Source organism: Sorangium sp. So ce362, assembly GCF_051519845.1.
Taxonomy (GTDB): Bacteria; Myxococcota_A; Polyangia; order Polyangiales; family Polyangiaceae; genus Sorangium.
Genome location: NZ_CP150332.1, coordinates 5131152 through 5187794 on the forward strand (window position 1 = coordinate 5131152; position 56643 = coordinate 5187794).

The 56643-nt window shown below is 70.1% G+C and carries 46 protein-coding genes, 1 pseudogene and 2 riboswitches (2 of these 49 running past the window's edge); of the genes and pseudogenes, 22 read left to right on the forward strand and 25 right to left on the reverse strand.

Annotated features, from left to right (window positions below; translation table 11 throughout):
- The 3 genes from WMF17_RS19925 to WMF17_RS19935 all read right to left on the reverse strand — a co-directional run.
- Nucleotides 1–840 carry the 5' portion of a hypothetical protein gene (locus tag WMF17_RS19925; RefSeq protein ID WP_437650725.1) on the reverse strand. Its footprint begins 90 nt before the window's first position, so 840 of the gene's 930 nt are visible here — the first part of the coding sequence; the start codon lies at nt 838–840; its stop codon lies beyond the left edge, outside the window.
- Complete coding sequence (locus tag WMF17_RS19930; protein ID WP_437603655.1) at nt 798–1220, reverse strand: hypothetical protein; 423 nt, start codon at nt 1218–1220, stop codon at nt 798–800. The genes WMF17_RS19925 and WMF17_RS19930 overlap by 43 nt, the downstream gene beginning before the upstream one ends.
- A gap of 114 nt (nt 1221–1334) precedes the next feature.
- On the reverse strand, nt 1335–3413 hold the full coding sequence (locus WMF17_RS19935) for a hypothetical protein (protein ID WP_437650726.1): 2079 nt from the start codon (nt 3411–3413) through the stop codon (nt 1335–1337).
- Nucleotides 3414–3982: 569 nt separating this feature from the next.
- Here WMF17_RS19935 and WMF17_RS19940 point away from each other — a divergent pair.
- Nucleotides 3983–4720, forward strand: a complete 738-nt coding sequence (locus WMF17_RS19940) for a hypothetical protein (RefSeq protein WP_437650727.1) — start codon at nt 3983–3985, stop codon at nt 4718–4720.
- A complete protein-coding gene (locus tag WMF17_RS19945) occupies nt 4702–5112 on the forward strand; it encodes a hypothetical protein (protein WP_437650728.1) in 411 nt (136 codons plus the stop codon). The genes WMF17_RS19940 and WMF17_RS19945 overlap by 19 nt, the downstream gene beginning before the upstream one ends.
- Nucleotides 5113–5241: 129 nt before the next feature.
- Here WMF17_RS19945 and WMF17_RS19950 read toward each other — a convergent pair whose 3' ends face one another.
- Entirely contained in the window at nt 5242–6753 is a 1512-nt protein-coding gene (locus WMF17_RS19950; RefSeq protein WP_437650729.1) for a DUF308 domain-containing protein, read from the reverse strand.
- A gap of 477 nt (nt 6754–7230) precedes the next feature.
- On the opposite strand from WMF17_RS19950, the gene WMF17_RS19955 reads away from it, so the two are divergent.
- Nucleotides 7231–7548, forward strand: coding sequence for a hypothetical protein (locus tag WMF17_RS19955; RefSeq protein ID WP_437650730.1), 318 nt, complete (start codon nt 7231–7233; stop codon nt 7546–7548).
- Between the two features lie 208 nt (nt 7549–7756).
- Here the strand turns inward: WMF17_RS19955 and WMF17_RS19960 are convergent, their stop codons facing one another.
- On the reverse strand, nt 7757–8482 hold the full coding sequence (locus WMF17_RS19960; RefSeq protein WP_437650731.1) for a hypothetical protein: 726 nt from the start codon (nt 8480–8482) through the stop codon (nt 7757–7759).
- 1338 nt (nt 8483–9820) lie between these two features.
- Here WMF17_RS19960 and WMF17_RS19965 point away from each other — a divergent pair.
- From WMF17_RS19965 to WMF17_RS19985, 5 genes are all read left to right on the forward strand, one after another.
- Nucleotides 9821–11260, forward strand: coding sequence for a hypothetical protein (locus tag WMF17_RS19965; RefSeq protein WP_437650732.1), 1440 nt, complete (start codon nt 9821–9823; stop codon nt 11258–11260).
- 26 nt (nt 11261–11286) lie between these two features.
- Nucleotides 11287–12336, forward strand: a complete 1050-nt coding sequence (locus WMF17_RS19970) for a Hint domain-containing protein (protein ID WP_437650733.1) — start codon at nt 11287–11289, stop codon at nt 12334–12336.
- 23 nt (nt 12337–12359) lie between these two features.
- Nucleotides 12360–14612, forward strand: coding sequence for a S8 family serine peptidase (locus WMF17_RS19975; protein ID WP_437650734.1), 2253 nt, complete (start codon nt 12360–12362; stop codon nt 14610–14612).
- A 281-nt stretch (nt 14613–14893) separates the two neighbouring features.
- Complete coding sequence (locus tag WMF17_RS19980; RefSeq protein ID WP_437650735.1) at nt 14894–15412, forward strand: hypothetical protein; 519 nt, start codon at nt 14894–14896, stop codon at nt 15410–15412.
- On the forward strand, nt 15399–16634 hold the full coding sequence (locus tag WMF17_RS19985; RefSeq protein ID WP_437650736.1) for a hypothetical protein: 1236 nt from the start codon (nt 15399–15401) through the stop codon (nt 16632–16634). Before WMF17_RS19980 ends, WMF17_RS19985 begins: the two co-directional genes overlap by 14 nt.
- Nucleotides 16635–16756: 122 nt before the next feature.
- On the opposite strand, the gene WMF17_RS19990 is transcribed toward WMF17_RS19985, so the two are convergent.
- The 6 genes from WMF17_RS19990 to WMF17_RS20015 form a co-directional block, all read right to left on the reverse strand.
- Entirely contained in the window at nt 16757–17920 is a 1164-nt protein-coding gene (locus tag WMF17_RS19990) for a hypothetical protein (RefSeq protein ID WP_437603665.1), read from the reverse strand.
- Between the two features lie 145 nt (nt 17921–18065).
- Nucleotides 18066–19283, reverse strand: a complete 1218-nt coding sequence (locus tag WMF17_RS19995) for a hypothetical protein (RefSeq protein WP_437603666.1) — start codon at nt 19281–19283, stop codon at nt 18066–18068.
- Entirely contained in the window at nt 19280–20617 is a 1338-nt protein-coding gene (locus WMF17_RS20000; protein ID WP_437650737.1) for an RNA polymerase sigma factor, read from the reverse strand. Before WMF17_RS20000 ends, WMF17_RS19995 begins: the two co-directional genes overlap by 4 nt.
- 112 nt (nt 20618–20729) lie before the next feature.
- Nucleotides 20730–21626, reverse strand: a complete 897-nt coding sequence (locus WMF17_RS20005; RefSeq protein ID WP_437650738.1) for a hypothetical protein — start codon at nt 21624–21626, stop codon at nt 20730–20732.
- A gap of 623 nt (nt 21627–22249) precedes the next feature.
- On the reverse strand, nt 22250–22852 hold the full coding sequence (locus tag WMF17_RS20010; RefSeq protein WP_437650739.1) for a Uma2 family endonuclease: 603 nt from the start codon (nt 22850–22852) through the stop codon (nt 22250–22252).
- A gap of 133 nt (nt 22853–22985) precedes the next feature.
- Nucleotides 22986–24185 (reverse strand): glycosyltransferase, encoded by a 1200-nt coding sequence (locus WMF17_RS20015; RefSeq protein ID WP_437650740.1) that lies wholly within the window; start codon nt 24183–24185, stop codon nt 22986–22988.
- Between the two features lie 216 nt (nt 24186–24401).
- Here WMF17_RS20015 and WMF17_RS20020 point away from each other — a divergent pair, with 216 nt between their 5' ends.
- From WMF17_RS20020 to WMF17_RS20030, 3 genes are all read left to right on the forward strand, one after another.
- Nucleotides 24402–25322 (forward strand): LysR family transcriptional regulator, encoded by a 921-nt coding sequence (locus tag WMF17_RS20020; RefSeq protein WP_437603671.1) that lies wholly within the window; start codon nt 24402–24404, stop codon nt 25320–25322.
- Between the two features lie 236 nt (nt 25323–25558).
- Complete coding sequence (locus WMF17_RS20025) at nt 25559–26713, forward strand: 2Fe-2S iron-sulfur cluster-binding protein (protein ID WP_437650741.1); 1155 nt, start codon at nt 25559–25561, stop codon at nt 26711–26713.
- The gene (locus WMF17_RS20030) at nt 26695–27612 is read left to right on the forward strand and encodes a sterol desaturase family protein (RefSeq protein ID WP_437650742.1); all 918 of its coding nucleotides are present in this window, start codon (nt 26695–26697) and stop codon (nt 27610–27612) included. The genes WMF17_RS20025 and WMF17_RS20030 overlap by 19 nt, the downstream gene beginning before the upstream one ends.
- Nucleotides 27613–27795: 183 nt before the next feature.
- On the opposite strand, the gene WMF17_RS20035 is transcribed toward WMF17_RS20030, so the two are convergent.
- The 4 genes from WMF17_RS20035 to WMF17_RS20050 form a co-directional block, all read right to left on the reverse strand.
- Nucleotides 27796–29376 (reverse strand): DUF4331 family protein, encoded by a 1581-nt coding sequence (locus WMF17_RS20035; RefSeq protein ID WP_437650743.1) that lies wholly within the window; start codon nt 29374–29376, stop codon nt 27796–27798.
- A 31-nt stretch (nt 29377–29407) separates the two neighbouring features.
- Nucleotides 29408–30643, reverse strand: a complete 1236-nt coding sequence (locus tag WMF17_RS20040; RefSeq protein WP_437650744.1) for a tetratricopeptide repeat protein — start codon at nt 30641–30643, stop codon at nt 29408–29410.
- A 167-nt stretch (nt 30644–30810) separates the two neighbouring features.
- On the reverse strand, nt 30811–32142 hold the full coding sequence (locus WMF17_RS20045) for a Dyp-type peroxidase (RefSeq protein ID WP_437650745.1): 1332 nt from the start codon (nt 32140–32142) through the stop codon (nt 30811–30813).
- 115 nt (nt 32143–32257) lie between these two features.
- Nucleotides 32258–32809: a hypothetical protein gene (locus WMF17_RS20050; RefSeq protein ID WP_437650746.1), complete on the reverse strand. Its 552-nt coding sequence runs from the start codon at nt 32807–32809 to the stop codon at nt 32258–32260.
- A gap of 307 nt (nt 32810–33116) precedes the next feature.
- Here WMF17_RS20050 and WMF17_RS20055 point away from each other — a divergent pair.
- Nucleotides 33117–33515, forward strand: a pseudogene (locus WMF17_RS20055) (Dyp-type peroxidase); the annotation flags it as partial.
- A 9-nt stretch (nt 33516–33524) separates the two neighbouring features.
- Here the strand turns inward: WMF17_RS20055 and WMF17_RS20060 are convergent.
- The 3 genes from WMF17_RS20060 to WMF17_RS20070 all read right to left on the reverse strand — a co-directional run bounded on the left by WMF17_RS20060 (nt 33525) and on the right by WMF17_RS20070 (nt 35626).
- Complete coding sequence (locus tag WMF17_RS20060; protein WP_437650747.1) at nt 33525–34535, reverse strand: HTTM domain-containing protein; 1011 nt, start codon at nt 34533–34535, stop codon at nt 33525–33527.
- A complete protein-coding gene (locus WMF17_RS20065) occupies nt 34532–35086 on the reverse strand; it encodes a hypothetical protein (RefSeq protein WP_437650748.1) in 555 nt (184 codons plus the stop codon). Before WMF17_RS20065 ends, WMF17_RS20060 begins: the two co-directional genes overlap by 4 nt.
- A gap of 237 nt (nt 35087–35323) precedes the next feature.
- The gene (locus tag WMF17_RS20070; RefSeq protein ID WP_437650750.1) at nt 35324–35626 is read right to left on the reverse strand and encodes a hypothetical protein; all 303 of its coding nucleotides are present in this window, start codon (nt 35624–35626) and stop codon (nt 35324–35326) included.
- Between the two features lie 454 nt (nt 35627–36080).
- Here WMF17_RS20070 and WMF17_RS20075 point away from each other — a divergent pair, with 454 nt between their 5' ends.
- Nucleotides 36081–36572, forward strand: a complete 492-nt coding sequence (locus WMF17_RS20075) for a type II toxin-antitoxin system RatA family toxin (RefSeq protein WP_437603681.1) — start codon at nt 36081–36083, stop codon at nt 36570–36572.
- A gap of 5 nt (nt 36573–36577) precedes the next feature.
- Here WMF17_RS20075 and WMF17_RS20080 read toward each other — a convergent pair whose 3' ends face one another.
- Nucleotides 36578–39451 carry a helix-turn-helix domain-containing protein gene (locus WMF17_RS20080; RefSeq protein ID WP_437650752.1) on the reverse strand — a complete coding sequence of 958 codons (2874 nt, stop codon included), beginning with the start codon at nt 39449–39451 and terminating at the stop codon, nt 36578–36580.
- A 112-nt stretch (nt 39452–39563) separates the two neighbouring features.
- Between WMF17_RS20080 and WMF17_RS20085 the strand changes: the two genes are divergently transcribed.
- On the forward strand, nt 39564–40142 hold the full coding sequence (locus tag WMF17_RS20085; protein WP_437603683.1) for a prolyl hydroxylase family protein: 579 nt from the start codon (nt 39564–39566) through the stop codon (nt 40140–40142).
- A gap of 16 nt (nt 40143–40158) precedes the next feature.
- Here WMF17_RS20085 and WMF17_RS20090 read toward each other — a convergent pair whose 3' ends face one another.
- A complete protein-coding gene (locus WMF17_RS20090) occupies nt 40159–41019 on the reverse strand; it encodes an NAD-dependent protein deacetylase (RefSeq protein ID WP_437603684.1) in 861 nt (286 codons plus the stop codon).
- A 323-nt stretch (nt 41020–41342) separates the two neighbouring features.
- Here WMF17_RS20090 and WMF17_RS20095 point away from each other — a divergent pair, with 323 nt between their 5' ends.
- The 8 genes from WMF17_RS20095 (at nt 41343) to WMF17_RS20130 (ending at nt 52318) form a co-directional block, all read left to right on the forward strand.
- Entirely contained in the window at nt 41343–41963 is a 621-nt protein-coding gene (locus tag WMF17_RS20095) for a cytochrome c-type biogenesis protein (RefSeq protein ID WP_437603685.1), read from the forward strand.
- A gap of 104 nt (nt 41964–42067) precedes the next feature.
- Nucleotides 42068–42275, forward strand: a riboswitch (cobalamin riboswitch).
- Between the two features lie 438 nt (nt 42276–42713).
- Nucleotides 42714–44177, forward strand: a complete 1464-nt coding sequence (locus WMF17_RS20100) for a hypothetical protein (RefSeq protein WP_437603686.1) — start codon at nt 42714–42716, stop codon at nt 44175–44177.
- Nucleotides 44178–44245: 68 nt separating this feature from the next.
- Complete coding sequence (locus WMF17_RS20105; RefSeq protein ID WP_437603687.1) at nt 44246–45229, forward strand: hypothetical protein; 984 nt, start codon at nt 44246–44248, stop codon at nt 45227–45229.
- Nucleotides 45230–45366: 137 nt separating this feature from the next.
- Nucleotides 45367–45574, forward strand: a riboswitch (cobalamin riboswitch).
- Nucleotides 45575–45831: 257 nt separating this feature from the next.
- The gene (locus WMF17_RS20110; RefSeq protein WP_437603688.1) at nt 45832–48324 is read left to right on the forward strand and encodes a ribonucleoside-diphosphate reductase subunit alpha; all 2493 of its coding nucleotides are present in this window, start codon (nt 45832–45834) and stop codon (nt 48322–48324) included.
- On the forward strand, nt 48321–49340 hold the full coding sequence (locus tag WMF17_RS20115; protein WP_437603689.1) for a ribonucleotide-diphosphate reductase subunit beta: 1020 nt from the start codon (nt 48321–48323) through the stop codon (nt 49338–49340). The genes WMF17_RS20110 and WMF17_RS20115 overlap by 4 nt, the downstream gene beginning before the upstream one ends.
- Nucleotides 49327–49749 (forward strand): acyl-CoA thioesterase, encoded by a 423-nt coding sequence (locus WMF17_RS20120; protein WP_437493285.1) that lies wholly within the window; start codon nt 49327–49329, stop codon nt 49747–49749. Before WMF17_RS20115 ends, WMF17_RS20120 begins: the two co-directional genes overlap by 14 nt.
- A 19-nt stretch (nt 49750–49768) precedes the next feature.
- Nucleotides 49769–52081, forward strand: coding sequence for a 5-methyltetrahydropteroyltriglutamate--homocysteine S-methyltransferase (gene metE, locus WMF17_RS20125; RefSeq protein ID WP_437603690.1), 2313 nt, complete (start codon nt 49769–49771; stop codon nt 52079–52081).
- Between the two features lie 48 nt (nt 52082–52129).
- Nucleotides 52130–52318 carry a cysteine-rich CWC family protein gene (locus tag WMF17_RS20130; RefSeq protein ID WP_437650754.1) on the forward strand — a complete coding sequence of 63 codons (189 nt, stop codon included), beginning with the start codon at nt 52130–52132 and terminating at the stop codon, nt 52316–52318.
- A gap of 344 nt (nt 52319–52662) precedes the next feature.
- On the opposite strand, the gene WMF17_RS20135 is transcribed toward WMF17_RS20130, so the two are convergent.
- The 5 genes in view from WMF17_RS20135 to WMF17_RS20155 are tightly spaced (at most 54 nt apart) and all read right to left on the reverse strand, a layout consistent with a single transcriptional unit that may run on beyond the window.
- The gene (locus WMF17_RS20135; RefSeq protein ID WP_437603691.1) at nt 52663–53244 is read right to left on the reverse strand and encodes a DUF7676 family protein; all 582 of its coding nucleotides are present in this window, start codon (nt 53242–53244) and stop codon (nt 52663–52665) included.
- A gap of 54 nt (nt 53245–53298) precedes the next feature.
- Nucleotides 53299–54288: an ABC transporter substrate-binding protein gene (locus WMF17_RS20140; protein WP_437650756.1), complete on the reverse strand. Its 990-nt coding sequence runs from the start codon at nt 54286–54288 to the stop codon at nt 53299–53301.
- Nucleotides 54285–55076 carry an ABC transporter ATP-binding protein gene (locus WMF17_RS20145; RefSeq protein ID WP_437650758.1) on the reverse strand — a complete coding sequence of 264 codons (792 nt, stop codon included), beginning with the start codon at nt 55074–55076 and terminating at the stop codon, nt 54285–54287. The genes WMF17_RS20140 and WMF17_RS20145 overlap by 4 nt, the downstream gene beginning before the upstream one ends.
- Entirely contained in the window at nt 55069–56130 is a 1062-nt protein-coding gene (locus tag WMF17_RS20150; protein WP_437650760.1) for a FecCD family ABC transporter permease, read from the reverse strand. Before WMF17_RS20150 ends, WMF17_RS20145 begins: the two co-directional genes overlap by 8 nt.
- A 31-nt stretch (nt 56131–56161) precedes the next feature.
- Nucleotides 56162–56643 carry the 3' end of a hypothetical protein gene (locus tag WMF17_RS20155; protein WP_437650762.1) on the reverse strand. 766 nt of this gene lie beyond the right edge of the window, so only the last 482 of its 1248 coding nucleotides appear in the window; its start codon lies beyond the right edge, outside the window; it ends in the stop codon at nt 56162–56164.

The window sequence follows — 56643 nt, forward strand, 5'->3', positions numbered from 1 at the left end:
CCGCGGCGCTCCGGGGCGCGCCTCGCGTCCCAGGACCAGCAGCTCCGTGTCGATGGCGATGACGAGCTCCCGGAAGCGCTCCTTGAGCCGCCCGAGCGCGAGGAGGAATCCGTTCCAGTCTTCCTCGGCGACGTGGGCGCCGAGCTCCGTCATCGGATACATCAGCTGCTCCCGCGCCGCGTGCCAGCCGAACTCCTGGACGCACGAGAGGCGCGCATGCGCTACCTCCCACCTCGCGGCCGCCGCTCCGCCGGCTTCGAGGAGGTCGATGGCTCGAAACAGGACGTCCGAGTCGATCTCGTCCAGCAGATCCAGCACGCGGCGCGTCCAGATGCGCGTCAGGCCTCCGCTGGTGAGCATGCGGCGCACCAGGCTCGCGTGCGTCATGGCCTTGCGGCCGTCCGCAGCCCCCGCGAACGTGGCGAGCGTCCAGTCGCGGCGCTGCGCGGTGGTGTCCGGCGCGCTGTCCAGCGCGTGGTAAGCGGCGACAGCCCGGGTCGCGGTATCCAGCCGCTCCGCCTCGAGCATGGCGTCGCTGTCGTATGCGCGCGGAACGAGGGGCTCATGGGTCTCGAGGTCAGCCATGTACGCTACCTGAGAGAACTCCTCCTCGTGTTCCTGGACGCCACGGCGAGCGAGGAACATCGGCAAATCCTTGCGATGCAGGTATTTGCACGTCGTCTGTTCCGGCCGATCGATGATCGAGCCCCACGTGAGGCAGAAGCCGGCGCCCGGCCCCAGCGTGAGCCCCTGAGCCGGGTTGTGGATGCAGTTACGGCACGAGAACAGATCGGAGCTCATGCCTTCACAAAGTAGTGCCGCGCGTGAGGACGCGCCCACTCCGAGAGCTCTTTGCGAGCGATCCGGGAGACATCGAAGCGCCAGTGCACGAGCGCCTCCCGGCGCTTGACCGCGCGCGGGAGCGCCCGGGCCGCGAGCTCGCGGGCAGCTGGATCGGGCGCGGACCTGAGCTCCTCGCGCAGGGTGCCGACCAGGGCGTCGTGGGAGACGACGCCGTGACCGTCGTCGTAGATCTTGGGTTGAATCAACTGCCAGAGCTGAGGCCCGAAGTCGACGATGGTGGCCGGGTCGATGCTCAGGGAGGTGAACCGCGTGCGCTTGCCGCGAGCATGGACGATGTGCTCCGCGTAGGTCGACTCGTCGGCGAGGTTCGGCGGCGTGATGCCGTCGGCCTGGTCGCGGCGGTAGTAGGGCGTCACGGGCTCCTCATGTCGCGCGAGTATCCGTAGACTTTCGCTCGATCGTCAAGGGCAGGGCGATGCCGGCAGCGCTCCGCCCGGCATGGACGTCAGCGCGGAGGACGGGACGACCTGCTACATCTCGATCGCGTAGACGACGCTGCCGAGCGGCATGCGCTGCATGCGCTCCTCGATCACCCCGCGGAGCCCCTTCCAGGCCCCTTCCTGCTCGACGTAGGTGTCGCGGAGGCGCAGCGCGCCGGCCTTGTCGCCGCGCGCCTTGATGCCGAGCACCGTCCTCGCGAGCGCCTCGGCCGCGGCGGGCAGCTTGTCGGCCTGGATCGAGAAGCACCCCTTGTCCGTGCCGTTCGCCGCCACCTCGCCGCGGTGGAAGCCGAGCGCGCCCGCGTCGAGCAGGCTGCCGAGCTGGATCGCGGCGAGCTGGCCGTAGGGCCGCGGCTCGCCGCCCGCCGTGTGCATGCCCTGCCCCACCTGCCCGAGCGCCCAGATCACGTCCCTCGCCTCGGACATGCGGGCGAGCGCCGGGTCGAGGACGCCCTGCTGCACGAGCCAGCCGGTGAAGAAGAGCGCGCCTGTCTGGGCCTTGAGCTCCTCGAGCATCGACGCGAGCGGCCCGCCGTAGATCTCGCTGTCGGTCTTGCCCTTCACCTTGTAGCCCTGCGCCGGGCCCAGGTTGTGGGCCGCCTCGTGCAGCACCGTGCCGAGCGTCGCGACGGGGCGCTCGAGCGAGACGCTCTCCATCGTGGTCTTGCAGAACAGCGACGCGGTCGCCTCCCGCAGCGCGGCGCGGCTGTCGTCGTCGTGCAGGAGGTTCACCATCGCCACGGTGCGGCCGCGGCCCTCGGTGGCGACGCGTCCCCAGTTCGGCAGGCTCTGCCCCGCGGTCCCGCCGGTCGCGGCGCGCGAGTCGCCGGCGTTCACCAGGACGTCGATGAAGTCGGGCAGGTGGAACGCGACCTTGCGCGCCTTGTACGGCGCGCCTGCGAGCTTCGCGAAGGCCGCCTCCATGTCGGCCTTCACCGGGTCGAGCTTCTTCTGCCAGGTCAGCGACTCCTGGTTGATGCGCGCGAAGCTCACGTGGAAGCCCGCCTTGCGGTTGCACGGCTCCCAGTACGTCTCGTCCGGCCCCACGCGCAGGTACCACGCCGAGTTCTCGGCGTTCATCCTCGCCCAGGGCTCGTCGGCGAGCTCCCAGCCGTTGTCGAGGAACGCCTGCGACGCCGCGAGCAGGTACGCCTTGAACGCGGCCTCGCCGGGGCTCTGGATCGCCTCCGCCGCGGCCTTGAGCTCCCGGCTCACCGCCTCCATCTCGGGCTTGTAGGCCTCGCTGTACGGCACGGCCTTGAGCGCGCCGCCCTGCTCGACGACCACGGTGAAGGGGGAAAGGAGCGCCTGCTGGTCCCGCCGCGCCTCGAGCGCGGCGCAGAACGTCTTGTCCTGCTGGAGGCGCGCCGGGTAGACGCCTGTCACGCGGGGCGGCTCGCCGGGCAGCGCGCTGCAGCTCGGCTCGTTGCGGCTCCTCGGCTGCTCGCACCAGGGCCCCTGGTTGCGCCAGAAGAGCGCCCGGCTCGCCGGATCGTCGGGCGGGATCCTGTCGGCCATGCCGGCGGAGCCGAGCTGCTTCGCGTGGATCTGCTCGATGAGCTCGGCCACCTTGAGCAGGTGGCCGACGATGGCCCGGTCCTCGGCGGACGCGCCGCGGAAGTCGGACCGGAGGAGCGAAGGGCGGCCGGCCGCGAGCTCCGCGAGGACGGCGTCGCGGCGGCGCTTCTCGGCCTCGTCGAGCCCGGCGCGCGGGTGGCCTTCGGCCTTGATCCTTGTCATGGCCGCGTAGGCCGAGGTGAACTCCGGGGTGAACGCCCCGGAGGCGACCCAGGCAGGGGCCGCTGTGTGGTGCCAGAGCCCGGAGACCTCGTCCGGCTCGACCGCGCCCGAGCTGTTCCGGTCGGCGATCCAGAAGAGCGGCAGATCGAGCTCCACGGCGATGCGGTTGAAGTCGAGCCGGGGGATCTCGTCGAAGCGCGGCGCCGGGGGCGCGGCCTGGGCGGCGGTGGGCGCCGGGGCTGCCTGGGGCGGCTCTGCCGGCGGAGGGGCGTGCGGCTGCACGCACGCGGCGCCCGCGGCGCGGGCGGCGAGGGCGGCGAGGGCGGCGAGCGAGGCGCGGGATGGGGGCATCGGGAGGGGGATCTTCATGGCTCGAGTTCCGCTGGGCCCTCGGCTCTGCGCGGCACGGACGATGGGCCCCGCGACGGGGGGGCTGCGCGAGAGCGGCCGGCGCCCGGCCGCGCATGGCGGCTGGAGAGCAGCTTCCTGCGCGCTCGGCCGCCGGACTGCGGGGGCGGGCGGGAGCGTAGATCAACGGCGCGCGGCCTGGGCGTGTTTGTGCGCGCAGGCAGCGGTCCTGGGCGGACAGATCCCACGGCGTGCGAGCGGTCTCACGCGAGGATCACAGCGCGACGGTGCAGGGTTGCGCGGCATCGTTGCGTCTTTCACTCCGGGCGGCAGGTCGTCGACGCCTACGTCCAGGAATACCGAGAACGCGGGCGTGGTGGGCTCGACGGCCAGCTCCCCAGATGGCCTCGGTACATGATAGTATCGCCATACGATCGCGCCGCGGCATCGTTCCTGTTTCGACGATCATGGACACGCCAAGCGGAATGAGCGCCTTCGTAGATGGGTATCACGCGGAGCGGTTTGATTCGACAAATCGATTCGAAGCGAACCAGTCGGATGTCCGTAAGCCTGAAAGGAACCATTCTCGCATGGCGCAGCAGGTCTTGAGAAAAATCGGCGCCCTTGCCTGTTCCGTGGCGCTCGGTGTGGTACTGACGCCAAGTTGCACGTTCCGGTTTGGCACCAGCTCAGCAGAATCCAAGAACTCCGGCGACTCAACGGATTCCAGCAGCCCAGGCGAAGCGGGAACAACCGCCGAAGACCCCACTGAATCCGCGTCCGAGGAAGACGTGCTTACCGATGCAATAGCGAATACAGATCCGCTCCAGGTAGCCGTCGTCACAGCCCAAATGAGCTATGCCCTGTACCTGATCGACGGCTCTATTGAAGCCGAAGGAAGAGCGCCGGAGTCACTCGACGAAACGACGCTAAGCATGCTGGTCGAGAGCTATCTTCCATGGGCGATGGAGCAATCGGACGCTTGGGTAGCAACCATGGATCCCGCTTTTCTCCCCGCGCTTCCGATGGGCTACATCGTGAAATACGAGTGCGCCGACGAGTTTGGTTGCCCTTACAGTCACAAGGTCTGGTCCAAATCCAAGCAGCGGTGGACTGTTTGCGAACCGAACGACTGCGGCGATGGACGGTGCAAACCATGCCCAGAATGGTTCGGGTCGCTCTCGAACCTTGCGATCAAGGGATGGTGCTCGTATGTCTGCATGGTCGGCGCGGAGGTCGTTGGCTCTGCAGGCACGATAATCAGCAGCTTCCGGGGCGTCCCGGTCTCCTTCAGTTATGTTGACGACGAATGGCAGATGCTGAAATGAGCGCCCACGACAAGGAAGCCGAGCAACAGGCGCAATTCAAGGACTTCATGACGTCCTTCATGCGCCTGCTGGACATGATGGTTTTCTTCGCCTCGCCGCGGCTCGCGGCGAGTGGCGTCAGCTTGCCGAGCCGCGAACACATCCTGCGGCACCTGGACGCCTACCTCCCCGTAGCTGCGGAGTGGGAGAGAAAATACGACGGCAGCACCAGGCGGATCACGACGGCTCCCGCGCAGAGGTTGCGCGTTCGCTTCAGCACGTGGACGCCCACCGTTGACATCCCCGCTGATATTGTACAGGAAGCGCGCACGTTCCTTGACGAGTTCGGAATGGAACCGGAGGAGGGTTGGGACGCGTTCGAAGGTCCTCGGGAGGGGACCCCGGCGCCTTGACCAACAAGCCCGACCTACCATGAGGCTCGAGCCTTCCCGGGTGCTTTCCGCGGAGCGCGTCCCCGTGCTCATCGTACCGGTGGGCCAGCGCCCCGGACGGCGGTCCTGCGCCGCGACGCGCGAGCGGCCTCATGCGGCGGGACGGAAGCTCGCCGTCCTCGACGCCCGTTGCCCGAAGATGCCGGCCAGGAACTCCCCCCCGCCGTAGTAACAAAGGTAGCCGGCCAGGGCGAACTTGAGCAGCACCGCCGACGCGGGCAGCGAGAGCAGGACGAGGCTGGCGAGCATCGAGCCGGCGCCCACGGCGAAGAGCCACCTCGACTCCACCATTCCCTTGAGCACGACCGACGCCGCGACACGCAACGCGCCCGAGATGAACGCCCAGATGCCGACGAGGATCACGAAGACCTCGACCATATAGCCGCGACGGAGCACGACGAGGCCGAGCAGGAGGCTCGCCACGCCGCGCACGAGGGAGAGGAGACGGCGGACGGTCGGCTCGCGCGACGCGCCGAAGAGCGACAGGGCGCCATCGACGAGCGCGTACACGGCGAAGGCCGAGACGAGCACGCGCCACCCCGCGGACGAGCCCTGACCGACCGAGATCGTCAGGACGCCGGCGCCCACGGAGATCGCGAGGACGCCTTGAGCGATGAGGACCCACCGGGAGCGCTCCGGCCGGGTCGGCTTCGGGAAGAGCGTCCTCGCCGCGGACATGGCCGCGGTCACCGGGTTCTTCGGCGCCGCGGGCGCGCGGCCGGGCCCTGCCTCCGGGAGCACGACGGGCATCTCGCGCTCGATGGCGTGACCGTCCTTCCACTCGAGATAGCGCACGTGTCCGTCCGGAGAGATGCGAAGGAACGAGTTGCGGGGGCCTGTCCATGAGCCGCTGTTGAAGTACCAGTCGCCGATGCGACCTGGCTTGTGGGTGTGCCCGAGCACCGTCACGTCGTATTCGCCCTTGTCGAGCTCTGCTCGGACCCCGACCACGTGCTCGCCGAGCCGGTCCGGGTTCTGCGCCGGCGTCAGCTCCGAGGTGGGGCGCACCTCCTTCGTTGCGCCCTGGCTACGGTGAACCGTCGCCAGGGAGCGCTTCCAGATCGTCAACATCGAGTCGCCGAACTGCTCGAGGACATCCTCGACGCTCTCGCCGCTCGTGAGGAGGGGAGAGCCGTTCTGGTCCTCGAAGACGCCGGCGAAGATGGAGAGCATGCGGCCGAAGCCCGGGTCGTCCCCTGCGTTGAACGGATCGGTCTCGTGCCCGTGGCAGAAGCGGAACCGTCTGCCCCCGAGCTCCCGGACGAAGGGCGCGCGCATGCACGCGAAGAAGGGGTGATGGAGGAAGTCCGTGTCGATGAAGTGCGCGAGGTCGATGTCGTGGTTGCCGGGCACGTAGACGAGCCTCAGCGTGGCGAGCTGATCGAGGAGCGCCCGCCGCTTCACGAGCAGGAGGCTGAGGTTCATCTGCCAGAGCTCGAAGAAGTCGCCGAGGACGAAGAGCTCGCCTCCCTCGCCGCCCACGTGGTCGAGGAATGCGCGCAGCTGCGGCGTCTTCTTGCCCGCGTCGAAGTTGTCGCGCGCGCCGCCGTCACCGATGTGCAGGTCGCTGATGACGAAGATGTCCCTGGCTGCGCCGTCCATCGCCTTGCTCCAGGGCCGAGCGATCCCGCGATGAGACGGCCGCGCCCCCGCGCCGCATGCGTCGCAAACTGCGTGCCGCGACGGTGCGCAGGGGGGCGAGCTCGGGTCGAGCAGGCGAGCGGCCGTCGGTGGGTCTCGGCAGACCGCATGCGGCCGCTCGCCGACCGTCCACCGCGCCGGGCTGCACTCCCGAGCAAGCCGGGCTGGTGACCGGCTCGTCCCCCTTCGGCGTGCGCGCGCCGGTCGCCTGCGCGGCCGGCGCATGGCTCGAGAGCGACTGCACGCATGGCTGACCGCCGTAGCCCGGGCCCGCGGGAGGTGCCATCGCGGGTCTTCGCGCCTCCTTACGCCCGGGGTGTCCCCTTCGTGTGGTGTGTGGTTGGCATCGATCGATGTCCCGCGTATTGTCAGCGTCCGCTACAATCGTCCAAGGTCAGGCGCGCCATGATACAACCTGCATCGATCCGAAAATTTGTGATGTCGACTCTTCTTGCAACAGGAATCGCCGGCTGCGGTGACCCGGCAATAACAATCTGCAGCTCCGGGAAAACGTTCTGGGTCTGCACCTACGAAGCGCAAGTTTCGACGTGCGATTGCTTGCAGGAGGTATCGGAGTGGCATTGTTCGACCGATCCGGAGTCAGCCAATGACTTGATAGAACCGCTGATTCAAGAGATGCCGGACATCGAAAGCTATCGGCTGATATCGTGCATAGATCAGGGCTTTAGCTCGACCGCGGGAATTTGGGATGCCAAGGAACCGCCAAGACGCCATGAAACCGCCAAGGCGCCATGAAACCGAAGCTGAACATCGACGGGTTCCACGTCCTGGGTCGGCTCATCGCGAAGCGCGCCGATGCAGAGGAGGAGACCGGTGGCCCCTTCGGTCACGCGCCTCGACCTCGACGGTCACACGGATCTCGCGCGCCACAGGCCGCGAGTGCTCGGCCGTCTATCACCGGGAGCGCGGCCGCGACGTCCCACCGGCGCAGCTCCGCCGCGTGCTACGCCAGGCAGCAGAACGTCGACGGCTCGGCCGGCAGCATCTCGCCGACCGGCTCACCACCGCTCGGGGCGCAGGCGCCCGGATCCACGGCGACGACCTCCGCCGACTTGCTGCCGAGGGCGACGCCGGGCGGCGTGACCCCGCAGAACGGCGTCGTCGAGCTCACGACGGCTGACACGAGCGTCTCCGTGCACGCGCCGTCGCTGAAGACCGAGGCCATGATCGTGCACGACGCGCCCTCCGGCGCCCCGCAGCCGCACTCGGAGCAGCTGCGGGTGTCGTCGGCGCCGCCGAAGAAGACGTGCCTGTCGAGACAAGGGCTCTCGCACGTGACGTCGCCCTCGTGGAAGATGCACGTCCGGAAGCCGCCGGGCGGCGGGACCCCGGGCTCCCCGGGCGACGGCATGCAGGTGCTCCGGTCGTCCGGGCACTCCGTGTAAGCGCCGGGCAGGCAGGCGAGCGCCCGGGTCTGCCACGGATCGAGGCGAGCCGGCGGCGGCGGCTCGTCCACCCGGGGCGTGCAGGCGGCGGTCACCAGCACGGTCGGCGCCTCGACCGAGAGCGACGCCACGCACGGCTGCCCGCCGCAGTCCTGGCCCGCGGGGATCGCGTTCGCGGCGGTGCAGGCGCCGTCCCAGCCGTCGGGCGCCGAGAAGGCGGTCTCGACGCTGCCGGGGATGTCGGCGAGACACGCTGCGGATGAGCGAACGACGGCGAGGCCCACAGTCTCGAGCGCTCCGCTCTGGACGCTGGCAGCCGGGGAGACGCCTACCTCTACTGCGGGAAGTCAGCCAGGGAAGCGAACCGCCAAAACGCCAAGGGCGCCAAGAAATCAGGGGAATAGGGGGAATGCCGGGACGGCCCCCTTCCCTTTCCCTTCCTGGCGGCCTTGGCGCCATGGCGGGTTTTCTGCTGATCCGGGGCAACTTCCCGCAGTAGTGCTACGGAGCTTGACGGCGATTGCGTGCCCGCTGGACACGGAGAGGCAATCTGCTGCGCGAGCTCCGCACCCTTCTTCATGGGCCCGCTCCTGGCATGTGTCGCTTCGCGGGCCCCACCCGGGCAGGCGCTGTAGCCTCGATGTTGTGGAACATAGAGAGAAGCGATTTCGTTGCAAGTCAGCTCCTGGCGCGTTCCGCGCTGGGCCCTTCCGAGACCGCCGGGCGGCTCGGCGGCGCCGTCACACGGGAAGTCCGAAGGCTACCCTCACCGCGGCGGTCCCAGAGCTCGCAGCCCAGCCGTGCGCTTGCCGCGGGCGGCGATGGAGTGGGAAGAAAGAGATGGGTCGCGCATGAAAGCCAGCAGCAAACGGCAAGCCCAGCTCCTCGCCCCGGTCCTGGCGCTCATGCCTGGTGCAAGCTTCGCGCAGAGCTCGCAGGGGTGGGATGGAGTCTTGTTCCATGGTGAGATCGACACATCTTGTTCGCAGGATCCACTCTACGCCCATGCCGCACAAGGTCGCGTGCTCTGGGCTGCAAGACATTATCCGGTCATGGTGGCTCAGGTTTACTCGTATATTTCGGTCGGAAGCACCGACTACAGTGCGCATTTCGGCGACCTCGAGAGCGCCGTGGCGGAGGCCGTGAGGGAATGGCTGAAATTTCCGAACGGAGAGGATCGCCACCGACCACATTATCTCCTCTGGGCTCATGCGAACGGGAGGGCAATATGGCGCGGACCCACGAGTCCTAGCTCACCGGCCGATAAACCGTCGGACGTACATATCCGGGCATTTTGTACGCCGCCCTCGTAGAACGAAACGTCGATGCGGCACCTTCGCGCTGACGGGTATCTGTCCATCGCGTAGACGTTCGCGTGACGGCGCCGAGCTTGGTCACGCTGGCCGAGGGCGCGCGTCCGCGCGGCCCGCGGCCGGCGCGTTGCGCGCAACCTCCGCGTGTCCGCACGCGACGCCGCGTCGTGGCGCTCGAGACCGCGAGGTCATTCACCTGGAGCGAGATGGAGCACACCCGCCGTCAACGCCGGCATGCGGGTTGCTTACTCGTCCACGCCGGCCGCCGCTGGTCCCCTTCAGCACGTCGCCGCCGAAAGGAAACCACCGATGCGCTCCGTCAGCAAGGCTGTCGTCCTGGCGGCACCCGTAACGTTTCTCATCTCGCTGGGCGGCTGTGATGCTGGCGACACCGGAGCGACCGAGCTCACCCGGGCCGAGATCCCCGGGTCGATCGCGAACCAGCTCGATCTGGGTCAGGCATACGACGCGGACCGCGCGTCGTGGGGCAACATCGCGTGCGTGAAGGGTCTGGAGCAGACCGTGACCTCGCAGCACGCCCAGCTCGAGTACACGCGCGACATCTCCTACGACAAGGCGCTGCAGACGATCGCGGGCGAGATCAGCCTCGGCGTCGGGTTCCCCACCGTGAAGGTCGAGGGCAAGGCGGAGTACGCCAACACCAACTCCGCGACCGAGTACCGTGAGACGCACACCCTGTCGTTCAAGTATCTCACCAAGCGCAAGCTCACCCTCGGCAGCCTGGAGCTCAGCGAGCCTGGACGGCACTACTCGACAAGCGCCCAGCACCTCCTGCGCGAGCGCTGCAAGAACGAGTTCGTGAACGAGATCAACGTCGGCCTCACCTTCATGGCGACCATGAGCATCGAGTTCAAGAACAAGGAGGACAAGGAGCGGTTCGCCGGGAGCCTGAAGGTCGACGTCCTGGCCGGCACGGTGCAGGTCGAAGGCTCGCTCGCGGTCGCGGACGAGACGGAGAAGAAGAGCGTGCGCGTCACCCTCAGCGCTCTCCAGGACGGCGGCGACGCGCGCCAGCTCGCGTCGATCCTCCGCCCCGAGGTCGCGAGCTGCGACGCGAGCAACCTCGCGCAGTGCGTCGAGGGCTTCCGCCACCTCATCAGCTACGGGACGCAGCTGCCACAGCAGATCGCGCAGATGCCAGGAAGCCTGAAGATCATCTCCTACCAGACGTCGAGCTACGCCGATTCCGGGCTGGACGATCTCGTACCGGAGAACACGCCGCAGGTCGCGGACCTGACGCTGGCGACCCGCGAGCGCATCGAGGATCTCCTGCGCCGAGCGCGCAAGGATCATGCGCGCGCATCGAGCCTGCTCGGCTACGGCGAGCTGCTCTCACCGGAGCAGCACGCGAAGGTCGCGGAGGTGCAGCAGGCCGCCTTCGAGAACCGGCGAGAGCTCACCAAGGCGCTGATCTACTGCTTCGAGAACCCGTACATGGTGAAGAACGGCACCCAGATGACGCACCCGTGCTCGGACTACGCCAGCAACGTCGAGAGGGGTCTCGGGCCGATCGACAGGACCCTCCTGGAGATCAAGGGGACTCCCAGCAACGCCGGCGTGCTGTGCGAGGCGGCCCGCCTGCACGCGCTGCGCACGGGCGCCCTCACGCAGCGACAGTACGACGTCTACCAGCGCATCAACTACGCGCCGGAGTACGCGGTCGCCCACGACCGCAGCTCCGAGATCATCGGATGGGGCGAATGTGAAAACCTCGTCGAGCAGCTCTGACGAAGAAACCCGCACGGGAGGATGTCATGAAACCTATCGGAAGACTCCAGCTGGCGGCTCTCTTCGGCGCGGCATCTGTCCTCTGGGCGAGCATCGGGCTCGCCCAGATGCAGACAGACTGGGACGAAGTAATGCTATATCGGAATGACGTCGACGTGCGCTGCAGCGAGGACTGGCTCAATCCTACGGAGGCGATTGGCCGGGTGGAGTGGTCGATCAAGTACTTCCCGGCGACGATCGCGCAATACTACTCGTTCGTGACAATGGGCACGCGCGACTATGTCCAACACTTTGAAACTCTCGATGTCGCCACCAACTCAGCCAGCACCGAGTGGCTGAAGCTTCAGAGCGGCGTGTATAAGAAGCAGCCGAAGTTCCCGCTGTGGAAGTCGGCGCAGCAGCCCGAGTGGCGAGCGCCCATCTCTGGCTCTGCTTCGGGGTGGAAGCCGGATGACGGGCAGATCCGGGCCGTGTGCAGGTCGTCCTGCTACAAACCCACTGTCAAGCTCCTCTACGACGGCGGTTACACTCCCATCGGAGAGGCCACCGGCGCTCGCCTGCCCGGCATCGTCACGCTCGCCGAGGGCGCGACGCTCGACCAGCCGACCCTGGAATTGGGTCGCGTCTCTCGGTACACCATTGAATCGAGCGATACCAACCACCAGCTCGTCGTGATCGAGACCAGGGGCGGCGGGAGGCTTGTGGTCACCGGGAATCACCCGCTCGTCGACGGCGCGGGATACATGCGCGAGGCGAGCACGCTGGCCGTCCGTGAGCACCTGGCGCGCGTGGATGGATCGAAAGACGAGATCGTTCGAATCGGCATCGAGAGCTTCTTCGGGAAGGTGTACAACGTCACGCCGGAGGGTGAGTCGCTGGAGAGCCAGATCGTCGTCGCCGAGGGCTTCCTCAGCGGCTCCGCCTGGTACCAGAACGACGGCGCAGAGTACCTCAACCGTGACATCTTCCGGCTGAATCTACCGGACGAGCTGGTAGAGCCGCGTGGGCTGGAGGAAGACGCCGTGCAGTCCCCGGGCGCGCTGCCACCCCTCGAAGCCAACACGGTGCACCCATGAGGGTCGGCGGCACGCCACGCACGATGGCCATCGTATTTCTCCTGGCCGGCTGCGGGGCCGGCTCGGACGACGAGGAGCCGCGGCGGCCGTCCCCGCGACCCGGCGGCGGGACGAGCGACGCCGGTGTCCTGTATGGCGCGGATCCGGCGGATCCAGTCGCGGAGCTGCGCACTACGTGCGAGGGCGGCGGCGGAGAGTTCGACGGCGTGGATTGCCGCTGCCCCAGGACGAGCCCGCCCGATCCCGTTCTCGTGTTCTCAGGAGAGGCACGAGGCTGCGTCGCGAGCGACGCCTGGTTGTTCAACTCGAGCTGCGCTGGCAAGACAGGACGGGATCTCAAGGTCTGTCTACGCCTCGGCGTGTGGACGCATGGCAGCACGAGGCTGGGCCTCGTCGTCGAGCCTGTGCAGGCCCACGAGGTCACCGGCTGGTTGAGAGACGTCGCCCCGTCGCTCTCGCCGCGGATCCCGGCGACGCCGGTGGACAGCCCACGCGCGACGATCCTTGTCGCGGTAGGCACGGCGCCGGCGTTCTCCGAGGATGTCGTCAGGATCGCGTTCGAGAACCAGCTCCATCATCCTTCGATGGGATCCATGGCTCCACCGTCAGGCTACGTGAGCCTCCGCGCGTCATCGCTGGACGGCCTGGCCTCTGCGCTGGGCGACCCCGCGCACACGCGCCCATGGCCGCAGCTTGCGTCGACCACCTCGGGGGAGCACCTGGACGATCTCGCGGCCGCCACGACGCGAGCGATGGACCGCGACTTCATGCGCAAGGCGCGTCGGCTCCCGGCGAGCGCGGGCAGCTCGTGCCTCGACACCTGCGAGCTCCAGCGCGTCGTGCTCGAGCAGGACGAGACGACCGGACAGCGTGAGGCGGTCGTGGTCGACCGGTACATCAACGGCGTCCGCCAGAATCGAGAGGTTCAGCTCCTCAGCCCGAGCCACCGGCTCGTCGAGGGCAAGGTCGTCTTCGACCTCGGCGATCACCCGAGCCTCGTCTACGTCCCCGCGGTCGTGCGCGAAGACAACAGGCTCATCACACGCGTGCGGGTGTACGACGGGTCCTTCGCGCCGCTGGAGACGTCCGACTTCGTGCTGCTCGACCCGGCCGATGCGCTCGACCAGGTGACCGACCGAGCGTCGGTCACGCTCGGAGGCAACGAGCTCGCCATCCTCTCCTTCGAGAGCGGCTACTCGCTCCGGGACCCCGCGACCTTCGGCTGGATCCTCCGCGGGCCGTTCGCCAGCGCGGTCCCGAGCAGGGGCGCTAGCCTGCTCGGATGGTATCGCGCCGAGACCTCCGGTGCGCTCGAGTACGCGCGCGGCTTCATCCCGTCGCATCGTGATTCGCCGTTCGCGGATCGCCCCGCTGGCAACCACACCTACCATGTCAACTCCATCCTGAGAGGGAGCGCAGGGCCCACCTCCAGTGGAGCGCTCCGTCAACCGCGGATCGTTCCGCTGGGCAGCACCTTGTCGTCGGCCATGACGGTCTCCGCTGTGCGCGCGGCGAGATCGCGCGCGGGCGCGCGGGTCGGCTCGGTCTCCGTGCAGTTTCCGATGAACGCCGCGGCGTGCCGCGACAGCTTGAAAGGATTGCTCGACACGGGGCTCCTCCTCGTGATCGGAGCCGGCAACGACGGCCGCGACGTGGGCAGGATGGATCTCTGTCCGCAGCGCCTCGGCGCATCGTCGTCCGACGTCATCGTCGTCGGCGCGGCTGCGGGCGGCCGGATGGAGTGGTACTCGAACCGCGGCGCGGCCGTGGTCGACATCGCTGCCGAAGGCGACAGCCCTGATCTCGCAGATCGAGGGACATCGTTCGCCGCGCCGCGCGTGACCTACGTCGCCGCGCAGCTCGCGGCCGAGCTGCCCGACGCGAGCAACGCCCAGATCCGCATGGCGCTCCTGCTGTCGGCCGATCTGCCGTCGTCGGACGCGCTGCCCGTGCGCAGCGGTGGAAGCCTCGCACGCGACTACGGCAGGGCACTCCTTGCGCTCGGCAAGCTGGTGCAGCGATTCCGTGAGGAGACATATGGCATGAAGGAGCGTATCCCCTTCTCGGTCGCGCTCGCCGTCGCGAAGGCCCTGGAGCGCCCCGACGCCGCCGTCTCTCGCGCGGTCGAACGTCGCTTGGATATTCTGATCCGCAACCGCGTGGTCTGCAGGGATCAGGAGGCCCAGGCTCAGTGCAGGGACGAGGATGACCGATGCCGAGGGCTGCTCCGGGCGTTGGTCGAGGCAAAGACCGAGGACTGCAAGCTCCTGAGATGACCCCCTATGCACGAAAGGAAGGGAGGGCCTTGATGAGCGTGGCTGAAAGCTCCGCCCCGCCGCCGCGTCGACGTGCATGGATCGGCGCGCTGGTCGTCGCGGGCACCGCCTTGTGGATCGCTTGGCCGCGCGACCCGCCACGGCGCGACGCCCCCGGCGCGACCGCGACCTCGCCTGCGCCTGATCGCAGGGCTCTCGCCGCCAACGAGCGTGGTGGAACGGCAGGCCGCCGGAGCGCTGTCGCGAGCGCGGGGCCGGCCGTGGGGGCGACGGCGCCGCCGATGCGCTTGCCTCGAAGCGCGCGCCTCACGTTCGGTGAGGTCGATGATCCCAGGCTGCTGGGTCTGACGCCCGAGTTATCGCGGTTCGTCGACATTCAGCGCAAGGCGCTGCGCTCCCGCGAGGATATCGCCGAGGCGATCGCGCTCGCCTCGGATCGCGAGCTCATCGACGAGGCGGCGCGCGGGCTCAGCCTGCACGATCCCGCGGAGCAGCAGGCGCTGGCGCGCCGCCGGCGGATGGTGCTCGTCGACTTCCTGAGGTTCGCGCTCCTGCGCGGAGGGGAGCCGCGCTACGCGGCGAGCGCCATCGGCGACGTCATCGCGAGCGGCGCGCTGGCCGAGGGAGAGCCGATCGAGATCCGCAAGACGTTCGTGGGCGACCGCATCGAGCTGGCTCGGTCCCTCGAGGAGTACGATCCGGAGGAGCTCGATCGACTCCGAGCGCGTGTCGCCGGAAGCCCGGCGGAGAGGAGCCTCGCGTATGGTTCGGGTCCGGGATACGAGGATGGCGACGAGTGAGCTGGTGCGCCGCGGCCTCTCCCTCGTCGCCGCGCTGAGCCTCGCTGCGTCCCCGACCGCAGGCGCGGCGAGCGTCGTCCTCGCCGGAGACAACGGCCAGGTGGCGCTCGGCGCAGGTTACGATCCAGCGGCGCAGCGCATGCGGGACGTCTGCGTCACGGGCGAGCAGGCACGGCTGGGCGGCAACGTCGCCTGGGTGACGAGCTATCACGCGAGCGACATCGAGACCATGTTGCACAACGTCGATCGGTACGGCAGCGGCGGCGTGGACGTCGGGATCCTCGGCGTGAGTCGGTCTGTCGAGTACTTCGCGCGTATAGCGCAAGATACCCAGCGCGAAGCGGTCGTCTTCGAATACCAGGTGCAGCTCGGCTCGTTGGTTCTGCGCCCGAACGCCGCCTTGAACCAGTACGGGCGCGGCATCACCGCGATGAGCGACGCCTACGCGCGCCGCCTGCGGTGCGGCACCGAGTTCGTGCGACAGATCGATGTAGGCTACCGCCTGTACATCGGGTTGTCCGTGACGTCCCGGTCCCGCGCCGTGCACGAGAGGTTGAAGAAGAGGCTGTCGGTGTCTGCCCTGTTTGGACTCGTGAGGAAGAGCAAGGAGAGCGTGAAGGAGATCCAGGAGGCGGCGAAGGACGTCATGATCGAGGTCAGCGCCTTCCAGGAAGGGGGCCACCCGGACCGCCTCCAGCGGCTCTTGCAGGATAGGAGCACCTGCACAGGCGACCGAGTCGAGGCTTGCGCCGATCTGCTCGGGCGCTTGCTCGCCTATGCCAGCACCGACGCGCTCGGTTTCCGCGCCCAGATGGCCGGCATCGACGGATACAACCCGGGTGACCTCACGGGTCCGGCCGTGCTTCGGTACGTCACATCGACCTATGAGGACGCGGGGATCGAGGACATGCGGACCGCGGAGGCGCCGGCGGGGGAGCTCCAGGCCATGCGGGAGGCGACGTCGCGGCTCGATGGGGTGCTCGTGCGGCTCTCGTCCGACGAACAGAAGGCGGACGCGCTGCTTGCGAGCGGAGCCGTCTCGTCGGAGAGGCGAGAGGGGCTCCTCCGTCTACGCCAGGGCCTCACGAGGCTCGGCGCGAGCGCGCGCGCGACCCGCGCCGCATGCGAGTCCGGCGAGTCCGCGGCGTGGTGCTGCGAGCGTGCGGCCGAGCACGTGCGAGCCGACGGGGAGCTCGACCGCGCGCCCCTGGACCAGGAGTGAGCACGTCGAGCGATGCCCCCGCCGCGCTGGACCTCGCACATCGTGTGGCCTGTCCCCGACGGCGCGCTCGGGTCGAGCGAGCGGCCGGCCAAGGACGGCGCTCAACCGAGTTGAGCCGAGTGTTACGCCAGACAGCAGAACGTCGACGGCTCGGCCGGCAGGATCTCCCCGACCGGCTCACCGCCGCTCGGCGTGCAGGAGCCGGGATCGACGGCGACGACCTCCGCCGACTTGCTGCCGAGGGCGACGCCGGGCGGCGTGACCCCGCAGAACGGCGTCGTCGAGCTCACGACGGCTGACACGAGCGTCTCCGTGCACGCGCCGTCGCTGAAGACCGAGGCCATGATCGTGCACGACGCGCCCTCCGGCTCCCCGCAGCCGCACTCGGAGCAGCCGCGGGCGTCGTCGACGCCGCCGAAGAAGACGTGCCTGTCGAGATACGGCTCCCTGCAGGTGACGTCGCCCTCGTGGAAGATGCACGTCAGGAAGCCGCCGGGCGGCGGGACCCCGGGCTGCCCGGGCGACGGCATGCAGGTGCTCCGGTCGTCCGGGCACTCCGTGTAGGCGCCGGGCAGGCAGGCGAGCGCCCGGGTCTGCCACGGATCGAGGCGTGCCGGCGGCGGCGGCTCGTCCACCCGGGGCGTGCAGGCGGCAGTCACCAGCACGGTCGGCGCCTCGACCGAGAGCGACTGCACGCACGGCTGCCCGCCGCAGTCCTGGCCCGCGGGGATCGCGTTCGCGGCGGTGCAGGCGCCGTCCCAGCCGTCGGGCGCCGCGAAGGCGGTCTCGACGCTGCCGGGGATGTCCGCGGGACACACCGCCGCCGTATGCGCCGACCAGCCCAGCGGGAGCTCACACGAGGCCGACGCCGGTGGGTCGCACAGGCAGGCCGCGCAGGCGAGCGGCGCCGGCGCCAGGTCGGCGAACCCTTGGTAGCCGACGTTCGGCGCGGCGGCGGGGCAGTCCGGCGCCTGGTCCGGCGGGCCGTACCAGAGGAGCGCCGGGCCGAACCAGCCGAGCGGCGCCGGCGAGACGCAGTTGCCGGCGCAGGCGCTCTCGTCGCCGCCGCCGGTCCCACCGCCATCGCCGCCGGTCCCACCCTCACCGCCTGCACCGCCCTCACCGCCGGCCCCACCCTCGCCGCCGGCCCCGCCGCCACCTTCCTCGGGCCACGGGCATGCTGGAGAGCCGTATTCACTGGGCTGACAAGGCCCGTAGATGGTCGGATCGCCGGCGCAGCCAGGTAACAGGAGAAGCCCTGCCGTCAACAAGGGGTAGATCTGCATGCGCGACAAGCTACCCGATATCGCTCCACGCAGACAACGACCATCTCCCGTGACGCGGGCAGTGGCCAGCAAGTTCACCATTCCGAAATGACACATATATTTCTCACCAATCCTCGCAGCATCGGGTCCCGTCTCGCAGATCCGTTCAGTAGCTGGCCGTAACACCCAGCCCGAGAGCTGCTCCGAGCGGCGGAGACGTCCAGTAGAGCGGCGCTGGCGTCACGGCGTTGTCCACCTCGCGCCTGAGCAAGACGTCTTCCACGATCCAGATCGCCTCGGCGTGGCCGTGCACGGACCACGTGTCCGAGAGCCGCCACGCGCTGCCAAGCCGCGCCCCTACCCCGACCAGGGCCTTGCTGCGTACACGCATGTTCCACGGGTCTTCTGGGACGAACCGGACAGCACCGAGCGTCGCAAGCCCGCAGCCGAACAGGAGGCGGCCGCGAAGGCAGGTCACGGTGGTCGCCGTGAAGGCCGTCGTCCCCAGGGACGTGCCCTCGACCTCCTTCGCCAGCGAGACGAGCCCCCGCCCCTCCACGGCGACCGACCAGTCGGACCAGCGCACGCCGAGGGCCAGGGTCGTTCCGGCCGCGACCCCCGGCGTGATCCCCAGTCCGACGGTCGCCCCGAGCCCCGCCTCGAACCGCAACGGCTCGGGAGGATCCGCCGTCGCCTCCTCTCCCGAAGCGATACGCGGCTCCGGCGCGCCCCGGCCGGACGGCGCCGGCGCCGCGCGCGCCGCCTGCGTGGGCGGCAAAGGCCTTGGCGAAGCCTGCGCAGACGGCAAAGGCCTCGGCGGACCCTGCGGAGCCTCCGCAGGGGGCGGAGGCCCGGGCGGCCCCGGCGGATCTTCCTGCGCAGGCTCACGCGGCGAAGGCTCACCTGACTCCCGCTCCGCCATGCTCAGGAGCCGCGTCGCGATGGCGAGACCCATGCCGGCGACGAGCGCCTCGCAGGCCCTGCTGGTGCCGAACCCGTCGGCCCACCCGATCTCCCCCTGGCCGTCGCGCAGCGCCAGCGAGGCCACGAGCTCGGCCCCATGACGCTCGATCCTGGCCGAGATCAGGAGCGGAGCATCGTCCCGGAACGGGTCGGCGCCGGCCACCCGCGCCACCTGCGCGCGCAGGAACGACGCGTCAGGGCAACGTTCGGCGCCACGCCCGCGCACGTACTCGAGGCGCGCCGCGCTCGGGCGCAGCCCCGGCTCGGCGTGAGCTTCCCCGGCGGAGAGCGGGCACGCGGCGCCCAGAACGGCGGCGCCGGCAAACGCCGCTCGCCGGGCGTGGCGGAGAGGCCCCGTGGCACGGAGCGCGGGCCGCCCGCGCTGCGCGCGCTGCGCCCGTTCCTCGTGAGGCCGGCTCATCGCGACGGCTCCTCCCTCGCCGCGCCGCCGGCCGGACCGGTCCGGCGCATCTGCACGAGCTCCCGGAGCCGCTCGCGCACGGACCTCAGACGGCCGCTCGGGAACCGCTGCTCATGGAAGGCGAGCTGTCGGAGCGCCCCGGCGGAATCGCCGGCGGAGAGCATCGCCTGCGCCGCGTCGAGCACCCGGTATTCCTCGGCGAACGAGTCTCCCTGCGCGGCCGCCGGCGCCGCTGGACGCGGCGCCACATCGCGCCGGGAGGTCGCGTCGGGCGGCGGCGCGCTGGGCGGCGGCGCGCTGGGCGGCGGCGCGCTGGGCGGCGGCGCCGGCCTCTCCGGCGGCGCCATCTCCACGACGCGGGAGAGGCGCACCCGGGGCAGCTCGGCCGCCAGCGCGCCGAAATGGTCAGCCCAGAGCGGTTGCGGCGGCGCGAAGACGATCAGCAAGGCCACGGTGCCTCCAGCGCCCGCCACGCTCCACCCGACCGCGCGTCCCAGCTCCCCCAGCCAGGTGTGCGGGCCCGCGAGCCCCGCTGGCGCAGGAGCGCCCGCGAGCCCCGCTGGCGCAGGAGCGCCCGCGAGCCCCGCTGGCGCAGGAGCGGGCGGCGCGAGCGCAGGCGACGCGGGCGCAGGCGGCGCGGGCGCCATCGCTCCGGCGTCCTCGTGCACGAGAAACGCCGAAGCCAGCGGGAACCCGAGCCAGCACCCGCGCAGCGCGTCTCGCTGCTCCGGGCGCAGCCGCTGGATGGCAGCGCGGTAGTCCTCGCGGGCGAGGCGCAGCCGGTTTGTCGCCGTGTTGTAGTTGATGCCCAGCTCTCGCGCGATCTCGACGAGCGGCACCTCGTACGCCTCGTGCAGGACCAGGAGGAGCCGCCGCTCCGGGGCCAGCGTCCAGAGCACGTCGATCACGAGCCCCAGCCGCTCCCGCTCCACGGCGCGCTGCTCGCTGAGCGGCGCGGGATCGACGGCCTCGCCGCACGGCGCCGGGAGCAGGCCGCTCGGCACCTCGCGGCGGCGATGGGCGCGGTCCAGGTAATGGCCCACCTTCCGCCAGGCGATACCGAACACCCACCGCGCCTCGGCGCTGCGGTGCTGGCGCCAGGCGTCCCGGCCCGCGGGATCGGCATCGTCCGCGGGCGGGCACCAGGTGGGGTCGAATCGATCCAGGGACCGGTAGGCAGCGAGGAGGACCTCCTGGAGGAGGTCGTCGATGTCGGCCTCGGCCACGCCCAGGAGCCGGAACGTGCGGGGGAGCGTTTCTACTGCGGCTGTATGAAGGGCGTTCCAGGTGCGGTCGCGGGAGGTGCCGGCGGGGGACGAGAGAGGTGCGCTCATATCCCCTTAATTACGGGGGGCTCTCCGGACCCGTTTGTGTTCGGCGTGGCTGCACGCGGGCAGCGGCGATGCGCGCGCGTAGCCCGCCGCGCGGCGGGCTACGCGCCGCGGCTCACGGAGACGGCGGGAGGGCGGGCTTCGCCGGCTGCGCGACGGCGCCGCCGGTCTCGTCAGCGCCCGGGTCGTCGCCGCCGCCCTCCTCGGCCTCGACCTCCTCGGCCTCGTCCGCGGCGGCGGAGCGCGACAGGCGCGACTGGAGCTTCGGGGTCACCTCGTCGAACGCCTCGCCGTGGAAGTAGTACGCGATCTTGCGCAGATCCGCGTAACGCCGGACCAGGAGGGTCCAGAGCCGGTCGCGCATCTTCTCGGCCTCGCTGCGCTGCCTGGCGACGGGGCGGCGGGCGCCGTCGGGGGTGAGGGTGTCGAGCAGCCACTCGCTGGCCTCCCGCAGCTTGTCGAGCTCCTCCTGCGTGAAGGGGTGCTTTCCGCAGAGCGCGCCCGCGTGCTCCGCGTACAGGTGGGCCAGCGCCATCCCGTCGCTGGCCAGGTCGTACTTGCCGCTGCCGGCCCGGATCTCCGCCACCACGTCCTTCGGCAGGAGCGCCCGCTTCGCCAGCGTCTCGGCGAGCGTGAGCATCGGCTCGCGCAGCTCGATCACGATCGCCAGCTTCGCCTCGATCTCGCCGGTGCTCGCCGGCTTCGCCGTGACGCGCGTGGCGGCGAAGATCAGGGCCCGGCCGAGGTCCGGCAGCGCGAGCACGTCATCGAGCGGCAGCTCCGGCAGCGCCCGCCGGATGCGCGCCGGATCCGCGCACGCGGCCTGGACACCCCGCTTCACGTTGGCGAAGGCGATCCGCACGTCCGCCCGACAGACCTCGATCTCCCCATCGGGGAGCGCCTCGGCCAGCGGGGCGTAGCGCTTGTAGCAGGCGTGGTAGGTCGTTGTTGCCGTGGGAGCCGCCGTGGGCGCCTTCCCGGTGGGTTCTTTGTTGGTCTTGGCTTTGGCCATCTCGAGAGCGTAGATCCAGGCGAGCGCGGCCGTGGGGCCACATCGCCGTCGGAAGTGTGCTCTGACGAGCGCAGGATCTCGACGCGACGGCGCGACGGGGGGCGGGCCGGGGATCCGAGGTGCAACGCCTCGCCGGGAGCCCGGAGCGGGTACGTCGGTGGTCACATAGTGTCATTTCGCAGGCAGATCTGTAAACGGCGGGACACACGTAGTGTCATTTCGCAGGGCCTGCTGAGAATACCGGTGGTCACGTAGTGTCATTTCGCAGGCAGATCTGTAAACGGCGGGGCACACGTAGTGTCACCCGGCGCGGGGTGGTGGTGGAGGCGTCCGGGTGCCTTCCGCCGGCGCGCCACCCGGCGTGTGAGGGAAGCTGGATCTCCGCCTTGTTCCGCACGCCGCGCCGCGCGCCCCCGGCTCCACGTTGCCGATGAACACCGCGCCGCGCGCCGATGAGCGGCCCGGCCCCGGCGCGCCGCCCCGGCCTGCTCCTCACCGCCTTGTCCAGCCGCGCGCCCCCGGGCAGGTTACGCACATGAGCTCGACCTCTCGGTGCTCTGGGCGAAGTAGCTGGCCGCCGCGCTGGCGAGCACGGCGGGGACGATCTGTGCCTCGAGGCCCCCCTAGGCGAGGGTGGGCTCCTCCTTTGTCGCGACCTCGGCGAGCGGATCTCGGTACACCTCGTCGACCGACAGGGTGCATCCGATCGTCTCCAGATGCGCGCCCTCTGCTGCGCGGGCCTCCCGGAGTGTCCACGAGTCATCCTCGTTGCGGTGGAACACCTCGATGCGCGGTTCGTGCTGCGAGACGAGCACGTACTCCCGGAGCGAGGGGATCCGCCGGTAGTGCGCGAACTTCTGCCCCCGATCGTAGGCCTCCGAGCTGTCGGAGAGGACCTCGACCAGGACGATCGGGTTCAGCGCGGCGTCCTTGTCGACAGGATCGCGCTCGAGCTTGCCGCAAACAACGCTGACGTCAGGGTACGTCGAGAGCCCGGTCGCCTGCACCCGGACGCGCAGGTCGGAGGAGTAGACCGCGCAGGGCCGCCCGCGGAGATGCGCCCGTAGCTCGGCGCCGACGCTCACGCACAGGCGCGCATGCTCCGGCGTTCCGCCGGCCATCGCGAAGATCTCGCCGTTCAGGAACTCGTGCTTCGTCGGGCTCGCCCGCTCCTGATCGAGGTACTCCGTGTACGTCCCGAGGATCTTGCGCGCCGGCTCGTTCATGGTCCAGCCGAGTATGCCACGCGGGCGCCTCCAGGAGCCAACAGTGCCCGTGAGCCTCCTCCAACCGGCGGGTCGTCACGCAGGCCCCCGGCCAGCTCACTTCGGCTGCGTGGCCCGCGGCGACCCCCCGAGGTTACGCGGAGGCCCGCTCGATGAGGTCGGCGGCGACGGCCGTGCCATCCACCGCCACGGCGCCGGCGAGCGCGGCCGCGCGAGCAACGACCCCCTGATCGAGGGCGCCCCCCAGCGCGGCCAGGAGGGACTCCGCGCTCAGCGCTCCACGAGCCACGGACGTCCCGATCCCGAGCGCCCGGACGCGCGAGGCCCAATAGGGCTGATCGGCGAACATCGGGACGATCACCTGCGGGACGCCCGCGCGCGCCGCGGTCGTGGTCGTGCCCGCGCCGCCGTGGTGCACAACCGCGGCGACCCTCGGGAACAGCGCCTGGTGGTTGACGTCGCCGATCGCGATGCAGTCGGGGGCGTCGTCGACAAGACCGAGCTCGGCCCACCCCTGCGACAGGACGAGGCGGCGCCCCGCAGCCCGCACGGCCTCGATGACGATGCGGCCAGTCTGCTGGTCCGCAGGCATGCTGCCGAAGCCGACGTAGACGGGCGCCTCGCCGGCGGCGAGGAACGCTTCCAGCTCGGGCACGAGCGGCGTCTGATCGGGAAGGAGCCAGGCTCCCGTCTGCGTGGGCTTCAGGCCGGGAGTCGCCGGCAGCGGCCCAAGGACCGGATCCGCCGCGAGCCACGGAGCCTCGCCCAGGATGTGACTGCGGGCATCGCTCAGCGGACCCAGGCCCCGTCGCTTCCGATTGTCGTTGAGCCGCTCGAGAATGCGCTCGTTCCAGCTCCGCGATTCGTCCTGCCAGCGCCGGAGGTTGGACTCCGGGTCACCCCCGGGCTCCCCGCTGGGCGCATGATCCGGCGACGGCAGGGCCACCGACGCGTACACGGCGACCACGGACGGGATGCCCAGCCGTTCCGCGATCGACCGTGCGGCGTACTGGTGCTCTCCGCCGGCCACGATCACGTCGCATCCCTCGGCGGCCGACGCTGTCGCGTCGAACTGGTCTCTCACGAGGTGCTCGACCAGCGCGCGGATCTGCTCCGGCGTCGGCAGGGAGGCCTGCGCGGCGGCGGCCCCGCTCGGTTGGCGCATCGCGATTCCGATCGGGGCCGCCGTGAAGCCCAAGCCGCCCACCCAGTCGATGAAGTTCGGCGGAACGCACAGCCTCACGTCGTGCCCCCGACGCCGCATCTCGGCGGCCAAGGCAACGACAGGTTGCACGTCACCGCGCGTCCCCACTCCCGTCAGCAATATCCGCATCGTCTCTCTCCCTTCCACCACGCGTGTCGCGTGGATGTCGGACGACGACGATGGCATCGCGGATGCGATTTTTCATCGGAGCAGCGCCAAGTTAGGTTATACATGCTGGAACGGCAGGCGGGGCGAGGACGCCCATACCACGCATCATCCGTTCAGGCCGCGCTCGCCCCCGCGGGCCGAGCGCGGCACGTGGCGGGGCTGCGCTACCCTCTCCGCATGAGCGCACCGCCGCTTCCTCGCCTGCGCGCCGTGGACCTGAATCTGCTGACCGTGCTCGACGTCATGCTCCTCGAGCGCAACGTGACACGCGCAGCCGAGCGCCTCGGCATGACCCAGCCCGCCGTGAGCAGCGCGCTGGCCCGGCTGCGGCTCCTGCTCGACGACGATCTCTTCGTGCGTTGCGGCAAGGAGATGGCTCCGACGCCGCGCGCCCTCTCGCTCGCCGGCCCGATCCGGAGGGCGCTCGACCTGATCCAGGCCTCGCTCGCTCAGCCTGACGCCTTCGACTACACGGCGAGCCACACCTTCAAGCTGGGGATCGGCGACCTCGGAGAGGCCGTTCTCTTGCCCCGGCTTCTGCAGTGGCTCGAGCAGCTCGGCGCTCGCGTCCGGATCGAGATCTGCCGCGAGCCTGGGGCCTTGCTGCAGAATGAAATGCGGCTCGGCAAGGTCGAGCTCGTCCTGGATCATGTCGTCATCCCGGGCGAGGGGTTCCGGCGAGAGCGCGTGCTCGACATCGAGCTCGTCCCGCTGGTGCGCCAGGATCATCCGACCGTGGGGCCCTCTTTGACCGTCGACGAGTACATGGCGCTCGAACACGTCATCCTCGAGCCGCGCGAGGGCCAGACCGACCTGGCAGAGCATACCCAGGCCGTCGTGGGGCTATCGCGGCGCGTGCAGGTGCAGGTCCCCCATTATCTATCGATGCCGTTCATCGTCTCGCAGTCGAACCTCGTCTGCACGCTGCCGCTCCCCCTGGCACGGCTGTTCGAGCAGCACTTCCCCGTCCGGGTGGTGAGCTGTCCCCTGCCCATCCACCCGATCCCGCTGTTCATGATGTGGCACGTATGTCAGGAGGCCGACCCGGCCCATCAGTGGCTCCGGCGATCGCTCATCGATCTCTGCAGCCGCGTCTGACCTGTCCTCGGCGGGCGGGCTGATTCAGGAGGAGGCGCGCGACCCCGGATTCAGCGGAATATTCGCGCTGGCCATCTGACTCATACCGTTTCTTGATTGGGCTTTTCGTGGGTCGCCGCCCATGAAATCCGTGCGCTCAGGGCTGCACCAGCAAGGGGCGGCCCAGCGAAGAGCGACCCGAGCGCGCGGCCAGGTGCCGCGGACCTGGGTGGCCATCCACAGAAAGAGAACACATCATGTTCGGATTTTCATCTGTCCGCCGGAAGGGCGGTCGAGGCGGGACGCTTCATGTCCTGGGCAGCGAGCGCGCGGCGACCATCGAGCCCGGAGAGACGCTGCTCAGCGCAGCCGCGCGCGCGAACATCCCGTTCCCCCGGATGTGCAACGTGGGCGAGTGCGGCACTTGCAAGTGCCGGCTCACCAAGGGGCATGTCCGTCTCAAAAAGGATATCTCTCGCCACGTCACGCCCGAGGAGCTCTCTGCCGGCTTCGTCCTCGCCTGCCAGAGCCTGGCCGAGTCGGAGGACGTGGAGGTCGAGGTCCCGGGCATCGGCCGCGAGCGCTCGGCGAGGCCTGCGCCGGTGCAGCCGGTGCAGACGGACGCGAGCATCACGCGCGTGACGCCGCTCGCGCCCGGCATCCTCGCGATCGAGGTCGGCCTCGCTGCGGAGATCCGCTACGTGGCCGGGCAGTATGCGCAGCTCACAGCGCCCGGCGTCCCGGGGCTTGGCGAGCCGCGCTGCTACTCGTTCGCCCAGGCACCGGCTCGGGCCTCGCCGCGAAGGGCGCTCTTTCATATCCGCCACGTCCCGGGCGGCGCCTTCACCGACTGGCTCTTCGCCGCCGATCGCACGGGCTCGCGACTCGGCTTCTCGGGGCCACACGGCGGCTTCCGCTACCACGAGGCCGGGCGGTCGCTCCTGTGTGTGGCAGGAGGCACTGGCCTCTCGCCGATCAGCGCGATCCTCGAGCAAGGGATCTCGGACGGGCTCGCTCGCGACGTGACGCTGGTCGTCGGCGCGCGCACCCGGCAGGACCTCTACGCGCTCGACGCCATCGCCTCGATCGAGGCGCGATGGCGAGGGCGGTTCGCCTTCGTGCCCGTGCTCTCGCGAGAGCCCGAAGGCTCGAGCTGGACAGGGCGGAAGGGGCACGTCACGGACTACCTCCGTGAGGTCGCCGTGGCCCACGCCGATCGCGCGGCCTACCTGTGCGGGCCGCCCGGGATGATCGACGGCGCGCTCGACGTGCTGCGCGGCACGATCCCGCCGGACCACGTGCATTGCGACAAGTTCCTGGACCGTGGCTCGATCGCCCTCGCCACCTCGGCGGGGGCACGAGCCCGGACACGACGCGCGGAAGGAGAGGCATCATGCTCGGAAATGCTCTGATCGCCCTCGCTCTCATCGCGATCTTCGCCGCCTTGGAGATCGCGTTCGGCCTGTACCGGCGCCCCGGCGTGCTCACCATGCGGGAGCTGGGCGCGAGCCTCGTGAGTCTCGGTAACTTCCTGCTGGTACGCGGCGCATCCTTCGCCGCCTTGATCTGGGCGTTCACGGCGATCTGGCCGCGCTCGGAGGGGGCGCTCGCGGGCGTGAGCTTCTGGCTCGCCTTCCCGATCTACGTGCTCGCCGACGAGTACGCGGTGTACTGGTTCCACCGCAAGAGCCATGAATGGCCGTGGCTGTGGCGTATCCACAAACCGCACCACGTCCCGCGCAACATGAATATCGGCGTCGGTTACCGGCAAAACTGGCTGTGGCATGTGCTGGTGCCGGGCGCGTGGTTGGGCCCGGCCGTCATCTGGCTCGGCCAGCCTGGTGCCTACGCGGCTGGGTTGGCCTTCAGGACTCTGATGGTGTTGATGGAGCACTCCGATCTCCGCTGGGATCTGCCGCTTCAGCGCAACCGCTTCACGCGTCCTTTCATGTGGGTGATCGAGCGCGTCATCTCGCTGCCCGACACCCACCACGCCCACCACGGCGTCGGCCGCTACGGCAATGCCATGAAGAACTATGGCGTCGCCCTCATCTGCTTCGATGTGATCCACGGCACGCTCGTGATCCCGCACGCTCGGCAGGAGGGCTTCGGGCTGCCCGACGACGCACCGGCCGAGCCCTGGGCTGAGCAGCTCTTCTGGCCGTTCGTGCGCTCGACGAGCTCGACGAGCTCGTCGAAGAAGGTGGCGGCTCATCGCCCGTCGATCGAGCCCACGCCGCCGGCGGCCGCGCTCGCCGCGGCAAAGGCGGTGATTTACACCGCTGATGGCCGCGCTGTCGTGGTGAGCTGAGCCGTGTTACCAAGCACCGTTGTTGATGCCGATGGTGCGCTTGGGCGCTACCCGACTCCGACAAAGCGAGCGGCGTCGCGCTCGTCGCGATCGAACAATTTCGGATTTGCCACGGCGCAGCTTGTGGACGGCCCCGTCGATCCGGCCGATTGGTTCGCTCAGCTCGGGAGACGATAAAGGGCTTTATTGGAGCACGCCGAAACGCGTCTTCAAGCCCTCGAGGCCCTTGGAGATGATGGTATTGACCGTTGCGCCTATGAACGGGGTACCCGCGCCCTTGAGCCGATAGCTCACCCGCCACTCCACCGTGCAACCCGCGCCCTTGTCCCTGACCTGGATGACCCCCGTGTAGTCCGAGGCTGGCAACCCGCTCACCATCGTGTACCGCATGAGCCGCCGGGCGTCGTCGAGCTCCTCTAGCCGTTCGACGACTTCAGATCCGTCCGTCATGAAGCTCTTCCGCAGCTGGCCGACCCCTCTCCCGACCGTCTCCAACCGCACGACCATCGGGTGCCAGTCCATCAGCCCGTCGAAGCGCCCGATCACCTTCCAGACTTCCTTGCTGCCGGCGGCGAGGTTGACTGCGCGGGTGATCTCGATCGGCGTCACGTTGGGGGGCTGCACGTAGGGGAACGTCTTGCCCCCCGGCTGCGTGGCGCCCTTGGCCCCGCCGCGGAGCATAGGCCCTCTGCCACGGTTGACCTCGTACGAGATGAAGATGTTCATGACATTGGCGTCGAGGGTCCTGCCCCCGCCCGTGGCGTACTTCTTCCCCTCGAGCGTGCTGTGCTCGATCTCTCGATGGCTGTCGTCGGTGGTCGGCTTGGTCACATCAATCAGGAGAAAATCGTCCAGGAGCACGTTCACCAGGGCCCTGCGCCCGGCCTCTGTCCAATCGACCTTGCCGTCCCGCCTGTCCCAGAGATCGAGTGAGAGGAGCAGGCGATCTCTGTAGAGCGGCAGGCGCTTCGGGTCGACCGCGAACGGATCCTCCTGATTCCACAGGTCCCGCAGGTCGATCTCGCCATCGACGAACATGCGGAGGTTGGTCACCTCGGGCCGTCCGATCCGGTCGATCCGCGGGACGTCGCTCGTGAACCCCCCCCCTGCGGCGCCGGGCGTTGTCTCTGCGATGACCCCGAACAGCGATCCCTTGCGCGGCTCGAGCACCTTGGTCGTGTCGAGCTCGATGACGATGCTCAGGACGTTGTTGTCCTGGAGGGCGTTGGGGATGGCCTTCGGTATCGCGCTGCGGGGCGGGTGCCCCCAGCCGGAAAAGAAGGGGTCCGACCGCAGCCCGGCGAAGATACGGAAGGCGCCATCGGGCGTGGCAGCGCCTCGCGCGTCGCCGACGACCAGCGGCAAGGTCCTCCCGCCAGGCAACGTGCACGCCCCCCTTTGGCGCGGCTTGCCGCCGCTCGTTGAGGCTTCGAGCGGTTCGAACTTGCAGGTGAACTTCAGCTCCTCCTTGGCGGCCTGAAAGCGGGCTTCGTTCCCCGATCCGGCGACATGGACGCGGCGCATCGCGATGATGTAGTTCACGGCGTCGGAGAAGAACGCGGAGTCGCCCGCGAACGGGAACACGTTGGCGATGAGCACCGTGTGGTCGGTTCGCTCCGGGCTCTGAAAAGCGTACAGATCATTCAGGTCTGCCGCCGGATCGCCCATGGAGCGCGGCCCGTCGATGTGATCCGACGCGATGGCCGGAAGACCGCCGATGGGCCCGAGAACAATGATCCCGAGCAGGAGACGGAGGAGCGGCATGACCGTATTCCCCCGGCGGCGGGCGACCGCTTCACTCGATGTGGGCCTGTGGCACATGGGGGTTCTTCTCCGTTGATCGGTTCTTGCGCGAGAGAGGAGACCCCTGAAAGGCCTTCGTGTTCCCCAGGCGCGCCTGGGCCTCGGCGAGCAGATTGGCGGCGAGTCGTCGTTCACCGACGCGGACGGCGGCCTCGTGGGCCAACTCGAAGGCGCGGAGCGTCGGCCGGTTGGCCAGGTTGCGGCGAGCCAGCGACAGCGCCTTGAGCACGTCATTGCCGTCACCGAGGTAGAACTCGGCGGCGTGATCGGCGAAGGCGAGCTCGTGCCGCGCGAGGAGCCGATCGTAGGAGGCCCTGGCCCCAAGCAACTGTTCCTGCGCTTCCTGGGCGCGGCCCTGCTCCTTCAGGACCTGGGCAAGGCGCCACCTGGACTCCGGGTCGCCGCGGCGTGCCCCGGGGGTGAGGAGCGCCTCCGCCTTGGCGAGAGCGCCGCGCCTGGCGTAGAGCTCGGCGAGGTGGACGCGCGCCGGAACGTAAGTCGGCAAGTACGCCAGCGCCATTTCGTAATAGCGCCGAGCTCTCTCGGGCTGCGGCGCGGGCATGCGCTCGCCCCAGAGCACCCCGCGCTGGAAGCAGACCCACGCCGGCGGAAACGGGGAGACATCGCGGTACTGGGCGAGCGCCCGTGCATACACGCGGTCCGCCTCCTCGTACTCGCCGAGGTCCACCAGCAAGGCCGCAAGGGGGAGGAGCTCGTCGATGCCGGAGATGGTCTGCGCCCTTCTGCGACGCACAGCCAATACCTCCGCCAGATGCTTGCCGGTCGCTTGCTGGATCGAGAGCCGCACCGGCTCGGTCATGGCCGCCAGGACGCCGCGGCGCCCGGCTTGGCGGAGGTCGGCTTCGGCCTCCTCGAATCGATGCAAGTACGCCGCGATCCTCGCCGATAGCAGGTAGGTCTCGCCGGCTTCGGGCTCATGGCGACGGAGCTCTGCGGCAAGGTGATGGAGGCGATCCGGTGACTCTATGTCGCCCAGGAACTGCGCCTTCAACTGCTCGATCTGGACGATGCGATCCGGCGCGCCGTTTTTTCGGGCGAATCGGAGATAGTCGCTCCAGGCCGCGCGGAGCGAGCTCTCCAGATTGGAGACGGCGATGTCTCCGGACGTGGTCCGGAGGGTCGAAGCGCGTACGCCCGGCGCGATCCCGATCCCCAAGCAGAGCAACCCCAAAAAGAGCCCGATTGGCTTGATCGCGTGGGCTGGCATCGTCTGCCTCCTCGTGCACGTTCCGACGGCGATCGCGGCCGTGCCACCTTGTGAGCTCCTCCATCCGCGAACATCCGCAAAACGCACGCCAGCATCATTGGTACGGCGGCGCACATCACATCCTGCGGGACCGACCGTCTCGTTCCATCGTCAGGTGAAAGCGCAGCTCATGTCTGGAGATCAGCGAGCCATCGCAGGGCTCGCAGCCCCGGCATGAATGCGTACTCACCGCCCCTTGTCACGACGAACCGCGGCAATCCGTGGAGGCGCCGCGGGATCGGCCGTCGTGGAATTGTAAAATCGCCGTCCCCCTCATTCGATCCGGCGATGGGGTCCTTGGCGTTGCCCGCCCCGATGAAAGCGCCGCTGTTGACCCACTCCGTTTGCACGAATTCGAACTGCCGCCCCGGGTGCGCTCCAACGAAGGCAAATATGAACCCCCGGTCGACACCATCGTCCTCCAGAACCCCTTCCGCGAGCGGAGGACCATAGACCGTTCCACGCCGGATCATCCGGTGCAGGCCGACTATACCCGCCACACTCGAGTCTCGTGGGTTCACTCGGCGAATGTGTGATTCGAGAGGAGTCTTGAAGCCTGTCGGGTCGTCTCCATAGAGGAATGCGTTGTTGCGTAGCGGGTCGCCTCCCAGCTCGGGATTGTCGCTGGATGGGCTGAGCGCCAGGGGCGCGCCGCTCCGCCAGCGCCCCATCATCTTTGCCGCTAGAAGCTCCTCGTCGTCCGGTCCGAGAGAGTTCTCCTTCACGTATCGGCGGAACAGCGCCACGCGTTGGTACAGCTTACGAAAAGCCACGTAGGTCCCGTTGCGGCCCAGTGCCTCGGGCTGGGGCGTCAGGGTGCCGCCCAGCTCGTCCGGGTAGCCCAGGACGAATTCACCTGCCTTGTAAGGACGCTGCGCCGGGTTGGTTCCCGGAATGCCGCTGCCCTCGATCGCGGGATGGCTCATGCCGTCCCGGAACCCGAAGTGTTCCCTTGGACCGGGCAGCGCATAGCAATCCTGGCGCCAGATCAACGCAACTCCCGGCAACGCCTGGATCGCTTCTCGAGCGCGCTCAAGCGCCGCCTCCAGGCCGTGCGCGTCCGGCGACAGCGCAGTGATCACGACGTGGACGTCTGGAGTTCCGAGCGGTGCTTCCCAGTGCTCAGGGCTGCTATCGCCGGTGTCTCCCAGGTGGCGCGCGCGCGCGGCCATCCCCTGCTGGAACTCCCACGCGAAGCTATCGAGCGACTCCTGCGGCACGCCGAGCGCCTTGAGGCCCTGGAAGGTGAGCGAGGCGCTCACCCAAGTATCGGCCGCCGGACTCTCGCGGCGGGCGGCCGAGACCACCACATTGCTGAGCCGCCTCATCAACTCCCGCCCTGCCTTGCGGTCGTCGATGCGGAGCAAGAGGTACGTCGCCACGTACGGCGCAGGCCGTGGGCGCAAGACCCCGCTCTGTATGTCATCCAGTTCGAGCAGGCCGCTGACTGACTCGGGCATCGATCTCCTCCATCGCGATTGGTTCCATTTAGCGCGAGGTTTCTCCAGAAAGTCTCCAGGTCAATCGCGACAGGAACGGGAATTCTGCTCCCTGTCTCGCAACCAGAGAATGAGCTCACTGCATCTGGTCGAGCATCGTGGAAAGGGCGCACTTGACTTTGAGCGCCTTGACCACCTCCACTCCGGTGGCGTCCGGATACTCCGCGTATTCCATGAATGGCTCAGCTGCGTGCTCACGTGCGAACTTGGCGAACGAGGCAGGATTTTCCTTCCAGTCCAACGGAAAGCCTTCGAGCTGCTCGAAGATCGTATTGAGGCCTGCCTGTTTGAAGAGCAGCACCGCGTCCTCTATATACTTGTCGAAATCCGTGTCGAAGAAGCCGATATAAAGGAACCACGTGGTGTCACCTTCCTTGTAGGTGGCCCAGCGCAAATAATGGAGCGCAAGCGGAGCGAGCGCCTGGGGTTGCTCCTTTATCAGATTCTCGATGGTCTTACCGTGTGCGCGAACCACATCCTCCCGTCCTGGTATGACCTTGGCGATGAGCGTGAACCCGCGTGACCTGGGGAGCACCGTACCGAATCTCCCTGCCTCTATCTCTTCGTCTGCTCTTGGCAGCGCTTCTGCAAGCGGTCGAATATCGGCGCAATTCCGTGTCCGGCTCATATCATCTCGCTTTCGTGACCGGCGGCTGTTTTCGTACTAGAACGCTTCCCCGAGGTGTACATCATTTTCTGTTCGGCTATCCGCGGTGGCCGAACGGCTGGCTCGGGAGGCATCTCATGGCATGTAACCCCCTACATCGGGCGTCTTCTGAAGGATCTGCAGCTCACGGACGAGAAGCGCAAGAGCACGCGGTCCTCTTGCCTCGACTTGGGGCGCGCCTCCCGGAGGGTAGTGTCCGACCACCTTGACGAAGGTATCCGGGAATATCCGATACTCGATGGTTCCCGGCCTCTGTCCCACGGGGACCTCGGCTTTCCGTCAGTTCCTGAAGGCGAACTCGGCGACTCCCGAGGAAGAGGTTGGCGCTCGCTGCAAACCGCGGAATTCCGGACAGCCCGAGCGCTGGCGGAGCGGCGCGCCGCTGGCGCTCAGCCCGGAGAAGGACGAGGCTGCTCTGGGCGCCGACCCGACGCGCAACAACGCCTTCCTCTACCGTGACGATCCGAAGGGGTACAAGACCCCGCCGGGCTCGCACATCCGGCGCGCGAACCCGCGCGACGCGCTGAGGGGCGGAGACACGGTGCGGATCCACCGCGTGCTCCGGCGCCGCACGACCTACGGCCCGCCGCTGCCGGAGGGGGCCCTGGAGGACGACGGCGCCGACCGGGGCCAGGTGTTCCTGTTCATCGGCGCGCACCTGCGCCGGCCTACCCGACTAGCGCTCTGACGACCCGATGACGTCGTGCACCGATCCCGTTCGTCCGTGAAGAGCGCCCACAGCCGAGTGCGCTCGCGCCTGTCGAGGGTCCGCCTTCACGCCAAAGGCGGCAATGGTGAACACCGACATGATGGCACCGAAGATATCGAGCCTCATGAAGACCGCGATTCCAACATGCAATCCGACCGTGGCTGCTACCCAGAGTCGCCGGGTCCGACGTGGCCAGATGAAGAACGGGTACCCGATCTCCACGAGCAGCACCATCCACCCCGCGGCCACGGCGATCCAGGCGTGGTGAGCGAGCCACGAAAAATCGAACCGCCGGTACTCGGGCAGCATGAGCGATCGCCACACCGCGTCGCCGTCCCACCACGCTGGGCCCAATGCCTTTTCCACACCACTCGAAAGGTAGACGAGACAAAGGTGCAGCTGTACCACCCGCAGCGCGAGACGCGCAGTCGCGCTCGGCTCAGGCGGCGCTCGTCCGAAGACACGATCGAGCGACAGCGCGGCGCCAGAAGGCATGAAGATGAGGTAGAACAGGAAGATGTTCGCGAACTGATCTGCTCCGTAGTTCGTCCTTTCCGCGGTCATCATCAACGTGAAATGCACGAACCAAGCGCACGCCGCGGAGAACCTCGTCCTCCAGCCGAGCAGGAGGCCAGCCAGCGACAGCACGTAGAGAACACCCACTCCAGCGATCACCGAGCTCTCACCGACCCCGAAGCGCGAAAGTGCATTCACGAGGTGGCCGATCCGGGGGAAACCGATCGCGCCAGCCCCGTCGAGGAGCTGTCCCTGAACGATGCCCGAACGCGAGTACAGCTCGGAAGCGATGGGCGCGATCAGCGCCGCCTGCATCAAGAGGACCGACGCGAGCCCTATCCGGAGCGCTGCCAGGGGCCGCGCCGACGCGGGTGCGAGCGCGAATCGCCCCATCGAGCCCCACAGGCGCGCAGCTGCCTCTCGAGCATTCGGCAGGCGCAGGGTACAGGTCCGCTGCCTCATGGCGTCGCCTCTTTGTTGATCTCGCCAGTAGCGAGCTGCGCCTTCAGGTTGAACTTGGCCTGATATTCGACAACCCACTGCGGCGGCTTGCCCGCGCGATACTCCGCCATCGAGGGCAGGTCGTAGCTTTCGAGCCGGACAATAACGCTGTCCGCCTCTGGGTGCTTGGCGAACACCTTCGCTGCCCAGGACGCAACCAGAGAGCGCCTCACGGCCGGGTCCTGCTCATCCCAGTACATACCGATGATATTTTTGACGCGGAGGTCCGCTTCGCGGCTCGCTCCTGTCTCCAGCACCTCGGTCGTCAGCGTTCCCGCGCGATCCCTGACCTGGAAGGTGGCCCAGGGCAGGGGCCCGACGCTCGGAGCAAAGAAGGAATACGCGCTGCTGGCCCCGGAGAGCGCGCCATAATAGCCCACCGCACGCTCCACCCATCCTCCGTACGGCAAGCGCACATGCAGCACCCCCAGCACGATCACCAACCCGAGGTGGATCGCGGCAGCGGGAAGCACGAAGAGCACGCGCTTTTCCATGTTTCCTGTCTCGGCCATGGAGCTCACCCCCGTGGAGCCGTATTGCGCGCGGCGTGCCACCCGCTTTCGCCACCCACGTATCCAATGCGTTGCCACCGGGCCGCAGAGCAGGCCGCGGTCGGACGGCGACGCTTGACGCGCGATGTCTCAGCGCAATCGCCCGCGATGTTCGACTCCGCGCTCGGCAAAGCGGACCCGGCATTCCGTGATGGCCGCGCCCAACTCCGTGCCCATCACGGTAGGGCCCTACCTGTCCTAGCGCCGATAGGGCCGGTAGTGGCCGACAGCCGGCCGGTAGTGGCCGACAGCCGGCCGGTAGTAGCCGGCCGCCGGCCGGTAGTAGCCGGCAGCCGGCCGGTTGTAGCCGGCAGCCGGCCGGTAGTAGCCGACAGCCGGCCGGTAGGCGTAACGCTCGTTGTCAGGCGATGGTGGCGTTGCTGTCTCCTCGACGAGGTTCAGGTTGTCGATCGGCACCGTATTCGCCGCAGAAGCAAGCGCAGAGATCCCGCACACTCCTGCGCTGACAGCGATGAGGCCAAGAATTTTCACGTGGTTCATTTGTCGGCTCCTTCCCTCTTCGGTTGCGCCCGTGGGCGCGACGTTGCGCCCATGACGATGCAGGAAACGGGCCGAGTTCGACCGGTGCGGCAGGTGGCAGGCTGCTGATCGCAGCGCACAGATCATTCCTGAGTTGTGGGTTGGCCAGGTGAAGGTGTGCAATGCGTGAGCGGTGTGCTGCGACACTGCGGCACCAGCGGCATTACACCCATTCATGGCAGTCAAGAACCTACCCCCCGGCAGGGAGCATCCAGGATCTTGGGAGACCATGTTCAGGAACATGCGGAGATCCCGGCGAGGCGGCTTGAATTTGGGGGGTGCGTCGGTGATGCTCAATCTATCCCCCTATCCCCGCGGACCGCGCCAGCTCACTTCGGCTGCGGGGCTGGCGACCTGAACAGCCGTCGCAGCGCGCGCTCGCCATCGCGATCCCCGCGGCCCTATCCTGAGCGCCATGCCCACGATCCAGAGCACCGCCGAGATCGACGCCGCTCCCGACGAGCTCTTCGCGCTGTCCCAGGACCACGATCTCCGGCTCGAGTGGGACCCGTTCCTCCGCGAGATGCGCTACCGCGACGGCGCGACCGAGCCGGCCGTCGATGTGCGGGTGTGGGTGCGGGCGAAGAACGGGCTGTCCATGGAGGCCCGTTACATCACCCTGAACCCGCCGGAGCAGGTGGCGATCACCATGGTCGACGGGCCGCGGATCTTCCGCCAGTTCTCGGGCGCGTGGCTCTTCAAGGCGCTCTCGCCGCGGCGGACCCGCGTCACCTTCCGTTACAATTTCACGGCGCGCCCGCGGGTGCTCGCGCCGGTGCTGGAGCCGGTGATGGCGGCCGTGCTGAAGCGCGACGTCGAGAAGCGCCTCGCCGGGCTCAAGGCCAGCGCCGAGACGACGGACATCCTGCAGCGCCTGCCGCGGCGCGGGACGACGGCGGCGGCCTGACCCGCCTACCTGAACCGCGCCTCGCTCTCCGGGGTCGACCCGAGCCGCGACAGCGCCTCCCGCGACGCCGCCGCCTCGGGATGGCGCAGGCGCCCCCGCAGCGCCGCCGCCTCGGCGAGCCGCTCCCGCCCGCGCGGCACGTCCCCCTCGCGCGCCGCCGCCACGCCCGCCCAGTGCAGCGCGTCCGCCCTCGCCCACGCGTCCTCGCCCGCCCACGCCACCGCCGAGCCGGCGAGCGCCACCGCAGACGCCGCCTGCCCCGCGCCGCGGGCCAGCGCGCACCGCGCGGCGACAACCGCGAGCCGCGCGCGGAACGGGCCGAACCCGCACGCCTCCGCGACGTGCAGCCCCTCCAGCGCCTGCCGCGCGCCCTCGTCGAGCCGGCCGGCCACGAGCGCGATCCGCGCCGCGAGCTCGTGGCACCGCAGCGCGACCTCCACCTCGCCCGTCGCGGAGGCCCAGCGGCGCGCCTCGACGAGGTGCGCCTCGGCCGACGCGACGTCGCCGCCGTCGCCGTCGCCGCCGTCGCCGCCGCCGTCGAGCAGCGCGAGGCCGAGCAGCGTGTGGCCGTGCGCCACGTGCCCCTCCCAGCCGCGCCGCCGGCACGCCGCGAGGTTCCGCTCGGTGGCCTCGCGCGCCTCGTCCCGGCGCCCGAGCGCGAGGGCGTGCTCCGCCTCCCAGAGCGCGCGGCGCGCCACCGGGGCGTCGCCCATCGCACGCAGGAGCGCGAAGCGCTCGCCCGCCGCGTCGACCTCGCCGAGGTCGTGCAGCACCGCGGCGAGCAGCGCCAGCGCGCGTACCGCGTGGGCCTGGTCCGCAGCGCGCGCGACGCTCCCGGCGCGCGCGACGCTCCCGGCGATCTCCGCCGAGCGCTCTAGCAGGCGGCGGGCCTCCGTCAGGTTGCCCCGTAGCCGCTCCGTGTACGCGAGCGTGCGCAGGCCGGTCGCGAGCGGCGCCGGGTCGGCGAGCGCCCCGGCGAGCTCGTTGTGCGCCTCGTAGCAGGCGCAGGCGAACGCGAGATCGCCGAGCGCGCCGGCGTAGAGGCCGGCGTCGTACGCGAGCGACGCGCGGACGCGCGCGGGCAGCGAGGCCGGCATGCCGCGAGGATCGTCGCCGCCGGCGAACGCGCGCAGGAGCCGGGCGCCGCGCGCCATGTCGCCGAGCTGGAGCCCGAGATGCGCGAAGCCCCCGAGGCCGAGCGCGTAGATCTCGTACGCCTCGGTCGCGCGCCCGGCGCCGAGCAGCTCGGTGAGGATGGCCTCGTACGCGTCGAGCGCCCGGCGCTCCCGCGGGGCCCGGCGCGGCGCCTCGTCGAGGCGCGGCGGCGGCGCGGCGCTCCCGGCGGCGTGGATGCGATCCGGCGGCACGCCGAGCAGCGACTTGAAGTGCTGCCGCACGAACGGGTGCGTCGAGTAGCAGCGCTCGCCCTGCCGCGCCGCGAACACGAGCCCCAGGCGCTCGAGCCGCGCGAGCCCGCGGGCGAGCTCCGCGGCGCCCCACCCCGCCATGGCGCCCGCGATCTCGCCGCCCGCCCGGACCAGCTGGAGCAGCGCCGCCTCGCCCGCGCCGCCCGGGAACACCGAGAGGCGCGCGAGCAGGTCCCGCTCGCCCGGGGGCAGCGCGCGCGCGTAGGCCGACAGCACCGAGCTCAGCCGGCGGGCGAGGACGTCGTCGCGCTCGGCCTCGGCGAGGTGCGCCGCGCGCGCCGCGGAGAGCCGCCCCGCGTCGCCGCCGAGGAACGCGCCCACGTACGAGCCGACCACGGCGACCGAGAGCGCGTGGCCGCCGGTGCTCTCGAACAGCGCGCGGAGGGCGTCGTCGTCGCTCTGGATGCCCCAGCGGCGCATCAGCGACGCGGCGTCGCCCTCGCCGAGCGACTCCGGCCGGATCGTCGAGAGCCCGCCCTCGGCCCAGGCAGCCAGATCCGCGAGCTCGAAGCGCGACGTGACGAGCGCCCGCGCGCCGCCGAGCCCCGCGGCGATCGCGCAGAGCAGCCGCCGGAGGAGCGCGTCGTGGAGCTCGCCGTGCGCACGGCCGGCGCCCCCCTCGGCCTGCACGGTCTCGAGGCCGTCGAGCACGAGCAGGTGCGGCGGGCCCTGCCCGAGCGCCTCCTTCAGCCGCGCGAGCTGCTCGCCGGGCGCCGCCGGCGGCCGCGGCGGCGCTGCGCCGGGGGCGCCGGGGCCCGGCGCGAAGTAGGCCGCCGCCTTGTCGAGGAACGCCTCGGTCCTGGGATCGTCGTAGAAGCTCCAGACGAGCACGCCGCCGGGCCGCGGGGCGTCACCGAGCCCCCGGAGGAAGCGCTCGGCGATCGCGGTCTTGCCCGCACCGCCCACGCCGAGGAGCGCGATCACGCGGGGGGAGGGCGGCGAGGCGCCGGCCCACGCGGCGAGCCGATCGAGGATCTCCCCGCGCCCGACGAAGTGCCGCGCCCGCTGGAGCGTGTGCGCGTGCAGCGGGCGCCACGCCGGGGCGGCTCCGTTCGCCGCCGCGGGCGCGATCGCCGGCGCCTGTGCCTCTGCTGCGCCGCTGGGCGCCTCTGCTGCGCCGGCGGGCGCCTCTGCTGCGCCGCTGGGCGCCTCTGCTGCGCCGGCGGGCGCCTCCCCCGCCCCGGCGACGAGCAGGTCGGCCTCGGCGAGGCCGAGCTCGGCGCCGAGCCGCTCGAGGATGCGCCGGCGGGACGGGCTCCGGACCGAGAAGCCGAGCCGCGGGTCGTTGACGGCGCCCGACTCGTAGCGGCGGTAGGTCCGCACATCGACGCCGATCGACGCTGCGACCTGCTCCTGCGTCAGGTCGAGCTCGAGCCGCGCCCGCAGCAGGAGCGCGTGGTTGAAATGCGCCGCGGGCTCCGCGCCGCGGCCCGCCCTGGGGACCTGTGCCATCGCTGCGAGCCCTCGATGTTCGGCGATGCCCTGCCCTCCTGTCCACCGCGCTGCCCGGTCCTGCCCGGTCCCGCCCTTCCGGATCCGGCCCGCCGCGACGCAGGGTTCCCGCATGAGCAGCACGATCCACGCCGAACGACCCGCCCAGCGGACCGCCCACGCGGACGACCTCCGCATCTTCACGGTGACGAACCTCCTGTCGCCCGAGGAGTGCGATGGCTTCATCGCACTCGCCGAGGCTCGGGGCTTCGAGCAGGCGCCGATCGGGGGCACCGACGTCGTGAACCTCGAGGTGCGCAACAACGGCCGCATCCTCCTCGACGATCCGGCCCTCGCCATGAGCCTCTGGGAGCGGCTCGCGCCGTGGACCCCGCCGCGCTGGTGCCACCACCGCGCCGTCGGGCTGAACGAGCGCTTCCGCTTCTACCGGTACACCGAGGGCGAGTACTTCAACTGGCACGGCGACGGGTCGTTCCTGCGCTCGGACGGCGAGCGGAGCCTGTTCACCGCGATGCTCTACCTGAACGACGACTTCGAGGGCGGCACGACCGACTTCTGGGGCGGCCGGAGCATCACCCCGCAGCGCGGGATGGCCCTCGTGTTCGAGCACCGGCGGCTCCACCGCGGCGCCGCCGTGACGCGGGGGTGCAAGTACGTGCTCCGCTCCGACGTGATGTACCGGCGCGACTGACCCCGGCGCGGCGCCCTCACCACGGCCAGGACGCGCCGGCCAGCGCCTCGGCAAGGCGCGGCAGCACGTCGCCCGCCCGGGCCTCGATCTTCAGCGCGCCGAGCTCCTCGCCGCGCGCCGACCCGAGGTTGACCATGGCGATCGGGATGCCCCGCTGCGCGGCGCGCAGCACGAAGCGGTAACCCGAGAAGACCGCCAGCGACGAGCCCACGACGAGGAGCGCGTCCGCCGCGTCGACGAGGGCGAACGCCGCGTCGACGATCGGCCGCGCCACGTTCTCGCCGAAGAAGACGACGCGCGGCTTGAGCGGGCCGTCGCAGCGCAGGCAGGGGGGCGCCTGGAAGCCGGCCACGTGCTCGGCAGGGAGATCGGCGTCGCCGTCGGGGGCGATGTCGGCCGCGAGGCGCAGCCAGCCGGGGTTCCGCGCGAGCAGCCGCGCCTGGAGGGCGGCGCGCGGCTCCATCGCGCCGCACGCGAGGCAGGCGACCTCGGAGAGCGTGCCGTGCAGCTCGATGACCCGGCGGCTGCCGGCGGCCAGATGGAGGCCGTCGACGTTCTGCGTGATGAGGCCCTCGAGCAGCCCGTCCCGCTCGAGCCGCGCGAGGGCGCGATGCGCAGGGTTGGGCTCGGCGCGGGAGAAGCGCTCCCAGCCGATCACCGCGCGCGCCCAGTAGCGCTGCCGGATCTCCGCCGAGCGCGAGAACTCCCGCCCCTGGATCGGGTTGCGCGCGCGGCGCCGCGTCTCGGGCCCGCGGTAATCCGGGATGCCGGACTCGGTGCTGCACCCCGCCCCCGTCAGCGCCACGAACCGCTTGCCGCGCAGGAGCGCGATGAGGTCGTCGACCGGATCCGCGAGGAGCGCTTCGCCGAGCGGCATGGACCGGTTTGTGACCCGTTCCAGGGGGCGCCGCCAGCCGCCGGCCGCCCGCCCGCCGGCACGACGCTCGGCACAGGCACGGCGCCCCTCCGGGCCCACCCGTCCAGGCACACGCCCCCGCAGCCATGGAGACGGGCGCTGCGCAGAAGAGCTGGGACCAGCAAGCAGGGAGTCGAGGCGCACGCCGGCAGTGCGTCACGCTGTCGCACCTCATCGAACGATGCAGCGATATCCCGCCCTTCGGGCCGCACGCGGGCGCGCCGCGACGAGCGCGACATCGTGTCGCAGAGCCCTGGCGGACGGCCCCGCTAGGCTGTCTCACGATGATCCAGCGAGAGCACGGCAGGTCGGCGAATGACTCGGCCCGTACCGCGCACGGGGTCCGCGAGGTGAGCTCGCCATTGCACCTCCGGTCGCTGCGCGGCGCGCGCTGGCGCCGCGCGGCGGCGCTGGTCGCCTTCGTCGCGGGCGTGGCGATGAGCGGCAGGGCCGAGCCCGCGACGCCCAGCCAGGCTGCGTCCGAGCTCGTGGACACGACGCCGGCGCCCGGCGAGCGGGCGCTCGCAGGGCGCCTGCTCGCGCCTTGCTGCTGGGATCAGACGCTTGATGTCCACGAATCGGAGGTGGCGCGCGATCTTCGCCGCGAGATCCGCGCGCGCCTCCGCCAGGGCGAGGCGGCCGGCGCCGTCGAGCAGGACCTCGTCGCACGTTATGGCGACCGCCTCCGCGCGGCGCCCTCGTCAGGCACCCTCGGCAAGGTCGCGCTTGGATTGATGCTGGGCATCGCGGTGGCCTTGCTCGGGGTCTTCGCCCTGCTGCGCTCGTGGAGGCGCAACGCAGCGCAGACGGGTCCATCCAGGGGCGCCACCGCGGCGGCCCTTCGCGACGAGTATGACGAGTATGACGAGCGCCTCGACAACGAGCTCCGGGAGCGCGACGCGTGAGCGCATCCCCGCCGTGACGCGCGCGGCGCGGCATGGCGCGGTCGTCGCCCCGCTCGTCCGGGCGCAGCCCCAACATCCCGCTTGACCGGAGTCCCGCACCACAATATGTAGTGCCTCGTGTTGGTGCCTCGGGCTTCGGCCCCGGGCTCAAAAGGGAACCCGGTGCGAATCCGGGGCTGCCCCGCAGCGGTAAGCGAGAACGATCTCCACGACGAGCACTGGCCTCCGGGCTGGGAAGCGGTGGACCGTAGGAACCCGGCGAGAGCCGGAGCGCTCGCAAGTCCGAAGACCTGCCAACATCCTGCGTCGGGGAGACATCCCGCGCCGGTTTGACCTGGAAGCCTCGTGGGAGGGCGGTAGGTCCGAGCTGGCGCGAGACTCTCGCGCCGGTCCCGGTTCCGACCCGTTCCCCGAGCTTTCTTTCGCAATCGTCCGCGGGGACGAAGGGTCGGTCCGATGATCATCTCGAAGGTTCAGCGCCCTCGCGCGTCGCAGCTGGCTCCTCCGCGCCTCGCGTCCTCGTACCGAGCGCTCTGGCGTCGATCCGTGCGGAGCCGACGACGAGAGACGTCGCGCTGAGCCTTTCCGGTCGAGGATCAACACAACGTATCCCCCGTGCGCGTCGTCGCGCCGGAGCGCGATCACGCGCGCTTCGTCGCCCGATGGAGACAGCTCAGCTCTCGAGCGCGACAGGGGGGCGCAGGCACGCTCCTCTCCTGTTGCAGCAGAAGTAGAAAGGAAAGAGTCCCTATGCGCATTGTCGCGTCTTCCGTCACCGCAGCGCTCCTCCTGCTCTCACCGTCGGTGTTCGCTGACGCCTTCGACGAGTACGCGGGGAACACGTCGTATACGTTCGACCTTCCCGCCATCGCCGGCGGGTGGTCCGTGGCCCTGGATGGGTTCCCCACGACAGCCCAGGAGATCGATGGCTACGAGCTGGCCGGCCGGCTCCTCGCCGCCAACGATCAGACCGTGTACCTCCAGAAGAACTATGGTTCGAGCGCCTACGTGCCCGTCGCGACGCTGAGCGACGGGCCGATGGATCCGAGCTTCCTCGCCATCTCACCGGACGGCAGCACGATCGCGCTCGGGGTCGGGTACGGGGCGCCGCTGCTCGTGTTCCCGAGCTCCATCCTCAGCATCACCTCGCCGCCGGACCTGCTCAGCCACGTGGACGTGATCGAGCTCGACGTCGACTACTACGACCTGGCCTGGTACGGGAACGAGGCGCTCGTCATCAACGGCGGCTGGAGCGGCCCGGGCGGCTACACGAGCGGCGTCTATGCCCTCGATCTGACCGCGTCGCCGATCACGGAGATCCCGCTGATCACGAGCATCCCCGGCGCCTCCGCGGGGATCGCCGTGGACTCCGAGGGCAACCTCGTCACCGGGATCGGCCATCTGACCTCGCCCAACCGGACAGGAGAGCTCCGGATCTGGGCGGCGGCCGACGTCCAGGGCGTCATCAATGGCACGTGGAACGCCTACGCGTATGGCGGCAGCGAGGGCTCGCTCCTGGCGAGCAACGTGCTGAACGCGGCGGCGCTCGGCTTCGACGAGGACGACACCCTGCATGTGGGCGGCGGAGACGCGTTCGGCGTCGGCGGCGCGAGCGAGAACGGCTACGCCGCGCTCATCCGCGCCAGCGTCGTCGCGAGCGTCGTCGGGGGCAGCCAGACGCCGGTGAACGAGGCGAGCTCGTCGCAGTACCTCGAGCTCGCGCCGGACGTCTGCGAGGACGACAGCACGACCTCGCCCATCGCGTTCGTCGGCCACACGAGCGCCCTGGCGATCGTTTGGAACCCGTCGGGCGACGAGTACTCGTCCCCCGCGGGGCAGTGCTACTCGGCCGGAAGCGCCTCGGACTTCTGGGAAACCTGGGTGACGCCGAAGGTGACGCTGTACTTCCCCGACGGCGCGCCGGACTCCGACAGCGACGGCGTGCCCGACGGCGCGGACAACGCCTACCTCACCGCGAACTCGAACCAGCGCGACACCGACGGCGACGGCTTCGGGAACATCGCGGACGCGGATCTCGACAACGACGACGACGTGGACACGGACGATTACAACATCCTGATGGCGGCGTGGAACACCCAGCTGGGCAACTCCGGATACAACCAGCACGCCGACTTCAACGGGGATGGGAGCATCAACAGCACCGATTATAACATCCATTCCGCGCGCTACGGTACGTCGGCGCCGTTCTACTGATCAGCACGCGGGCCGCGCGACGCGTCGGGCGCGTTCCGACGCGTCGCGCGCCCGCCCTCGGAGGTCTCATGGTGTTTCGCATCGCGCGCGCGAGCGTGCTTCTGTCGGTTCTCACGATCATCGCCTGTTCCTCGGAGGACTCGCCGTCCGGGAGCGGGTCCGGGGGAATGGGAGGAACGGCCGCGCAGGGATTCGGCGGCGCGGCCGGTCAGGGAGGGGCCACCGGATCGGGCGGCGGGGCAACCACGTCGTCGAGCGACGCCGGGAGCGGCGCGGGCGGCGCGACGAGCACCGGCGGCTCGGGCGGCGCTGGGGGCGACGGCGGCGCTGGGGGTGCCGGGGGCGACGGCGGCACTGGCGGAGAGCACGCCACCGGCGGCGCAGGGGGTACAGGCGGGGCGGGCGGCGCTGGTGACGGCGGCGCTGGTGACGGCGGCGCTGGCGGCGGCGGCGCTGGCGGCGGCGGCGGCGGCGGCGGCGAGGGCTGCACGGGCGCGGAAACGGTGTTCGCCTCCGAGGTGGTAAGCCACCTCTTCGGGCCGGGCCAGACCTATGGGCAGGACAGATTCCCGGGCATCGCCTTCGGTCCTCCCAAGGGCGGGGGTTGCTGCGCTGGCTCGACCGACGTGGTGTCTCTCGGCAACGGCGGCACCGTCACCTTCGGCTTCTCGGGCAATCTCATCCTCGACAGGCCAGGACCGGACTTCATCGTCTTCGAGAACGCGTTCCAGACGGGCCCGACCACCGTGTTCGCCGAGCTCGCGACCGTGGAGGTGAGCCAGAACGGCGTCGACTGGATAGCCTTCCCGTGCACGGCCACGGCGGCCCCCTACGGCTCCTGCGCCGGCTGGCACCCCGTGCTCGCGAACCCCGACACGAGCTCCATCGATCCGACCGACCCCGAGGTCGCGGGCGGCGATGCATTCGACCTCGCCGATCTCGAGCTCAGCTTCGCGCGCTACGTGCGGATCACCGATCGGCCGGACTTGACCGGCGCAACGGGCATCTTCGATCTCGACGCCGTGGCGATCGTAAACGCGTCCTGCCCCTAGCTTTACCTCTGCTGCGGGAAGTCGGCCGGGAAGCGAACCGCAATGACGCCAAGGAACCAGGAAGCAGTAAGGAAAGCAGAACGGGGAAATGCCGGTCCACCCCCAACATCTCGCTTGACCGGAGGCCCGCACCACAATATGTAGTGCCTCGTGTTGGTGCCTCGGGCTTCGGTCCGGGGCTCAAAAGGGAACCCGGTGCGAATCCGGGGCTGCCCCGCAGCGGTAAGCGAGAACGATCTCCACGACGAGCACTGGCCTCCGGGCTGGGAAGCGGTGGACCGTAGGAACCCGGCGAGAGCCGGAGCGCTCGCAAGTCCGAAGACCTGCCAACATCCTGCGTCGGGGAGACATCCCGCGCCGGTTTGACCTGGAAGCCTCGTGGGAGGGCGGTAGGTCCGAGCTGGCGCCGACTCTCGCGCTTGTCCCGGTTCCGACCCCCTCCCGCGTCGTCTTCCTTTCGCCCGCGGGGGCGAGCGGTCGGTCCGAAGGCTCTCTCCTGAAGAGCACGCGCCCCGTGCGCATCGGCTGGCTTCTTCGCTCTCGCGGCATCGACGCGAGCGGTCCGGGACCGCTCCGAACGAAGCACGACGAGGAGGATTGCCATGCTGAGCGATACGTCGATGAGGAGCAACGGCGCGGCGCCGTTGCGCGCGCTCCACACGCCCCACACGAGCACCCGCGGCGCCGAGGACGCACTCCCACACACGACGATGCGGGTGAAGAAGAGGAACGGATCGAGCGAGCCTGTCGACGTCAACAAGATCGTCCGGGCCGTGAGCCGCTCTTGCGCCGGCCTGTCCGACGTGGACGCGCTCCGCGTCGCGACAAAGACCATCAGCGGCCTCTACGACGGCGCGACGACGCGCGAGCTCGATCAGCTCTCCATCCAGACGGCGGCCTCGCTCATCGCCGATGAGCCCCAGTACGCGAAGCTCGCGGCGCGCCTGCTCGCCACCTATATCGACAAGGAGGTCCGCAACCAGGAGATCCACGCCTTCTCGCAGTCCATCGCCGTCGGGCGGCGGCTCGGCCTCATCAACGAGCGACTCCACGGCTTCGTGGCGCAGAACGCCCGCAAGCTGAACGACGCCATCGAGCCGGGGCGGGACAACGAGCTCGAGTACTTCGGCCTGCGGACCCTCTACGATCGCTATCTGCTCAAGCACCCCGAGACGCGCCTCGTCGTCGAGACGCCGCAGCAGTTCTTCCTGCGCATCGCGTGCGCGCTGTCCGAGACGGCGGCGCAGGCCATCGAGCTCTACCGGCTCTTCTCGTCGCTCGACTACCTCCCGAGCTCGCCCACGATGTTCAACGCGGGCACGGGCCACGAGCAGCTCTCGAGCTGCTTCTTGCTCGACTCGCCGGAGGACCACCTCGAGACCATCTACCAGCGCTACACCGACGTCGCGATGCTCTCGAAGTTCTCGGGCGGCATCGGGCTCGCCTACCACCGCGTGCGGTCGCGCGGCTCGCTCATCGAGAGCACCAACGGGCACTCCAGCGGCATCGTGCCGTGGCTCAAGACGCTCGACGCGTCGGTGGCGGCCGTGAACCAGGGCGGCAAGCGCAAGGGCGCCTGCTGCGTCTACCTCGAGCCGTGGCACGCCGACGTCGAGGAGTTCCTCGCGCTGCGCGACAACACGGGCGACGAGGCCGCGCGCACGCACAACCTGAACCTCGCGAGCTGGGTGCCGGACCTCTTCATGAAGCGGGTCGAGGCCGACGGCGAATGGAGCCTGTTCGATCCCAAGGACGTGCGCGATCTGCCCGATCTCTACGGAGACGAGTTCGAGCGCCGTTATGCCGAGGCCGAGGCGGCGGGCCTCGCCAGGAAGACGATGAAGGCGCGCGAGCTCTACGCGCGGATGATGCGCACGCTCGCGCAGACCGGCAACGGCTGGATGACGTTCAAGGACAAGTCGAACCGCGCGTGCAACCAGACGGCGCTGCCGGGCCGCACCGTCCACCTCTCGAACCTGTGCACCGAGATCCTGGAGGTGACCTCGAAGGAGGAGTCGGCCGTCTGCAACCTGGGCTCGATCAACCTCGCGCGCCACACGGCCCTGCGGGAAGACGGCGCGGTCGCGTTCGACCTCGAGAAGCTCGCGCGTACGGTGCAGAGCGCGATCCGCCAGCTCGACCGCGTCATCGACCTCAACTACTATCCCATCGCCTCGACCCAGCGCTCGAACCTCCGCTGGCGGCCGGTGGGGCTCGGGCTGATGGGGCTGCAAGACGTGTTCTTCCAGATGCGTCTGCCCTTCGACGCCCCGGCCGCGCGCGACCTCTCGCGGCGGATCTCGGAGGAGGTGTACTATCACGCGCTCTCGACGTCCGCGGACCTCGCGGCCGAGAAGGGGCCCCACCCGTCGTTCGACGAGACGCGCGCCGCGCGCGGAGAGCTCCAGTTCGACGCGTGGGACTCCGTCCCGGAGGACACGGCGCGCTGGGAGGCGCTCCGCGCCCGCGTCCGCGCCGAGGGGCTGCGGAACTCGCTGCTCGTCGCCATCGCGCCGACCGCGACGATCGCGTCGATCGCGGGCTGCTGCGAGTGCATCGAGCCGCAGGTGTCGAACCTCTTCAAGCGCGAGACGCTCTCGGGGGATTTCCTGCAGATGAACCGCTACCTGGTCGCGGAGCTCAAGCGGCACGGCGCCTGGAACGACGCCGTGCGCGCGCGGCTCAAGCTCGCGGAGGGCTCGGCCCAGGGCCTCGACGAGCTGCCGGAGGAGGTCCGCGCCGTGTACCGGACGGCGTGGGAGATCCCGATGCGCTCGCTCATCGACATGGCCGCGGATCGCGGCGCCTTCATCGATCAGAGCCAGTCGCTGAACCTCTTCGTCGAGACCCCCACCATCGGTCAGCTGTCGAGCATGTACTTCCACGCATGGAAGAAGGGCCTCAAGACGACCTACTACCTGCGATCGCGCCCCGCGACGCGCATCACCAAGGCCACCGTGGACGCGGCGCCGGACCGGACGCCCGGGGGCGGCGCCGAGCCGCACCCCGAGCGCGGGTGGGTGCCCGCGGCGAAGGCGGCCGCGGACGTGGCGTGCGCGCTCGAGAACCCCGAAGCGTGCGAGGCCTGCCAATGAGCCGCCTGAGCCGCCCCGCGCGCCTCCTGGATTCGGGCCACTGCCTCACCCTGCGCCCGATGGCCTATCCGGTCTTCTTCGAGATGTACCGCGCCGCCATCAGGAACACGTGGACCGTGGAGGAGGTCGACTTCTCGACGGACGTGGGCGACCTGCGGAAGATGACCGGCGCGGAGCGGCACCTCGTCCAGCGCCTCGTCGCGTTCTTCGCCACGGGTGACTCCATCGTGGCGAACAACCTCGTGCTCAACCTGTACAGGCACATCAACGCCCCGGAGGCGCGGATGTACCTGTCGCGGCAGCTCTATGAAGAGGCGTTGCACGTCCAGTTCTACCTGACGCTCCTCGACACGTACATCCCCGATCCGGAGGACCGTCACCGCGCCTTCGCGGCCGTCGAGAGCATCCCATCGATCCGGGCGAAGGCCGATTTCTGCATGCGATGGATCGATTCCATCGAGTCGCTCGGGCGGCTGGACTCGCGCGCCGCGAGGCGGCAGTTCCTCCTCAACGTCATCTGCTTCGCCGCGTGCGTCGAGGGGCTCTTCTTCTTCGGCGCGTTCGCGTACGTGTACTTCCTGCGCTCGCGCGGCCTGCTCCACGGGCTCGCCGCGGGGACGAGCTGGGTCTTCCGCGACGAGAGCGCGCACATGCGCTTCGCGTTCGAGGTCGTGAGCACGGTGCGGCGCGAGGAGCCCGACCTCTTCGACGCCGGCCTCTCGCGGTCGATCGCCGACATGATGGATGAGGCGATCGACTGCGAGGCACGGTTCGCGGAGGATCTCCTCGGCGCCGGCGTCGCGGGCATGTCGGCGCGCGACGTGCGCCGCTACCTCGAGTTCTGCGCCGACCAGCGGCTCGTCACGCTCGGCATGCCGAAGCGCTACGGGGCGAAGAACCCGTTCTCCTTCATGGACCTGCAGGATGTCCAGGAGGTCACGAATTTCTTCGAGCGCCGCGTGTCGGCCTATCAGGTCGGCGTCTCCGGGGAGGTCGTCCTCGATGCCTCCTTCTGAGATCGAGCGCATCGAGGCCGGGCTCATCACCGAGGCTCGGCTCGTCGAGATGGTCTTTCCCGGGCAGACGAACCATTACGGGACGCTGTTCGGCGGACAGGCGCTCGCCCTCATGGATAAGGCGGCCTTCATCCTCGCCTCGCGCTACGCGCGCCGCGCGGTGGTGACCGCGAGCAGCGAGAAGGTCGACTTCCATGTGCCTGTGCGGCAGGGTCAGCTCGTCGAGCTCGTGGCGAGCATCGCCGCCACCGGGCGCTCCTCCATGACCGTGGAGGTTGGCCTCTACGCCGAGGATCTGATCAGCGGAGATCGGCAGCTCGCCACCCGCGGCCGCTTCGTCCTCGTCGCGCTCGACACGCACGGGAAGCCGACGAGCGTCCCACCGTTCCGATCGATCGCACAATCCTGAAAAGGAGAAAGGGACTCCCATGTCCGTGCTCGCAACGTGTCTAGGTTATCCGCGTTTCGGCATCGCTCGAGAGCTGAAGAAAGCGCTCGAGAGCCACTGGTCGAAGAGCTCGCCGGCGAGCGAGCTCGAGGCGACGGCGTCGACGCTCCGTCGCCGGCACTGGTCGGCGATGAGGTCGCTGGGCATCGATCAGATCCCGAGCAACGACTTCTCGCTCTACGACCACATGCTCGACATGACGGTCGCTGTCGGCGCGGTGCCGGCGCGTTATCGCGCCATCCCCGATCCTCTCGTTCGTTACTTCGCGATGGCGCGGGGTCTCCAGGACCGCGCCGCGGGCGTCGACGTCGCCGCCCTGGAGATGACGAAGTGGTTCGACACGAACTACCATTACATCGTCCCCGAGCTCGATCCTGGTCAGCAGTTCGAGCTCGAAGCGTCGAAGATCGTGGGCGAGCTCGAGGAGGCGCGCGCGCTCGGCGTCGAGACCCGCCCCGTGGTGGTCGGACCGGTCACGTTCCTGCTCCTCTCCAAGCTCGCGCCGGGGTCGCCGGCCGGCGCCAGCCCCCTCGATCTCCTGGATCGGCTGCTCCCGGTCTACGAGGCGCTGCTCGGGACGCTCGCGGAGCGGAACGTCGCGTGGGTCCAGATCGACGAGCCGTGCCTCGTGCTGGACCTGGACGCGCGCGCTCGGGACGCCTGCCAGAGGGCGTTCGCCCGGCTCGCCGCGTGCGCGCGGCGACCGCGCGTCCTCCTCGCGACGTACTTCGGCGCGCTCGGCGAGAACCTCGCGCTCGCCGCGGGGTCGGGCTTCGATGCGCTCCACGTGGACCTGTTGCGCGCGCCGGAGCAGCTCGACGCCGCGCTCGCGGCGCTCCCGCCGTCGATGTCCCTCTCCGCGGGCGTGGTCGACGGCCGGAACATCTGGCGCACCGATCTCGACGCCGCGCACCGGCGGATCCGACGCGCGGTCACGGCGCTCGGGCCGGACAGGGTCTTCGTGGCGCCCTCGTGCTCGCTGCTCCACGTGCCCGCCGACCTCTCCGTCGAGAAGAAGCTGGACGCGGAGCTGCTCCGCTGGATGGCCTTCGCCGCGCAGAAGCTCGCCGAGCTCCGCGCGCTCGCCGACGCCGCCGCGACGAGCTCGCCCAGCTCGGCGGCCTTCGACGAAGCGCGGAGCGCGCTCGCCGCGCGGCGCGCCTCGCAGCGGACCCGGAACCCGGGGGTCCGCGCGCGGGTCGACGCAGTGAACGATGGGATGCTGCGCCGGGCGTCGCCGTTCGCCGAGCGGGCGGCGAAGCAGCGCGCGCGCTTCGGCCTCCCGGCGTTCCCCACGACGACGATCGGCTCGTTCCCTCAGACAGGCGACGTCCGCGGCGCTCGCGCCGCGCTGCGCGCTGGTCGGATGACGTCGGAGCAGTACGAGCGATTCCTGAAGGACGAGACGCAGCGCTGCGTGAAGAGGCAAGAGGCTATCGGGCTCGATGTCCTCGTACACGGCGAGTTCGAGCGCAACGACATGGTGGAGTACTTCGGCGAGCAGCTCGCCGGCTTCGCGTTCACCGAGAACGGGTGGGTCCAGAGCTATGGTTCGAGGTGCGTGAAGCCGCCCGTGCTCTTCGGGGACGTGTCGCGCCCTTCCGCGATGACCGTCCCGTGGTCCACGTTCGCGCAGTCGCTCACGGCGAGGCCCATGAAGGGCATGCTCACGGGGCCCGTCACGATCCTCCAGTGGTCCTTCGTGCGCGACGATCAGCCCCGCAGCGAGACGTGCGCGCAGATCGCGCTGGCGCTCCGGGACGAGGTGGCCGACCTCGAGGCCGCCGGCATCGCGATGATCCAGGTGGATGAACCGGCCATCCGCGAGGGGCTGCCCCTCTGCCGCGACGCCTGGGGAGCCTACCTGCGATGGGCCGTGGACGCGTTCCGGCTCGCCACGAGCGGAGTCCGCGACGAGACCCAGATCCACACGCACATGTGCTACTCGGAGTTCGGCGACATCCTCGACTCCATCGCCGCGATGGATGCCGACGTGCTCTCCATCGAGACGTCGCGCTCCAGGATGGAGCTCCTCGCCGACTTCGCGCGCTTCCGCTATCCGAACGAGATCGGCCCGGGCGTCTACGACATCCATTCGCCGCGCGTGCCGACCCTCGACGAGATGGTCAATCTGCTCGAGGTCGCAGCGCGCGTGCTGCCCGGCCATCAGCTCTGGGTGAACCCGGACTGCGGGCTCAAGACCCGCGGCTGGGAAGAGGTCGAGGCGGCCCTGGTCAACATGGTGGAGGCGGCGCGGCTCGCTCGACAGCGGCTCGCCGGCGTGACGACGTGACGGGTGCCGACATCGATACGTCGCGGTGTCCGCTCTGCGACGAGGCCAATGCGTGCGGGGTGGCCGGGGGGGGCGCCGACATGCTGGTGCTTCGAGGTGTCGATACCCGCAGCGGTGCTCGATCGGGTCCCCCAGGAGGCGCGGGGCGTCGCGTGCGTGTGCAGGGCGTGCGCGACGGGGCGGAGGGATCCGGCCAGGACGACTGAGCTGATCGGCCGGCTGTTGCGGGGCCGGTGACGCGCCTCCGGTCCGCCGCCGGAGGGCCGGGGTCGCTCCTCGACCGAGGATCTGACCTCCCGCGCGCTGCGCCAGAGGTCGTCGACAGGCTCGCCCTCGTCAGCGCAGCCGAGGAACGCGACAGGGGGAAACCATCGCACCCGCGATCCACACCCATCGGGAGGTCATTTCAGCCCCTTTGCCCAGCCAGGCGGGCCGCGCCGTAACACACGGTCGAGCCTGGTAGCACGATCTTTCAAGATCGTGCTACCAGCCCAGCCGACGAGGCGCCGGCAGGCGAGCGGCGACAGAAAGGATGGATCCGGGGCCCCTCGCTCAGGCCGCCGGGCGAGCTGACGTTGCCGCTATCCGCACATCCGCGGGCGCCGAGGATCATCGACCGGCGCGGGCTCGGCCGGCACGCCCGCGAAGCGCGCGCGCAGGTCCATCCAGAGCGCGAGCCTCGACCAGTCGGGCTCCTTGACGGGCTTCATGCGCTCCTGGTCGAGCCACGGGTTCGGGAAGAACACCGTCATCATCTGCTCGTTCCGGCCGTTCCAGAGCCTCAATCCCCAGCTCCTCGGGCGCCCGTCCGCGTCGCGATCGCAGTAAAATGCGGCGCGCGCGCACTGCCGCCATCGCGCGAGCTCCGGCGGCGTGGGCCGCGCCTTCGTCCCCTTGTGGGCTCCGACGCAGAGGTGGAAGTGCCACGCGCCGGGCTCGTCCGGCCCGATCGTCAAGTAGCCGTCGAGGTAACCGACCCGGGGCTTGCTCGCGAACCGGAGCTCGAACACGGCGCCCTGGAGGCACGGGCCGAAATCGATGGCGCTCCAGTGGTCCTCGAACAGGACCCTCACCAGCTCACGATACGCCTCTTCCGCCGGCGGGACATCGAAGTACTCCGTCGTCGTTCCGTCGAGATTGCGCTCGGTCGAGCGTTCAGCCACGTCATCACTCATCTTGTCTTGTCCGATCTCCAGGGTGGCAGGGTTGCACACGAGCTACTCGCCGCCCCCGAGCGCAGGGGGAGCGCCATAGACGGCCGCTCGAACGATCCGGGCGGCGTCGAGCATGGCCGGCCCCGGATCGCCGAGGAGCGCGTCGTCGAGCTCGACGACGCCGCCGGCCGCGCTGCAGGCGCGGAGCCGATCGAGACCCGCCTGTCCGCACAGGACCCTTCGCATTCCGGCGTTCGTCACCAGGACATCGGGGTCGAGCGTCAGGATCTGCTCCGGCGTGTACTCCGGCCAGTCGCGGTGCGCGCTCGCGGCCGCGTCGACAAGCCCCGCCGAGGCGAGCACGTCGTGGTAGCTCGTGCCCGCCGTGCCTCCGAAGAGGCGGCCGCCGTAGCCGCTCAGGTACATGCCGCGACGGCGCTGCGGAGGCTGGATATCGGCGGCCACCGCGGCCATGCCGTGCGCGAGGGCCGTCGCGAACCGCCGGCCGCGCTCGGGGTGGCCGACCAGCGCGGCGATCTCGTGCGCGTTGCGGACGAGGGCGGCGAGCCCGCGCATGGGGCCGAGGTCGTAGACGGTCAGGCCTGCCTCGCGCAGGCGCGCGATCGGGCGGGGGTCACCGTAACCGTTGAGGAGGATGAGATCCGGTCGCAACGCGAGGAGCACCTCGATGTCGGCGATGTCCTCGACGCGGGCCTTGCCGGCGTACCGGTAGCCGCGCGGCGAGCGGCGCGCGCCGTACCCGGTGAACGCGACGATGCGATCGGGCTCGCAGAGCTCCACGAGCAGCGCGTCCGCCACCGAGCTCGCCGACGCGATCCTGCGGAAATCGAGGAGCGCCACGGCGGCCCCCGCATGATCTTCGAGCGCGGCCGGGTTCTCCTTCGCCGCGATGCCGCCGGGCGCGCGCGCGGCGGTGTCCTGCGGTCCGGACGGCGACCGCGGGTCGGAGGAGCGCGGCAGCGCGGCAGCGGCCGCCGACAGGGCGAGCGCGCCGGCGAGCGCGCCGTAGTTCATCCAGGCGACGGCGCTCATGAGGGCGCTCCCCCGCCGAGGGCGTCCGGATCGACGGGCAGGCGGAAGCCGAGCGCGCCGCCCGGAACGAGCCGCACGTCGTAGATCGACTCCACGGCGCCCGGGCGGATGACGTCACGCGTCTCTCCCTGCTGCCGTATCCGGCCACGGTCCATGAGCACGGCGGCGTCGGTCCAGTCGAGCGCCTCCGCGAGGGGGTGGAGCACCACGACGACGCAGTATCCGTCGGCCGCGAGACGCCGGAGCAGCGCGTAGAGGCGAAGGGCGTGCCCGACGTCGAGCGCCGAGGTGGGCTCGTCGAGCAGGAGGATGCGGGCCTCCGTCGCGATCGCCCGCGCGAGGAGCACGCGCTGCCGCTCGCCGTGCGACAGCGCGGGGAACGGGCGGGAGGCGAGCGGCGCGGTGTCGGTCAGGCGCAAGGCGCGCGCGACGGCGTCCTCGTCGGCCGAGGCGGCGCGCACGCGCCCGATGTGGTGCGCATAGCGGCCCTGCGCCACGACGCTCGCGACCGTGAGCGGCGAGCGGAGCTCGGACTGCTGCGGGACGTACGCGGCGAGGCGCGCTCGCTCGTCCGCGCGGAGCCCGCGCGCGCGGCGCCCGCTCAGCCGGATGTCCCCCTCGAAGGGCACGACGCCGGCGAGCGCCTTGAGGAGCGAGGACTTGCCCGCCCCGTTCGGGCCGAGCACGGCGAGCACGCCGCCGAAGGGGGCCGTGAAGGACACGTCGTCGACGACCACGCGCCCTCCGCGTCGGACGCGCAGCCCGGACACGCCGATGGCCTCAGGCACGCTCCGCCTCCCGCTGCGAGCGCGCGAGCAGCACAAGGAAGACCGGCGCGCCGATGAGCCCTGTGATGACGCCGAGCGGCACCTCCCCGCGCGCGGGCAGGAGGCGCGCGACGAGATCGCACGAGGCGACGAAGACCGCACCGCCCAGCGCCGCGATGGGGATCAGCCGCCGGTGGTCGACGCCAAGGAACGGCCGCAGCGCGTGCGGCACGAGCAGCCCGACGAAGGCGACGTTGCCGCCGAGCGCGACAGCGCCGGCGGTGAGCACCGCGATCCAGAGGATGCAGAAGCGGCGCACCAGGGGAACGTCCACGCCGAGCGACGTCGCCTCCTCCTCCCCGGAGAGGAGCAGATCGAGGGGCTTGCCCCAGAACCACGCGGCGACGACGCCGGTGAGCACGAGCGGGGCGGCCAGGGCGACGTGTCGCGGGCTCGCGCCCGACAGGCCGCCGAGCGCGAAGGCGACGACGGCGCGGCCGAGCTCCCACCGCTCCTGCGCGAGGCTCGTGGCGAGGCTCCCCAGGCTGAGGAACAGCGAGGAGAGGAGGAAGCCGACGAGGAGGATGCTCAGGAGATCCCCGGGCGCGCGCACCAGCACGAGCACGAGCCCCAGGCTGACGACAGCGCCGGCGAGGCAGCCGGCCGGGAGCACAAGATCGGGGGGTAACCCGCGGATCCAGCGCTCGGCGACCGCGAGCTCCATGACGAGGAGGGCGACCTTGCCGCCGAGCACCGCGCCCGCGGTCGTGCCGAGCACCGACGGGTCAGCGAGGGGGTTCCGGAAGAGGCCCTGCACCACGACGCCGCCGACGGCGAGCGCGGCGCCGACGAGGAGCGCCGCCCCGAGGCGCGCGGCGCGCAGGGTCAGCAGGGTCGCCCGGAGGCCCGTATCGGAGAGGCTCGCCGTGCCGAGGACGAGCGAGGCCGCGGCGACCATCGCGAGCGCGGCGAGCAGGACGGCGTACACGAGGAGCACGCGGCCGCCCGGGCGCCGCGCCGCCGGCGCCTCGGGCGCGCTCGCGGCGCGCTCGATGTCGATTCCTTGCACGGTCATGTCACCCCCCCTCGCCCGCTGAAGCGGCGCATCAGAGCCCCCCGATGGATCGCGGCGGGAGCCCGATCGCGGTGTCGACGGTCACGTCCTCCAGCGGATCGAGCGCCCCGTTCGCCGTCACCTTCCAGCGCCGGAGCGTGCTCCTCTCCGCGTCGCTCAGCAGGCAGACGTCGCCGCATCCAGGCGAGCAATGCACGCCGCCGAAGGCGAAGGGCTGGGCCGCCTCGCCGAGCGGCGTGACATCGCCCGTGGCGACGTTCACCGAGAAGACGCTGTCGCCGGCGGACGCGTTGCCCCCGTAGGCCATCGCGAGGAGGACGTCCTCGGACGCGAAGGCGAGCGAGCGCTGGACCCCGGCGTCCAGCGCCCTGGCGACGCCGAGCCGCTTGAGCTCGCGGGGAGGGGCGGAGCGGGCGTCGTAGATCACGATGTCGCTCGTCGCCGGATCGAAGCTCATCGTGTCCGCGTCGAAGCGGCTCGAGCAGGCGACGGCCAGCCGCTCGCCCGAGGGCG

Excerpts from the sequence above, each read along its gene's own strand:
- WMF17_RS19970 (WP_437650733.1), top strand. The coding sequence starts at position 11,287 with ATGAAACCTATCGGAAGACTCCAGCTGGCGGCTCTCTTCGGCGCGGCA.
- WMF17_RS20040 (WP_437650744.1), bottom strand. The coding sequence starts at position 30,643 with ATGCCAGCCCACGCGATCAAGCCAATCGGGCTCTTTTTGGGGTTGCTC.
- WMF17_RS20020 (WP_437603671.1), top strand. The coding sequence starts at position 24,402 with ATGAGCGCACCGCCGCTTCCTCGCCTGCGCGCCGTGGACCTGAATCTG.
- WMF17_RS20080 (WP_437650752.1), bottom strand. The coding sequence starts at position 39,451 with ATGGCACAGGTCCCCAGGGCGGGCCGCGGCGCGGAGCCCGCGGCGCAT.
- WMF17_RS19945 (WP_437650728.1), top strand. The coding sequence starts at position 4,702 with ATGGCAGATGCTGAAATGAGCGCCCACGACAAGGAAGCCGAGCAACAG.
- WMF17_RS20005 (WP_437650738.1), bottom strand. The coding sequence starts at position 21,626 with ATGGCCAAAGCCAAGACCAACAAAGAACCCACCGGGAAGGCGCCCACG.
- WMF17_RS20045 (WP_437650745.1), bottom strand. The coding sequence starts at position 32,142 with ATGCCCGAGTCAGTCAGCGGCCTGCTCGAACTGGATGACATACAGAGC.
- WMF17_RS20000 (WP_437650737.1), bottom strand. The coding sequence starts at position 20,617 with ATGAGCGCACCTCTCTCGTCCCCCGCCGGCACCTCCCGCGACCGCACC.
- WMF17_RS19935 (WP_437650726.1), bottom strand. The coding sequence starts at position 3,413 with ATGAAGATCCCCCTCCCGATGCCCCCATCCCGCGCCTCGCTCGCCGCC.
- WMF17_RS20140 (WP_437650756.1), bottom strand. The coding sequence starts at position 54,288 with ATGAGCGCCGTCGCCTGGATGAACTACGGCGCGCTCGCCGGCGCGCTC.
- WMF17_RS19990 (WP_437603665.1), bottom strand. The coding sequence starts at position 17,920 with ATGCAGATCTACCCCTTGTTGACGGCAGGGCTTCTCCTGTTACCTGGC.
- WMF17_RS20150 (WP_437650760.1), bottom strand. The coding sequence starts at position 56,130 with ATGACCGTGCAAGGAATCGACATCGAGCGCGCCGCGAGCGCGCCCGAG.
- WMF17_RS20105 (WP_437603687.1), top strand. The coding sequence starts at position 44,246 with ATGGTGTTTCGCATCGCGCGCGCGAGCGTGCTTCTGTCGGTTCTCACG.
- WMF17_RS19965 (WP_437650732.1), top strand. The coding sequence starts at position 9,821 with ATGCGCTCCGTCAGCAAGGCTGTCGTCCTGGCGGCACCCGTAACGTTT.
- WMF17_RS20085 (WP_437603683.1), top strand. The coding sequence starts at position 39,564 with ATGAGCAGCACGATCCACGCCGAACGACCCGCCCAGCGGACCGCCCAC.
- WMF17_RS20120 (WP_437493285.1), top strand. The coding sequence starts at position 49,327 with ATGCCTCCTTCTGAGATCGAGCGCATCGAGGCCGGGCTCATCACCGAG.
- WMF17_RS20015 (WP_437650740.1), bottom strand. The coding sequence starts at position 24,185 with ATGCGGATATTGCTGACGGGAGTGGGGACGCGCGGTGACGTGCAACCT.
- WMF17_RS20070 (WP_437650750.1), bottom strand. The coding sequence starts at position 35,626 with ATGAACCACGTGAAAATTCTTGGCCTCATCGCTGTCAGCGCAGGAGTG.
- WMF17_RS20095 (WP_437603685.1), top strand. The coding sequence starts at position 41,343 with ATGATCCAGCGAGAGCACGGCAGGTCGGCGAATGACTCGGCCCGTACC.
- WMF17_RS20130 (WP_437650754.1), top strand. The coding sequence starts at position 52,130 with ATGCGTGCGGGGTGGCCGGGGGGGGCGCCGACATGCTGGTGCTTCGAG.
- WMF17_RS20035 (WP_437650743.1), bottom strand. The coding sequence starts at position 29,376 with ATGCCGCTCCTCCGTCTCCTGCTCGGGATCATTGTTCTCGGGCCCATC.
- WMF17_RS19985 (WP_437650736.1), top strand. The coding sequence starts at position 15,399 with ATGGCGACGAGTGAGCTGGTGCGCCGCGGCCTCTCCCTCGTCGCCGCG.
- WMF17_RS20115 (WP_437603689.1), top strand. The coding sequence starts at position 48,321 with ATGAGCCGCCTGAGCCGCCCCGCGCGCCTCCTGGATTCGGGCCACTGC.
- WMF17_RS20065 (WP_437650748.1), bottom strand. The coding sequence starts at position 35,086 with ATGGCCGAGACAGGAAACATGGAAAAGCGCGTGCTCTTCGTGCTTCCC.
- WMF17_RS19995 (WP_437603666.1), bottom strand. The coding sequence starts at position 19,283 with ATGAGCCGGCCTCACGAGGAACGGGCGCAGCGCGCGCAGCGCGGGCGG.
- WMF17_RS19955 (WP_437650730.1), top strand. The coding sequence starts at position 7,231 with ATGTCGACTCTTCTTGCAACAGGAATCGCCGGCTGCGGTGACCCGGCA.
- WMF17_RS19980 (WP_437650735.1), top strand. The coding sequence starts at position 14,894 with ATGCGCTTGCCTCGAAGCGCGCGCCTCACGTTCGGTGAGGTCGATGAT.
- WMF17_RS19940 (WP_437650727.1), top strand. The coding sequence starts at position 3,983 with ATGGCGCAGCAGGTCTTGAGAAAAATCGGCGCCCTTGCCTGTTCCGTG.
- WMF17_RS20100 (WP_437603686.1), top strand. The coding sequence starts at position 42,714 with ATGCGCATTGTCGCGTCTTCCGTCACCGCAGCGCTCCTCCTGCTCTCA.
- WMF17_RS20090 (WP_437603684.1), bottom strand. The coding sequence starts at position 41,019 with ATGCCGCTCGGCGAAGCGCTCCTCGCGGATCCGGTCGACGACCTCATC.
- WMF17_RS19950 (WP_437650729.1), bottom strand. The coding sequence starts at position 6,753 with ATGGACGGCGCAGCCAGGGACATCTTCGTCATCAGCGACCTGCACATC.
- WMF17_RS20025 (WP_437650741.1), top strand. The coding sequence starts at position 25,559 with ATGTTCGGATTTTCATCTGTCCGCCGGAAGGGCGGTCGAGGCGGGACG.
- WMF17_RS20010 (WP_437650739.1), bottom strand. The coding sequence starts at position 22,852 with ATGAACGAGCCGGCGCGCAAGATCCTCGGGACGTACACGGAGTACCTC.
- WMF17_RS20060 (WP_437650747.1), bottom strand. The coding sequence starts at position 34,535 with ATGAGGCAGCGGACCTGTACCCTGCGCCTGCCGAATGCTCGAGAGGCA.
- metE (WP_437603690.1), top strand. The coding sequence starts at position 49,769 with ATGTCCGTGCTCGCAACGTGTCTAGGTTATCCGCGTTTCGGCATCGCT.
- WMF17_RS19975 (WP_437650734.1), top strand. The coding sequence starts at position 12,360 with ATGGCCATCGTATTTCTCCTGGCCGGCTGCGGGGCCGGCTCGGACGAC.
- WMF17_RS20030 (WP_437650742.1), top strand. The coding sequence starts at position 26,695 with ATGCTCGGAAATGCTCTGATCGCCCTCGCTCTCATCGCGATCTTCGCC.
- WMF17_RS20110 (WP_437603688.1), top strand. The coding sequence starts at position 45,832 with ATGCTGAGCGATACGTCGATGAGGAGCAACGGCGCGGCGCCGTTGCGC.
- WMF17_RS20075 (WP_437603681.1), top strand. The coding sequence starts at position 36,081 with ATGCCCACGATCCAGAGCACCGCCGAGATCGACGCCGCTCCCGACGAG.
- WMF17_RS20050 (WP_437650746.1), bottom strand. The coding sequence starts at position 32,809 with ATGAGCCGGACACGGAATTGCGCCGATATTCGACCGCTTGCAGAAGCG.